The sequence below is a fragment of the Streptomyces sp. SS8 genome (genome assembly GCF_054072955.1).
The window spans coordinates 56,531-112,337 of sequence record NZ_JBSVCZ010000007.1; the positions used below are offsets into that span (position 1 = coordinate 56,531).

53 protein-coding genes, 4 tRNA genes and 1 pseudogene (1 of these 58 only partly in view) are annotated in these 55,807 nt (G+C 72.3%); 42 read left to right on the top strand and 16 right to left on the bottom strand.

The features are described from left to right. The first annotated feature begins 189 nt into the window (after nt 1-189). The 14 genes from ACW69E_RS09175 to nuoN are packed head-to-tail and all read left to right on the top strand — an operon-like array spanning nt 190 to nt 16,363. Nucleotides 190-549, top strand: coding sequence for an NADH-quinone oxidoreductase subunit A (locus ACW69E_RS09175; RefSeq protein ID WP_206348966.1), 360 nt, complete (start codon nt 190-192; stop codon nt 547-549). 10 nt (nt 550-559) lie between these two features. Then, complete coding sequence (locus ACW69E_RS09180; RefSeq protein WP_457497681.1) at nt 560-1,114, top strand: NuoB/complex I 20 kDa subunit family protein; 555 nt, start codon at nt 560-562, stop codon at nt 1,112-1,114. Then, nucleotides 1,111-1,827: an NADH-quinone oxidoreductase subunit C gene (locus ACW69E_RS09185; protein ID WP_457497682.1), complete on the top strand. Its 717-nt coding sequence runs from the start codon at nt 1,111-1,113 to the stop codon at nt 1,825-1,827. Before ACW69E_RS09180 ends, ACW69E_RS09185 begins: the two co-directional genes overlap by 4 nt. Continuing rightward, nucleotides 1,827-3,185 (top strand): NADH-quinone oxidoreductase subunit D, encoded by a 1,359-nt coding sequence (locus ACW69E_RS09190; RefSeq protein ID WP_457497683.1) that lies wholly within the window; start codon nt 1,827-1,829, stop codon nt 3,183-3,185. The genes ACW69E_RS09185 and ACW69E_RS09190 overlap by 1 nt, the downstream gene beginning before the upstream one ends. Before the next feature lie 17 nt (nt 3,186-3,202). Continuing rightward, nucleotides 3,203-4,039 carry an NADH-quinone oxidoreductase subunit NuoE gene (gene nuoE / locus ACW69E_RS09195; protein ID WP_457497795.1) on the top strand — a complete coding sequence of 279 codons (837 nt, stop codon included), beginning with the start codon at nt 3,203-3,205 and terminating at the stop codon, nt 4,037-4,039. Next, entirely contained in the window at nt 4,039-5,379 is a 1,341-nt protein-coding gene (gene nuoF / locus ACW69E_RS09200; protein WP_457497684.1) for an NADH-quinone oxidoreductase subunit NuoF, read from the top strand. The genes nuoE and nuoF overlap by 1 nt, the downstream gene beginning before the upstream one ends. Further along, nucleotides 5,376-7,922, top strand: coding sequence for an NADH-quinone oxidoreductase subunit G (locus tag ACW69E_RS09205; RefSeq protein ID WP_457497685.1), 2,547 nt, complete (start codon nt 5,376-5,378; stop codon nt 7,920-7,922). The genes nuoF and ACW69E_RS09205 overlap by 4 nt, the downstream gene beginning before the upstream one ends. After that, nucleotides 7,922-9,328 carry an NADH-quinone oxidoreductase subunit NuoH gene (gene nuoH, locus ACW69E_RS09210; protein ID WP_457497686.1) on the top strand — a complete coding sequence of 469 codons (1,407 nt, stop codon included), beginning with the start codon at nt 7,922-7,924 and terminating at the stop codon, nt 9,326-9,328. The genes ACW69E_RS09205 and nuoH overlap by 1 nt, the downstream gene beginning before the upstream one ends. Continuing rightward, the gene (gene nuoI, locus ACW69E_RS09215; protein WP_457497687.1) at nt 9,321-9,947 is read left to right on the top strand and encodes an NADH-quinone oxidoreductase subunit NuoI; all 627 of its coding nucleotides are present in this window, start codon (nt 9,321-9,323) and stop codon (nt 9,945-9,947) included. Before nuoH ends, nuoI begins: the two co-directional genes overlap by 8 nt. Further along, nucleotides 9,944-10,876: an NADH-quinone oxidoreductase subunit J gene (locus ACW69E_RS09220; RefSeq protein ID WP_457497688.1), complete on the top strand. Its 933-nt coding sequence runs from the start codon at nt 9,944-9,946 to the stop codon at nt 10,874-10,876. The genes nuoI and ACW69E_RS09220 overlap by 4 nt, the downstream gene beginning before the upstream one ends. Continuing rightward, nucleotides 10,873-11,172, top strand: coding sequence for an NADH-quinone oxidoreductase subunit NuoK (nuoK, locus tag ACW69E_RS09225; protein ID WP_093660472.1), 300 nt, complete (start codon nt 10,873-10,875; stop codon nt 11,170-11,172). The genes ACW69E_RS09220 and nuoK (ACW69E_RS09225) overlap by 4 nt, the downstream gene beginning before the upstream one ends. Nucleotides 11,173-11,185: 13 nt before the next feature. Beyond that, nucleotides 11,186-13,132, top strand: coding sequence for an NADH-quinone oxidoreductase subunit L (gene nuoL, locus ACW69E_RS09230; protein ID WP_457497689.1), 1,947 nt, complete (start codon nt 11,186-11,188; stop codon nt 13,130-13,132). Nucleotides 13,133-13,136: 4 nt separating this feature from the next. After that, complete coding sequence (locus ACW69E_RS09235) at nt 13,137-14,732, top strand: NADH-quinone oxidoreductase subunit M (RefSeq protein ID WP_457497690.1); 1,596 nt, start codon at nt 13,137-13,139, stop codon at nt 14,730-14,732. Nucleotides 14,733-14,767: 35 nt separating this feature from the next. After that, entirely contained in the window at nt 14,768-16,363 is a 1,596-nt protein-coding gene (gene nuoN, locus ACW69E_RS09240) for an NADH-quinone oxidoreductase subunit NuoN (RefSeq protein WP_457497796.1), read from the top strand. A 140-nt stretch (nt 16,364-16,503) separates the two neighbouring features. Here the strand turns inward: nuoN and ACW69E_RS09245 are convergent, their stop codons facing one another. Together ACW69E_RS09245 and fahA are read right to left on the bottom strand one after the other, a co-directional pair. Next, nucleotides 16,504-17,007: a hypothetical protein gene (locus ACW69E_RS09245; protein ID WP_457497691.1), complete on the bottom strand. Its 504-nt coding sequence runs from the start codon at nt 17,005-17,007 to the stop codon at nt 16,504-16,506. A gap of 173 nt (nt 17,008-17,180) precedes the next feature. Further along, complete coding sequence (gene fahA, locus ACW69E_RS09250) at nt 17,181-18,419, bottom strand: fumarylacetoacetase (protein WP_457497692.1); 1,239 nt, start codon at nt 18,417-18,419, stop codon at nt 17,181-17,183. Nucleotides 18,420-18,697: 278 nt separating this feature from the next. Between fahA and ACW69E_RS09255 the strand changes: the two genes are divergently transcribed. From ACW69E_RS09255 to ACW69E_RS09265, 3 genes and pseudogenes are all read left to right on the top strand, one after another. Then, nucleotides 18,698-19,708, top strand: coding sequence for a polyprenyl synthetase family protein (locus ACW69E_RS09255; RefSeq protein WP_457497693.1), 1,011 nt, complete (start codon nt 18,698-18,700; stop codon nt 19,706-19,708). Between the two features lie 276 nt (nt 19,709-19,984). Next, nucleotides 19,985-21,202 carry a LolA family protein gene (locus ACW69E_RS09260; protein WP_457497694.1) on the top strand — a complete coding sequence of 406 codons (1,218 nt, stop codon included), beginning with the start codon at nt 19,985-19,987 and terminating at the stop codon, nt 21,200-21,202. Nucleotides 21,203-21,302: 100 nt separating this feature from the next. Further along, nucleotides 21,303-21,425, top strand: a pseudogene (locus ACW69E_RS09265) (ABC transporter ATP-binding protein); the annotation flags it as partial. A 78-nt stretch (nt 21,426-21,503) separates the two neighbouring features. On the opposite strand, the gene ACW69E_RS09270 reads toward ACW69E_RS09265, so the two are convergent. Further along, nucleotides 21,504-21,989: a VOC family protein gene (locus ACW69E_RS09270; RefSeq protein WP_457497695.1), complete on the bottom strand. Its 486-nt coding sequence runs from the start codon at nt 21,987-21,989 to the stop codon at nt 21,504-21,506. Nucleotides 21,990-22,071: 82 nt separating this feature from the next. On the opposite strand from ACW69E_RS09270, the gene ACW69E_RS09275 reads away from it, so the two are divergent. Continuing rightward, nucleotides 22,072-22,668, top strand: a complete 597-nt coding sequence (locus ACW69E_RS09275) for a CGNR zinc finger domain-containing protein (protein ID WP_457497797.1) — start codon at nt 22,072-22,074, stop codon at nt 22,666-22,668. 171 nt (nt 22,669-22,839) lie between these two features. Here the strand turns inward: ACW69E_RS09275 and ACW69E_RS09280 are convergent, their stop codons facing one another. The 6 genes from ACW69E_RS09280 to ACW69E_RS09305 form a co-directional block, all read right to left on the bottom strand. After that, the gene (locus tag ACW69E_RS09280) at nt 22,840-24,180 is read right to left on the bottom strand and encodes a M28 family metallopeptidase (RefSeq protein ID WP_457497696.1); all 1,341 of its coding nucleotides are present in this window, start codon (nt 24,178-24,180) and stop codon (nt 22,840-22,842) included. Nucleotides 24,181-24,401: 221 nt separating this feature from the next. Then, on the bottom strand, nt 24,402-25,382 hold the full coding sequence (gene rarD / locus ACW69E_RS09285) for an EamA family transporter RarD (protein WP_457497798.1): 981 nt from the start codon (nt 25,380-25,382) through the stop codon (nt 24,402-24,404). A 295-nt stretch (nt 25,383-25,677) separates the two neighbouring features. After that, nucleotides 25,678-26,769: a 2-oxoacid:ferredoxin oxidoreductase subunit beta gene (locus tag ACW69E_RS09290; protein WP_457497697.1), complete on the bottom strand. Its 1,092-nt coding sequence runs from the start codon at nt 26,767-26,769 to the stop codon at nt 25,678-25,680. Beyond that, the gene (locus tag ACW69E_RS09295) at nt 26,762-28,672 is read right to left on the bottom strand and encodes a 2-oxoacid:acceptor oxidoreductase subunit alpha (RefSeq protein WP_457497698.1); all 1,911 of its coding nucleotides are present in this window, start codon (nt 28,670-28,672) and stop codon (nt 26,762-26,764) included. The genes ACW69E_RS09290 and ACW69E_RS09295 overlap by 8 nt, the downstream gene beginning before the upstream one ends. Before the next feature lie 189 nt (nt 28,673-28,861). Further along, entirely contained in the window at nt 28,862-29,521 is a 660-nt protein-coding gene (locus tag ACW69E_RS09300; protein ID WP_457497799.1) for a response regulator transcription factor, read from the bottom strand. A gap of 139 nt (nt 29,522-29,660) precedes the next feature. Beyond that, a complete protein-coding gene (locus ACW69E_RS09305) occupies nt 29,661-31,046 on the bottom strand; it encodes a sensor domain-containing protein (protein WP_457497699.1) in 1,386 nt (461 codons plus the stop codon). Nucleotides 31,047-31,256: 210 nt separating this feature from the next. Between ACW69E_RS09305 and ACW69E_RS09310 the strand changes: the two genes are divergently transcribed. The 12 genes from ACW69E_RS09310 to ACW69E_RS09365 all read left to right on the top strand — a co-directional run bounded on the left by ACW69E_RS09310 (nt 31,257) and on the right by ACW69E_RS09365 (nt 42,737). Next, on the top strand, nt 31,257-31,628 hold the full coding sequence (locus ACW69E_RS09310; protein ID WP_457497700.1) for an NADH-quinone oxidoreductase subunit A: 372 nt from the start codon (nt 31,257-31,259) through the stop codon (nt 31,626-31,628). Then, nucleotides 31,619-32,305, top strand: coding sequence for an NADH-quinone oxidoreductase subunit B (locus tag ACW69E_RS09315; protein ID WP_457497701.1), 687 nt, complete (start codon nt 31,619-31,621; stop codon nt 32,303-32,305). The genes ACW69E_RS09310 and ACW69E_RS09315 overlap by 10 nt, the downstream gene beginning before the upstream one ends. Beyond that, on the top strand, nt 32,302-33,495 hold the full coding sequence (locus tag ACW69E_RS09320) for an NADH-quinone oxidoreductase subunit C (protein WP_457497702.1): 1,194 nt from the start codon (nt 32,302-32,304) through the stop codon (nt 33,493-33,495). The genes ACW69E_RS09315 and ACW69E_RS09320 overlap by 4 nt, the downstream gene beginning before the upstream one ends. Further along, nucleotides 33,492-34,454 (top strand): complex I subunit 1/NuoH family protein, encoded by a 963-nt coding sequence (locus ACW69E_RS09325; protein WP_457497800.1) that lies wholly within the window; start codon nt 33,492-33,494, stop codon nt 34,452-34,454. Before ACW69E_RS09320 ends, ACW69E_RS09325 begins: the two co-directional genes overlap by 4 nt. Further along, nucleotides 34,454-35,062: a NuoI/complex I 23 kDa subunit family protein gene (locus tag ACW69E_RS09330; protein WP_457497703.1), complete on the top strand. Its 609-nt coding sequence runs from the start codon at nt 34,454-34,456 to the stop codon at nt 35,060-35,062. Before ACW69E_RS09325 ends, ACW69E_RS09330 begins: the two co-directional genes overlap by 1 nt. Beyond that, on the top strand, nt 35,059-35,673 hold the full coding sequence (locus ACW69E_RS09335) for an NADH-quinone oxidoreductase subunit J family protein (RefSeq protein WP_457497704.1): 615 nt from the start codon (nt 35,059-35,061) through the stop codon (nt 35,671-35,673). Before ACW69E_RS09330 ends, ACW69E_RS09335 begins: the two co-directional genes overlap by 4 nt. Continuing rightward, complete coding sequence (gene nuoK, locus ACW69E_RS09340) at nt 35,673-36,116, top strand: NADH-quinone oxidoreductase subunit NuoK (RefSeq protein ID WP_457497705.1); 444 nt, start codon at nt 35,673-35,675, stop codon at nt 36,114-36,116. The genes ACW69E_RS09335 and nuoK (ACW69E_RS09340) overlap by 1 nt, the downstream gene beginning before the upstream one ends. Continuing rightward, complete coding sequence (locus ACW69E_RS09345; protein WP_457497706.1) at nt 36,113-38,173, top strand: NADH-quinone oxidoreductase subunit 5 family protein; 2,061 nt, start codon at nt 36,113-36,115, stop codon at nt 38,171-38,173. Before nuoK (ACW69E_RS09340) ends, ACW69E_RS09345 begins: the two co-directional genes overlap by 4 nt. A gap of 27 nt (nt 38,174-38,200) precedes the next feature. Next, nucleotides 38,201-39,796, top strand: coding sequence for a complex I subunit 4 family protein (locus tag ACW69E_RS09350; protein ID WP_457497801.1), 1,596 nt, complete (start codon nt 38,201-38,203; stop codon nt 39,794-39,796). After that, a complete protein-coding gene (locus ACW69E_RS09355) occupies nt 39,793-41,319 on the top strand; it encodes an NADH-quinone oxidoreductase subunit N (RefSeq protein WP_457497707.1) in 1,527 nt (508 codons plus the stop codon). Before ACW69E_RS09350 ends, ACW69E_RS09355 begins: the two co-directional genes overlap by 4 nt. A 144-nt stretch (nt 41,320-41,463) precedes the next feature. Continuing rightward, nucleotides 41,464-42,327 (top strand): zinc metalloprotease HtpX, encoded by an 864-nt coding sequence (gene htpX, locus ACW69E_RS09360; protein WP_457497708.1) that lies wholly within the window; start codon nt 41,464-41,466, stop codon nt 42,325-42,327. Next, nucleotides 42,324-42,737: a YccF domain-containing protein gene (locus ACW69E_RS09365; protein ID WP_457497709.1), complete on the top strand. Its 414-nt coding sequence runs from the start codon at nt 42,324-42,326 to the stop codon at nt 42,735-42,737. Before htpX ends, ACW69E_RS09365 begins: the two co-directional genes overlap by 4 nt. Before the next feature lie 37 nt (nt 42,738-42,774). Here ACW69E_RS09365 and ACW69E_RS09370 read toward each other — a convergent pair whose 3' ends face one another. From ACW69E_RS09370 to ACW69E_RS09380, 3 genes are all read right to left on the bottom strand, one after another. Further along, nucleotides 42,775-43,701 (bottom strand): restriction endonuclease, encoded by a 927-nt coding sequence (locus ACW69E_RS09370; RefSeq protein ID WP_457497710.1) that lies wholly within the window; start codon nt 43,699-43,701, stop codon nt 42,775-42,777. A 111-nt stretch (nt 43,702-43,812) separates the two neighbouring features. Then, complete coding sequence (locus tag ACW69E_RS09375) at nt 43,813-44,205, bottom strand: hypothetical protein (protein WP_457497711.1); 393 nt, start codon at nt 44,203-44,205, stop codon at nt 43,813-43,815. Nucleotides 44,206-44,378: 173 nt separating this feature from the next. Next, on the bottom strand, nt 44,379-44,867 hold the full coding sequence (locus ACW69E_RS09380; RefSeq protein WP_206348936.1) for a YajQ family cyclic di-GMP-binding protein: 489 nt from the start codon (nt 44,865-44,867) through the stop codon (nt 44,379-44,381). Nucleotides 44,868-45,064: 197 nt separating this feature from the next. On the opposite strand from ACW69E_RS09380, the gene ACW69E_RS09385 reads away from it, so the two are divergent. Continuing rightward, nucleotides 45,065-45,146 (top strand) — tRNA-Tyr (locus tag ACW69E_RS09385). 68 nt (nt 45,147-45,214) lie between these two features. On the opposite strand, the gene ACW69E_RS09390 is transcribed toward ACW69E_RS09385, so the two are convergent. Together ACW69E_RS09390 and ACW69E_RS09395 are read right to left on the bottom strand one after the other, a co-directional pair. Continuing rightward, the gene (locus ACW69E_RS09390) at nt 45,215-45,895 is read right to left on the bottom strand and encodes an NAD(P)H-binding protein (RefSeq protein ID WP_457497712.1); all 681 of its coding nucleotides are present in this window, start codon (nt 45,893-45,895) and stop codon (nt 45,215-45,217) included. 48 nt (nt 45,896-45,943) lie between these two features. Further along, entirely contained in the window at nt 45,944-47,323 is a 1,380-nt protein-coding gene (locus ACW69E_RS09395) for a hydrolase (RefSeq protein WP_457497713.1), read from the bottom strand. A gap of 223 nt (nt 47,324-47,546) precedes the next feature. On the opposite strand from ACW69E_RS09395, the gene ACW69E_RS09400 reads away from it, so the two are divergent. The 6 genes from ACW69E_RS09400 (at nt 47,547) to ACW69E_RS09425 (ending at nt 50,216) form a co-directional block, all read left to right on the top strand. Continuing rightward, nucleotides 47,547-47,619: transfer RNA gene (locus tag ACW69E_RS09400), tRNA-Thr, on the top strand. A gap of 47 nt (nt 47,620-47,666) precedes the next feature. Beyond that, nucleotides 47,667-47,742 (top strand) — tRNA-Met (locus ACW69E_RS09405). Between the two features lie 85 nt (nt 47,743-47,827). Next, a complete protein-coding gene (gene rpmG / locus ACW69E_RS09410) occupies nt 47,828-47,992 on the top strand; it encodes a 50S ribosomal protein L33 (protein ID WP_003948671.1) in 165 nt (54 codons plus the stop codon). A 148-nt stretch (nt 47,993-48,140) separates the two neighbouring features. After that, nucleotides 48,141-48,623 carry an FAS1-like dehydratase domain-containing protein gene (locus ACW69E_RS09415; protein WP_457497714.1) on the top strand — a complete coding sequence of 161 codons (483 nt, stop codon included), beginning with the start codon at nt 48,141-48,143 and terminating at the stop codon, nt 48,621-48,623. Between the two features lie 5 nt (nt 48,624-48,628). Beyond that, entirely contained in the window at nt 48,629-49,063 is a 435-nt protein-coding gene (locus ACW69E_RS09420; RefSeq protein ID WP_457497715.1) for a MaoC family dehydratase, read from the top strand. A 97-nt stretch (nt 49,064-49,160) separates the two neighbouring features. Next, a complete protein-coding gene (locus tag ACW69E_RS09425) occupies nt 49,161-50,216 on the top strand; it encodes a UDP-N-acetylmuramate dehydrogenase (RefSeq protein WP_457497716.1) in 1,056 nt (351 codons plus the stop codon). A gap of 42 nt (nt 50,217-50,258) precedes the next feature. Here ACW69E_RS09425 and ACW69E_RS09430 read toward each other — a convergent pair whose 3' ends face one another. Both ACW69E_RS09430 and ACW69E_RS09435 read right to left on the bottom strand, forming a co-directional pair. Continuing rightward, on the bottom strand, nt 50,259-51,347 hold the full coding sequence (locus ACW69E_RS09430) for an adenosine deaminase (protein ID WP_457497717.1): 1,089 nt from the start codon (nt 51,345-51,347) through the stop codon (nt 50,259-50,261). 109 nt (nt 51,348-51,456) lie between these two features. Then, nucleotides 51,457-52,695 (bottom strand): pyridoxal phosphate-dependent aminotransferase, encoded by a 1,239-nt coding sequence (locus ACW69E_RS09435; protein ID WP_457497718.1) that lies wholly within the window; start codon nt 52,693-52,695, stop codon nt 51,457-51,459. Between the two features lie 243 nt (nt 52,696-52,938). On the opposite strand from ACW69E_RS09435, the gene ACW69E_RS09440 reads away from it, so the two are divergent. The 5 genes from ACW69E_RS09440 to rplA all read left to right on the top strand — a co-directional run. Beyond that, nucleotides 52,939-53,011 (top strand) — tRNA-Trp (locus ACW69E_RS09440). 114 nt (nt 53,012-53,125) lie between these two features. Then, nucleotides 53,126-53,407, top strand: coding sequence for a preprotein translocase subunit SecE (secE, locus tag ACW69E_RS09445; RefSeq protein WP_206348928.1), 282 nt, complete (start codon nt 53,126-53,128; stop codon nt 53,405-53,407). Nucleotides 53,408-53,481: 74 nt separating this feature from the next. After that, a complete protein-coding gene (gene nusG / locus ACW69E_RS09450; protein ID WP_457497719.1) occupies nt 53,482-54,321 on the top strand; it encodes a transcription termination/antitermination protein NusG in 840 nt (279 codons plus the stop codon). 174 nt (nt 54,322-54,495) lie between these two features. Next, entirely contained in the window at nt 54,496-54,930 is a 435-nt protein-coding gene (gene rplK, locus ACW69E_RS09455) for a 50S ribosomal protein L11 (RefSeq protein WP_457497720.1), read from the top strand. 160 nt (nt 54,931-55,090) lie between these two features. Next, nucleotides 55,091-55,807, top strand: the 5' portion of a protein-coding gene (rplA, locus tag ACW69E_RS09460) for a 50S ribosomal protein L1 (protein ID WP_237883664.1). Its footprint extends 3 nt past the window's final position; the window shows 717 of its 720 coding nt (coding positions 1-717); it begins with the start codon at nt 55,091-55,093; its stop codon lies off the right edge, out of view.

Genomic DNA, 55,807 nt, shown 5'->3' on the forward strand with positions numbered 1-55,807 from the left:
GGTGGTGGAGATCACAAACTTGTTGCCGCACCCCGTGTCGCAGATCACAGAAGGTCGGGCATAGGATGCAGTCGACTCGGGCTTGTGAACTGCCTCACATACGCACGATCTTCGTGAACGGAACACCGGTCCGAAAACGGCCCGCAACGGCCCGCCGGCAGCGTCGTCGACTGGAAGGAGCGAGGAGCGGTGAACGTCTACGCGCCCATCCTCGTACTGGGAGCGCTCGGGGCAGCCTTCGCTGTCTTCTCCGTGGTCATGGCCTCGATCGTCGGCCCCAAGCGCTACAACAGGGCCAAGCTCGAGGCATACGAGTGCGGCATCGAGCCCACCCCGCAGGCAGCGGGGGGCGGGCGCTTCCCGATCAAGTACTACCTGACGGCGATGCTCTTCATCGTCTTCGACATCGAGATCGTCTTCCTCTACCCCTGGGCCGTCACCTTCGACGTCCTGGGGCTGTTCGGGCTCGTGGAGATGCTGCTCTTCGTGCTCACCGTCTTCGTCGCCTACGCCTACGTCTGGCGGCGCGGCGGCCTGGAATGGGACTAGGGGCGTACACATGGGTATCGAAGAGAAACTGCCGAGCGGTTTCCTGCTGACCACCGTCGAGCAGGCCGCGGGCTGGGTGCGCAAGTCGTCGGTCTTCCCGGCGACCTTCGGACTGGCCTGCTGCGCCATCGAGATGATGACCACCGGCGCCGGCCGCTACGACCTCGCCCGATTCGGGATGGAGGTCTTCCGCGGCTCGCCGAGGCAGGCGGACCTGATGATCGTGGCCGGCCGGGTCAGCCAGAAGATGGCCCCGGTCCTGCGGCAGGTCTACGACCAGATGCCGAATCCCAAGTGGGTCATCTCCATGGGGGTGTGCGCCTCCTCGGGCGGCATGTTCAACAACTACGCGATCGTGCAGGGCGTCGACCACATCGTGCCGGTCGACATCTACCTGCCCGGCTGCCCGCCGCGCCCCGAGATGCTGCTGGACGCGATCCTCAAGCTCCACCAGAAGATCCAGGAGGGGAAGCTCGGGGTCAACCGGGAGCAGGCCGCCCGCGAGGCGGAGGAGGCGGCGCTCAAGGCGCTTCCGACGATCGAGATGAAGGGGCTGCTCCGATGAGCGAGGCAGAGGCGAACGGCAACGGCGCCGTCCCGTCGCCGCGCGGCGGGACGGGCGAGGTGATCGACGTCCGCCGGGGCATGTTCGGCGCCAAGGAGGGCGGCGACACCTCCGGCTACGGCGGACTGGTGCGCACCGTCCGGCTGCCGGGCGCGTCGTCCCGGCCGTACGGCGGGTGGTTCGACGAGGTGGCCGACGAACTGGAGGGCGCGCTCGAGGAGCAGGGCCTGGTGCCGGAGGAGGTGATCGAGAAGACGGTCGTGGACCGCGGCGAGATCACCTTCCACATCGCCCGCGACCACCTGCCGGTGGTGGCCCGCGTCCTGCGCGACGACCCCGCGCTCCGCTTCGAGATGTGCACCGGCGTCAGCGGTGTCCACTTCCCCGGCGACTCCGAGCGCGAACTGCACGCCGTCTACCACCTGCGCTCGATCACCCACAACCGGCTGATCCGGCTGGAGGTGAGCGTGCCCGACGGCGATCCGCACATCCCGTCGATCGTCTCCGTCTACCCGACCAACGACTGGCACGAGCGCGAGACGTACGACTTCTTCGGCATCGTCTTCGACGGCCATCCCGCGCTCACGCGGATCATGATGCCCGACGACTGGCAGGGCTTCCCGCAGCGCAAGGACTACCCCCTCGGCGGCATCCCCGTCGAGTACAAGGGCGCCCAGATCCCGGCTCCCGACCAGCGGAGGTCGTACAGCTGATGAGCACCTCGCACGCAACCCCGCACGCGACGGACCCCACCGCCTCGCAGGCCGGCACCCGCGAGACCACCGAGGGCACCGTCTACACCGTCACCGGCGGCGACTGGGACGAGATCGCCACCGCCGCGGCCAGGGGCGACGACGAGAAGATCATCGTCAACATGGGCCCGCAGCACCCGTCCACGCACGGCGTGCTCCGGCTCATCCTGGAGATCGACGGCGAGACGGTCACCGAGGCCCGCTGCGGCATCGGCTACCTGCACACCGGTATCGAGAAGAACCTCGAGTACCGCACCTGGACGCAGGGCACGACCTTCGTGACGCGCATGGACTACCTCACGCCGTTCTTCAACGAGACGGCGTACTGCCTGGCGGTGGAGAGGCTGCTGGGCATCGAGGACCAGGTGCCCGAGCGCGCCGACGTCATCCGCGTGATGATGATGGAGCTCAACCGGATCTCCTCCCACCTGGTGGCCATCGCCACCGGAGGCATGGAGCTGGGCGCCACCACGGTGATGATCTACGGCTTCCGGGACCGTGAACTGGTCCTGGACCTCTTCGAGCTCATCACCGGCCTGCGGATGAACCACGCCTACATCCGGCCCGGCGGCCTCGCCCAGGACCTGCCGGCCGGAGCGGTCGACCAGGTCCGCGAGTTCGTGAAGAAGATGCGGAAGAACCTGCCGGAGTACGACAAGCTCTGCACCGGCAACCCCGTCTTCAAGGCGCGCCTGAAGGACGTCGGCTACCTGGACCTGGCCGGCTGCATGGCGCTCGGCGCCACCGGCCCGATCCTGCGCTCCACCGGACTCCCGCACGACCTGCGCAAGGCCCAGCCGTACTGCGGCTACGAGACCTACGACTTCGACGTCCCCACCGACACCACCTGCGACTCCTACGGCCGCTTCCTGATCCGGCTGGAGGAGATGCGCCAGTCGCTGCGGATCGTCGAGCAGTGCCTGGACCGGCTGGAGCCCGGCCCGGTGATGGTCGGCGACAAGAAGATCGCCTGGCCCGCGCAGCTCGCGCTCGGCCCGGACGGGCTCGGCAACTCGCTGGACCACATCAGGAACATCATGGGCACCTCGATGGAGGCCCTCATCCACCACTTCAAGCTGGTGACCGAGGGCTTCCGGGTGCCGCCGGGCCAGGCGTACGCCGCGGTGGAGTCCGCCAAGGGCGAGCTGGGCGTGCACGTGGTCAGCGACGGTGGCACCCGCCCGTTCCGGGTCCACTTCCGGGACCCGTCCTTCACCAACCTGCAGACCATGGCGGCGATGTGCGAGGGCGGCCAGGTCGCCGACGTCATCGTCGCCGTCGCGTCCATCGACCCCGTGATGGGAGGCGTCGACCGGTGACAGACGTATCGCTCGGGATGCCCCAGCTCCCCGCACCCGACTACCCGGCCGACGTCCGCGCCCGGCTGGAGGCGGACGCCAGGGAGATCATCGCCCGCTACCCCGGCAGCCGCTCCGCGCTGCTGCCGATGCTGCACCTGGTGCAGTCCGAGGAGGGGCACGTCACCCCCACCGGGCTGCGGTTCTGCGCCGAGATGCTCGACCTGACCACGGCCGAGGTCTCGGCGGTGGCCACCTTCTACACCATGTACCGGCGCAAGCCCTCGGGCGACTACCAGGTGGGGGTGTGCACCAACACCCTGTGCGCGGTGATGGGCGGCGACGCCATCTTCGAGGCGCTCCAGGAACACCTCGGCGTCGGCAACGACGAGACCACCGAGGACGGCAAGGTGACGCTGGAGCACATCGAGTGCAACGCGGCCTGCGACTTCGCCCCCGTGGTGATGGTCAACTGGGAGTTCTTCGACAACCAGACGCCCGAGAGCGCCAGGAAGCTCGTGGACGACCTGCGCGCCGGGCGCGAGGTGCGGCCCACCCGCGGCGCCCCGCTGTGCACCTTCAAGGAGACCGCCCGCATCCTCGCCGGATTCCCCGACGAGCGGCCCGGCGCCGTCGAGGCGAGCGGCAGCGCGGGCCCGGCCTCGCTGGCCGGACTGAAGCTGGCCAAGGGAGAGAAGGCCGGCCCGAAGGTGGTCTCGCCGCGCGGCGGGGAGGGGGCCGCGTCGGCCGGGCAGCCCGTCACCGAGACCGGCGAGGCGCCCCAGCCCCACCCCAGCTCCCACGACGCGCCGCGCAGGACGGCCGCCTCCGACCCCGACAACCCGGCCGGTCCGGTGGCGAAGGAGGGCAAGTGATGACCGCCGAATCAGCGGAGAAGCTGCTGGCCCCGGTGCTCTCGGCCTTCTGGGACGACCCGACGTCCTGGACGCTGGACACCTACCGGGCGCACGAGGGCTACGAGGGCCTGCGCAAGGCCCTGGCGATGAAACCCGACGACGTCATCGCCTACGTCAAGGAGTCCGGTCTGCGCGGCCGCGGCGGCGCGGGCTTCCCCACCGGCATGAAGTGGCAGTTCATCCCCCAGGGCGACGGCAAGCCACACTACCTGGTGGTCAACGCCGACGAGTCCGAGCCGGGCACCTGCAAGGACATCCCCCTCCTCTTCGCCAACCCGCACGCGCTGATCGAGGGCATCGTGATCGCCTGCCACGCGATCCGCTCCAACCACGCCTTCATCTACCTGCGCGGTGAGGTCGTCCCCGTGCTGCGGCGCCTGCACGCCGCGGTCCGCCAGGCCTACGAGGCCGGCTACCTCGGCAAGGACGTCCTCGGCTCCGGCCTGGACGTGGACATCACCGTGCACGCGGGCGCGGGCGCCTACATCTGCGGCGAGGAGACCGCCCTGCTGGACTCCCTGGAGGGCCGGCGCGGCCAGCCCAGGCTGCGTCCCCCCTTCCCGGCCGTCGCGGGCCTGTACGCGTGTCCCACCGTCGTCAACAACGTCGAGTCCATCGCCTCGGTTCCCGCGATCATGAACCGGGGCAAGGAGTGGTTCCGCACGATGGGCAGCGAGAAGTCCCCGGGCTTCACGCTGTACTCCCTCAGCGGCCACGTCGCCGCCCCCGGCCAGTACGAGGCGCCGCTGGGCATCACGCTGCGCCAGCTGCTGGAGATGAGCGGCGGCATGCGCCCCGGCCACCGGCTGAAGTTCTGGACCCCGGGCGGCTCCTCGACCCCGCTGCTGACCGACGAGCACCTCGACGTACCCCTGGACTACGAGGGGGTCGGCGCCGCCGGGTCGATGCTCGGCACCAAGGCGCTCCAGTGCTTCGACGAGACCACCTGCGTGGTCCGCGCGGTGACCCGCTGGACGGAGTTCTACGCCCACGAGTCCTGCGGCAAGTGCACCCCCTGCCGCGAGGGCACGTACTGGCTCGTCCAGCTCATGCGCGACATCGAGGCCGGCAAGGCGGCCATGTCCGACCTCGACAAGATCGCCGACATCGCCGACAACATCAACGGCAAGGCCTTCTGCGCCCTCGGCGACGGAGCCGCCAGCCCGATCTTCTCCTCCCTGAAGTACTTCCGCGAGGAGTACGAACAGCACGTCACCGGGCGGGGCTGCCCCTTCGACCCGGCCAAGTCGACCCTGTGGGCCGACGACAGGACCGCACACCTGGAGGTGAACGCGTGACCGTCACCACCGACGCCAAGGCCTCCGGAGGCGGAGAGGCCAAGCCGCCCGAGGCTCCCGAGGACGCGGTGACGCTGACGATCGACGGCATCGAGGTCAGCGTGCCCAAGGGCACCCTGGTCATCCGCGCCGCCGAACTGCTCGGCATCGAGATCCCGCGTTTCTGCGACCACCCCCTGCTGGACCCGGCCGGGGCCTGCCGCCAGTGCATCGTCGAGGTCGAGGGCCAGCGCAAGCCCATGGCCTCCTGCACGATCACCTGCACCGACGGCATGGTGGTCAAGACGCACCTGACCTCGCCGGTGGCCGAGAAGGCCCAGCGCGGCGTGATGGAGCTGCTGCTCATCAACCACCCGCTGGACTGCCCGGTCTGCGACAAGGGCGGCGAGTGCCCGCTGCAGAACCAGGCCATGTCCCACGGGCAGGCCGACAGCCGCTTCGACGGCCGCAAGCGCACCTTCGCCAAGCCCGTGCCGCTGTCGGCCCAGGTGCTGCTGGACCGCGAGCGCTGCGTGCTGTGCGCCCGCTGCACCCGCTTCTCCAACCAGATCGCGGGCGACCCGATGATCGAACTGCTGGAGCGCGGCGCCCTGCAGCAGGTCGGCACCGGCGAGGGGCCGCCCTTCGAGTCCTACTTCTCCGGCAACACCATCCAGATCTGCCCGGTCGGCGCGCTCACCTCGGCCGCCTACCGGTTCCGCTCCCGCCCCTTCGACCTGGTCTCCTCGCCGAGCGTGTGCGAGCACTGCTCCACGGGCTGCGCCACCCGCACCGACCACCGGCGCGGCAAGGTCATGCGGCGGCTGGCCGCCGACGACCCGGAGGTCAACGAGGAGTGGATCTGCGACAAGGGCCGCTTCGCCTTCCGCTACGCCCAGCAGCGCGACCGGCTCACCCACCCGCTGCTGCGCAACGCCGAGACCGGTGAGCTGGAGCCCGCGAGCTGGCCCGAGGCGCTGGACGCCGCGGCCAGGGGACTGGCGGCGGCCCGCGGCCGCACCGGCGTCCTCGCCGGCGGACGGCTGACGGTCGAGGACGCCTACGCGTACGCCAAGTTCGCGCGGGTCGCCCTCGACACCAACGACATCGACTTCCGCGCCCGCGTCCACAGCACCGAGGAGGCCGACTTCCTCGCCTCCCACGTCGCCGGACGCGGACTGGACGCCGACGGAAGCGGCGTCACCCACACCGCGCTGGAGAAGGCCCCGGCCGTGCTGCTGGTCGGCTTCGAGTCCGAGGAGGAGGCCCCCGGCGTCTTCCTGCGGCTGCGCAAGGCGTACCGCAAGCACGGGCAGCGCGTCTTCTCCCTGGCCACCCACGCCACCCGCGGGCTGGAGAAGGCCGGCGGCACCCTGCTGCCGGCCGCTCCGCACACCGAGACCGAGTGGCTGGACGCGCTGGCCGGCGGCGTCGGACTCGACGAGACCGGGCAGAAGGCCGCCGAGGCGCTGCGCGCCGAGGGGTCGGTGATCATCGCCGGGGAGCGGCTGGCCGCCGTGCCCGGCGGCTTCACCGCCGCCCTGCGGACGGCCACCGCCACCGGCGCCCGCCTGGTGTGGATCCCGCGCCGGGCCGGCGAGCGGGGCGCGGTCGAGGCCGGAGCGCTCCCGACGCTGCTGCCCGGCGGACGCCCGGCCACCGACCCGGACGCCCGCGCCGAGACGGCCGCCGTCTGGGGCGTGGCGCAGCTGCCGGTCCGCTTCGGCCGCGACACCGGACAGATCGTCGAGGCCGCGGCCGGCGGCGAACTCGCGGCCCTGCTGGTCGGGGGCGTGGAGGTCGCCGACCTGCCCGACCCGGAGCTGGCCCGCCGGGCGCTGGACGAGGCCGGTTTCGTCGTCAGCCTGGAGCAGCGGCCCTCGGAGGTCACCGAGCGGGCCGACGTGGTCCTGCCCGTCGCCGCGGTCGTGGAGAAGGCCGGCTCCTTCCTCAACTGGGAGGGCCGCTCGCGGCCGTTCGAGGCCGCCATCAAGCCCGACCAGATGACCCGCCGGCTCGTCCAGTCCGACCACCGGGTGCTGCACATGCTCGCCGACGCCCTCGACGTCCACCTCGGGCTGCCGGACGTACGCACCGTCCGCGCCGAGATGCGGCGCCTGGGCGTCTGGGACGGTCCCCGCGCGGACGCGCCGGAGGCCGGCACCCGGCAGGTCCCGCGGCCCGCCGCGGGCGAGGCCGTGCTCGCCGGCCACCGGCTGCTGCTCGACCGGGGCCGGCTCCAGGACGGCGACGAGGCGCTGGCCGGCACCCGGCACGCCGCCGTCGCCCGGCTGTCGGCCGCCACGGCCGCCGAGGTCAAGGTCGCGGGCGGCCAGGCGCTGACCGTGACCGGCCCGGCCGGGACGGTCACCCTGCCGCTGGAGATCACCGAGATGCCCGACCGCGTGGTCTGGCTGCCGCTGAACTCCACGGGGGGCGGCGTCCTGGACGGCCTGGGCACCGTGCCCGGCCGGCTCGTGAAGCTGTCGGCGGCCCCGGCCGCCGGTGCGACCACCGGTGCGACCGCCGCGGGCCCGGAGGAGACGAAGGGGGTGGAGGCGTGATGAGCCCGTCCGTCCTGGCCACGGGGACGACGGTCCTCGCCGAGGAGGACCTGTCGATGTTCGGCACCGATCCCTGGTGGCTGATCGGCCTCAAGGCGGTGTTCTGCTTCGCCTTCCTGATGGTGACCGTGCTGATCTCCATCGTCATGGAGCGCAAGGTCGTCGCCTGGATGCAGCTGCGCATCGGCCCCAACCGGCACGGCCCCTGGGGGATGCTCCAGTCGCTGGCCGACGGCGTCAAGCTGATGCTGAAGGAGGACGTCAACGTCAAGGCGGCCGACAAGGCCGTCTACATCCTGGCCCCCATCATCGGCGCGATCCCCGCCTTCATGGCCATCGCGGTGATCCCCTTCGGCCCGCCCGGCAACGAGGTGTCGATCTTCGGCACCCGCACCGCGATGCAGCTCACCGACCTGCCGGTGGCGATCCTGTACATCCTGGCCACCGCCTCCATCGCCGCCTACGGCACGGTGCTGGCCGGCTGGTCCTCGGGTTCCACCTACCCGCTGCTGGGCGGTGTGCGCGCCACGGCCCAGGTGATCTCCTACGAGGTCGCCATGGGCCTGAGCTTCGCGGCGGTCTTCCTCTACTCCGGGTCGATGTCCACCTCGACGATCGTCGGTGCGCAGGCCGACACCTGGTTCGCGCTGCTGCTGCCGGTGTCGTTCCTCATCTACATGGTGGCGATGGTCGGCGAGGCGCACCGCGCGCCCTTCGACATGCCCGAGTCCGAGGGCGATCTGGTCGGCGGTTTCAACACCGAGTACTCGTCGATCAAGTTCGCGTTCTTCATGCTCGCCGAGTACGTCCACATGGTCACCGTCTCGGCCCTGGCGGTCACCCTCTTCCTGGGCGGCTGGCGCGCCCCGGCGCCGATCAGCACCTACTGGGAGGGCGCCAACCACGGCTGGTGGCCGCTGCTGTGGTTCGTCGTCAAGGTGAACCTGCTGCTGTTCCTCTTCGTCTGGCTGCGCGGCACGCTCCCGCGCGTGCGCTACGACCAGTTCATGCGGCTGGGCTGGAAGGTCCTCATCCCCGTCTCGCTGGCCTGGCTGATGCTGGTGGCCACCGTGCGGGCGCTGCGCAACGAGGGCTACGAGTTCGGCGACATCGTGCTCTGGGTCGCCGGCGCGGCGCTGGTGCTGCTCCTGCTGTCCTTCGTCTACGACGCCGTCCGCGAACGCGGCGAGCGCGCCGGGGAGAAGGAGGAGGCCGAAAAGGCGGCCGGAGACGAGACCTTCGACCCGATGGCGGGCGGCTACCCCGTACCGCCGCTGCCGGGCCAGACCCTGCCGCCCGTACCGCGCCGGCGGCCGCGCCGCGAGCGGGAGACCGCGGGCGTGGGGGCCGGCGCGGACGGCGAGTCCAGCGAGACCGGCAAGGCCAGGGAGGCCGAGGATGCCTGAGTTCGAGAACCCGGTGGCCGGCTTCGGCGTGACCTTCAAGGCCATGTTCAAGAAGCGGCTCACCGAGCAGTACCCCGAGCAGAAGAAGCCCACCGCGCCGCGCTTCCACGGCCGGCACCAGCTCAACCGGCACCCGGACGGGCTGGAGAAGTGCATCGGCTGCGAGCTGTGCGCCTGGGCCTGCCCGGCCGACGCGATCTACGTGGAGGGCGCGGACAACACCGACGAGGAGCGCTACTCGCCCGGTGAGCGCTACGGGCGCGTCTACCAGATCAACTACCTGCGCTGCATCCTGTGCGGCCTGTGCGTCGAGGCGTGTCCCACCCGGGCGCTGACCATGACCAACGAGTACGAACTGGCCGACCGGAGCCGCGAGTCGCTCATCTACACCAAGGAGGAGCTGCTCGCCGGGCTGGAGGAGGGCATGGTCGACACCCCGCACGCGATCTTCCCGGGCATGACCGAGAAGGACTACTACCGGGGGCTGGTCACCGAGGCCGCTCCGGGGACGGTCCGGCAGGAGGCCCACTCCAGGAACCCGAAGAACGAGCCCCCGCAGGCCGCGGCCGACACCTTCGGCCCCGACGAGCCGGCCTCCGAGGCGGTGAGCGAGAAGTGAACGGCACCCTGCTGGCCGCCGCCTCCACCACCTCCACCGGCGAGGCGGTGCAGTTCTGGATCCTGGGCACCGTCGCGGTGCTGGGCGCGCTCGGGACCGTGCTGATGAAGCGGTCGGTGCACTCGGCGCTCTGCCTGGCCGGGACGATGATCGTCCTGGCCGTGTTCTACCTGGCCAACGGCGCCTATTTCCTGGGCATCGTGCAGATCGTCGTCTACACCGGCGCGGTCATGATGCTCTTCCTGTTCGTGCTGATGCTCGTCGGCGTCACCGCCGCCGACTCGCTGAAGGAGACCATCAAGGGCCAGCGCTGGATGGCCGCCCTGTGCGGGCTCGGCTTCGGCATCCTGCTGGTCGGCGGCATCGGCAACGCCTCCGTCGGCACCTTCACCGGCCTGGCCGAGGCCAACGCGGGCGGCAACGTCCAGGGCCTGGCCCGGTCGATCTTCACCGATTACGTGTTCGCCTTCGAGATCACCGGCGCGCTCCTGGTCACCGCGGCCGTCGCAGCCATGGTGCTCACCCACCGCGAGCGCACCGAGCGCCGCGACACCCAGCGCGAACTCGCCGAGAAGCGCGTCCGCGAGGGCAAGCACCTTCCGCCGCTGCCCGCACCCGGCGTGTACGCCCGGCACAACGCCGTGGACATCCCCGGTCTGCTGCCGGACGGCACACCCTCCGAACTCACCGTCAGCGACACGCTGCGCTCCCGCGGCCAGGTCCGGGACGTCTCCCGCAAGGCCCTGTCAGACCTGGCGGCGCTGGAGCGCCGCACCGGGGAGTACCTGGGCCGGGGCGAGGGCGGCGGCCGGGACGTGCGCGACGCGGCGGACGTACGCAAGGACGTCTCGGACGACTCCCCGGACGCGGCGGACCGCGACCGCGACGGGGACCGCGACGCAGACCGTGACAGGGAGGCCGCGAAGTGAACCCGGTCAACTACCTCTACCTGGCCGCGCTGCTGTTCACCATCGGGGCCAGCGGGGTACTGCTGCGGCGCAACGCGATCGTCGTGTTCATGAGCGTCGAGCTGATGCTGAACGCGGCCAACCTCGCGCTCGTCGCCTTCTCCCGGCTGCACGGCAACCTCGACGGCCAGATCATCGCGTTCTTCACGATGGTCGTCGCCGCCGCCGAGGTCGTGGTCGGACTGGCGATCATCGTGACGATCTTCCGCTCCCGCCACTCGGCCTCGGTCGACGACGCCAGTCTGATGAAGCTGTAAGGGGTAGCGAACAGTGGAGACTTTGATCGGACTGCTCGTCGCGGCGCCGCTGCTGGGCGCGGCGGTGCTGCTGTGCGGCGGCCGGAGGCTGGACCGCACCGGCCACTGGATCGGCACGGCGCTGGCCGCCGCGTCCTTCCTCCTCGGCGCGGTGCTCTTCGCCGACATGCTCGGCCGCGAGGCCGGGGACCGCACCATGGGCCAGCACGTCTTCAGCTGGATCCCGGTCGGCGGATTCCAGGCCGACCTGGCCTTCCGGCTCGACCAGCTGTCGATGACCTTCGTCCTGCTGATCACCGGCGTGGGCACGCTCATCCACGTCTACTCGATCGGCTACATGGAGCACGACGAGCGGCGGCGCCGCTTCTTCGGCTACCTCAACCTGTTCCTCGCGGCGATGCTCCTGCTCGTCCTGGCCGACAACTACCTGCTGCTGTACGCTGGGTGGGAGGGCGTGGGCCTCGCCTCGTACCTGCTGATCGGCTTCTGGCAGCACAAGCCCAGCGCGGCGACGGCGGCCAAGAAGGCGTTCATCGTCAACCGCGTCGGCGACATCGGCCTGTCCATCGCCATCATGATCATGTTCACCACCTTCGGCACCTTCGCCTTCTCCCCGGTGCTGGAGTCGGTGGGCGAGACGAGCGAGGGCACGGCGACGGCCATCGGCCTGATGCTGCTGCTGGCGGCCTGCGGCAAGTCCGCCCAGGTGCCGCTCCAGTCCTGGCTGGGCGACGCGATGGAGGGCCCGACCCCGGTCTCCGCCCTCATCCACGCCGCGACGATGGTCACCGCCGGCGTCTACCTGATCGTCCGCTCCGGCGCGATCTTCGACGCCGCGCCCGCCGCGCAGACCGCGGTGGTCACCGTCGGCGCGGTCACGCTGCTGTTCGGTGCGATCGTCGGTTGCGCCAAGGACGACATCAAGAAGGCCCTGGCGGGCTCGACCATGTCGCAGATCGGCTACATGGTGCTGGCCGCGGGCCTCGGTCCGATCGGGTACGCCTTCGCGATCATGCACCTGGTCACCCACGGCTTCTTCAAGGCCGGGCTCTTCCTCGGCGCCGGCTCGGTGATGCACGGCATGAACGACGAGGTGGACATGCGCCGCTACGGCGGTCTGCGCAAGTACATGCCGATCACCTTCGCCACCTTCGGGCTCGGCTACCTGGCGATCATCGGCTTCCCCGGTCTGTCCGGCTTCTTCTCCAAGGACAAGATCATCGAGGCGGCCTTCGCCAAGGGCGGCACCGAGGGCTGGATCCTGGGCGGCGCCGCCCTGCTGGGCGCGGCCATCACCGCGTTCTACATGACGCGCGTGATGCTGATGACCTTCTTCGGCGAGGAGCGCTGGCGCAATGCGCCCACCCCGTCGCCGAAGGAGCCGGGCGTGGAGCCGGCGGCCGAGACCGGGGGCGAGTACGAGGTGCCGCACCCGCACGAGTCCCCGAAGTCGATGACGGTCCCGATGATCGTCCTGGCCTTCGGATCGGTCTTCGCCGGCGGCCTGTTCAGCTGGGGCGAGGCGTTCGTCCACTGGCTGGAGCCGGTCGTCCCCTTCGAGCACGGCCACCCGCCGGTCAGCGCGCTCACCGTCACCGCGGCCACGGTCGTGGCCCTGCTCATCGGTGTAGGCGCCGCCTGGCTGCAGTACGGGCGCAAGCCCGTGCCCGCCGTCGCCCCGCGCGGCTCGCTGCTCACCCGGGCCGCGCGCCGCGACCTGCTCCAGGACGACTTCAACCACGTGGTACTGGTCAAGCCCGGCGAGTACCTCACCCGCGGCCTGGTCTACCTCGACCACAAGGTCGTCGACGGCGCCGTCAACGGCACCGCCGCGGCGGTCGGCGGCCTGTCCGGCCGGTCGCGGCGGATCCAGAACGGTTACGCCCGCAGTTACGCGGTCTCGATGCTCGGCGGTGCGGCGGTCCTGGTCGCCGCGACCCTGCTGATGAGGGCGGTCTGATCCCATGTCATTTCCCCTGCTGACGGCGGTGGCCGCGCTGCCCGCGATCGGCGCGGTCGCCACCGCCGCCGTACCCGCGGCCCGGCGCACCGCCGCCAAGTGGCTGGCGCTGGCCGTCTCCCTGGCCACCCTGGTCCTCGCCGCGGTCGTGGCCTTCCGCTTCGACCCCGGCGGCGACCGCTACCAACTGACCGAGTCGCACACCTGGATCGCCGACTTCGGCGTCCGCTACGAACTGGGCGTGGACGGCATCGGGGTCGCCCTGATCGCGCTGACCGCCCTGCTGATCCCGTTCGTCGTCCTGGCGGGCTGGCACGACGCCGACCCCCTGGAAGAGGCGGCGCCAGACCGCCGGTGGCGGCCCACCCAGGGGTTCTTCGCGCTGATCCTGGCCGTCGAGGCGATGGTGATCATCTCCTTCGCGGCCACGGACGTCTTCCTCTTCTACGTCTTCTTCGAGGCCATGCTCATCCCGATGTACTTCCTCATCGGGGGCTTCGGGGACCGGGCGGGCGCCCGCGACGAGGGCGAGGCGGCCAAACAGCGCTCCTACGCGGCCGTGAAGTTCCTGCTCTACAACCTCGCCGGCGGCCTGGTCATGCTGGCCGCGGTGATCGGTCTGTACGCCGTCACCGCCGACCAGCTGGGCGAGGGCACCTTTTCCCTCCAGGCGATCGTCGAGGCCCGCGCCTCCGGCGAGCTGGCGATGGCGCAGAACACCGAGCGGCTGCTGTTCCTCGGTTTCTTCCTCGCCTTCGCGGTCAAGGCGCCGCTGTGGCCGCTGCACACCTGGCTGCCCAACGCCATGGGCGAGTCCACCGCACCGGTCGCCGTGCTCATCACGGCGGTCGTCGACAAGGTCGGCACCTTCGCGATGCTCCGCTTCTGCCTCGGGCTCTTCCCCGAGGCCAGCGCCTGGGCCACCCCGGTGGTGCTGGCGCTGGCGCTGGTCAGCATCATCTACGGCGCCCTGCTCGCCATCGGGCAGCGCGACATCAAGCGGCTGATCGCCTACGCGTCGATCTCCCACTTCGGCTTCATCGTCCTGGGCATCTTCGCGATGACCAGCCAGGGCCAGGGCGGCGCGACGCTCTACATGGTCAACCACGGGATCTCCACCGCCGCCCTGATGCTGGTCGCCGGCTTCCTGATCTCGCGCCGCGGTTCCCGGCTCATCGCCGACTACGGCGGGGTGCAGAAGGTCGCCCCGGTGCTGGCCGGCACCTTCCTGATCGGCGGGCTCGCCACCCTGTCGCTGCCGGGGCTCGCGCCGTTCGTCAGCGAGTTCCTGGTGCTGGTGGGGACGTTCACCCGCTATCCGGCCGCCGGGATCGTCGCCACGTTCGGCATCGTCCTGGCCGCGCTGTACGTGCTGGTGCTCTACCAGCGCACCATGACCGGGCCGGTCCGGCCCGGGGTCGAGCGCATGCCCGACCTGAGGAAGCGCGAACTGGCGGTGGTGGCACCGCTGATCGCCCTGCTGGTCCTCCTCGGCGTCTTCCCCAAGCCGCTGACGGACATCGTCAACCCGGCGGTCGAGCACACCCTCTCGGACGTGCAGAAGACCGACCCCGATCCTGAGGTGGAGGCCGCCAAGTGAGCACCACCACGGAACTCACCCTGCGGGCGCAGGAGATGATGCCCGCGCCCGACATCGAGTACGGGCAGCTCGCCCCGGTGCTGATCGTCATCGGCGCCGCCGTCGTCGGCGTCCTGATCGAGGCGTTCGTGCCGCGCCGGGCGCGGTACACCGCCCAGGCGCTGCTGGCGGGCCTGGCCCTGGCGTCGGCCTTCGCGGCCGTCGTCGGGCTGGCCGCGGCCGGAAGGGCCACCACCGAGGCGGGGCTGGTCGCCATGGGCGCCCTCGCCGTCGACGGACCGGCGCTCTTCCTGCAGGGCGTGATCCTGCTGGTCTCGCTGGTCGCGCTGCTCACCTTCGCCGAGCGCAGGCTCGACCCGCGGGCGCACGGCAGGCACGTGGACTCCTTCGCGGCCGAGGGCGCGGCGGTGCCCGGCGGCGAGGGCGAGAAGGCGGCGGTGCGGGCCGGCTTCACCACCACCGAGGTCTACCCGCTGCTGCTCTTCGCGGTCGGCGGCATGCTGGTCTTCCCGGCCGCCAACGACCTGCTGACGCTCTTCATCGCGCTGGAGGTCTTCTCGCTGCCGCTGTACGTGCTGTGCGCGCTGGCCCGCCGCAAGCGGCTGATGTCGCAGGAGGCCGCGCTCAAGTACTTCCTGCTGGGCGCCTTCTCCTCCGCCTTCCTGCTCTTCGGCATCGCCCTGCTGTACGGCTACGCGGGCAGCGTGAAGTACGCGGACATCGCCTCGGTGATCGCGGACACCAACCGCGGCACGACCGAGGCGCTCGCCGGGACGACGGGCAACGACGTACTGCTGCTCGTCGGCGGCGCGCTGCTGGTGATGGGCCTGCTGTTCAAGGTCGGCGCCGTGCCGTTCCACATGTGGACGCCGGACGTCTACCAGGGCGCCCCGACCCCCGTGACCGGCTTCATGGCCGCCGCCACCAAGGTCGCCGCCTTCGGCGCCCTGCTGCGGCTGCTGTACGTCGTGCTGCCCGGGCTCACCTGGGACTGGCGGCCGGTGCTGTGGGGGGTCGCGATCGTGTCGATGCTGGCCGGCGCGGTCATCGCCATCACACAGACCGACGTCAAGCGGCTGCTGGCGTACTCCTCGATCGCGCACGCCGGCTTCATCCTCGCCGGTGTGATCGCGGCGACGCCCTCCGGCATCTCGTCGGTGCTGTTCTACCTGGCGGCCTACTCCTTCGTCACGCTCGGCGCCTTCGCCGTGGTGACGCTGGTGCGGGACGCGGGCGGCGAGGCCACGCACCTGTCCAAGTGGGCCGGTCTGGGGCGCCGTTCACCGCTGGTGGCCGCGGTCTTCGCGGTCTTCCTGCTGGCCTTCGCGGGTATCCCGCTGACCTCCGGGTTCGCGGGCAAGTTCGCGGTGTTCAAGGCGGCGGCGGAGGGCGGCGCGGGGGCGCTGGTGGTCGTGGGCGTGATCGCCTCGGCCATCGCGGCGTTCTTCTACATCCGCGTCATCGTCCTGATGTTCTTCAGCGAGCCGAAGGTGGAGGGGCCGTCGGTCGCGGTGCCGAGCCCGCTGACCACCACGGCGATCGCCGTCGGTGTGGCGGTCACACTGGTGCTGGGCGTGGCCCCGCAGTACTTCCTGGACCTCGCCTCCCAGGCCGGGGTGTTCGCCCGCTGAGGCGCTCGCACGGCGGCGGCCGCCCGGCATCCGTGCCGGGCGGCCGCCGTATGTGTGCGCCGGGGGCGCCGCGCGGTGCGGAGCGCGGCGGCGGAGGCGGGCCGGGCGTCGCGCTTCCCGGGGATGCTCCCCGGCCGCGCTCACTCCGCGGGGAGGTCCAGATCGCTGGGCAGACCGCTGGGCAGGTCGCCGATCTCGGGGATCTCGGTGGAGACCTCGGGGACCTCCACCTTGGTGAAGGTGTCGGTGGTGCCCGACTCCCAGGCGACGGTGAGGCTCCCGCCCTTCACGCTCTCGACCGTGCCCTTGGTGCGGTCGGTGCTGCCGTCGGTGCACTTGAGGGCGAAGGTGACCGGATCGGCGTCGGTGTCCGCGGTGCCCGTGCAGGTGGTCTCTCCCAGCAGCGCCGCCTGTTCGCCGCTGACGCTCAGCACCATCGCCTTGCCGCCGCCCTCGGCGCTCCAGGTGCCGTTCACCCCGCCGGTCGCCGCCTCCCCGCCGGGGTCGCCGGTGGGCTCGGCGGTCTGTTCGGAACTCGGCTTCGACTCGGGCTCCCCGGAGCCGCCACCGCTTCCGCAGCCGCTCACCAGCAGGGCTGTGGCCAAGGCCGCGGCCGCTCCCGCGTACCGTGCTGATGTGCGCACCTGGTCCCCCTCCATGCGTATTGCCGGGTATCACTGCCTGTTGCAAGGACACGCCAAGCTAGCAGGTGGCACCGGCCGGCGGGCCGGTCCGGAACGGATTCCGGACCGGCGTGCGACCGGCGTGCGGACAGCAGGCCGGCCCGCGGCGGCCGGCCCCCGGCGGCGGGGCGGTGTCAGACGCCCCGGCCGGCAGCCGGGTGGACGCGGCCGGACACCTCGCCCAGACCGATGCGGGAACCGTCCGGTCCGGGCGCCCAGGCGGTGATGACGACCTCGTCGCCGTCCTCCAGGAAGGTCCGCTTGCCGTCGGGGAGTTCGACCGGATCGCGACCGGACCAGGTCAGCTCCAGCAGGCAGCCGCGCTGGTGCACCTCCGGGCCGCTGACGGTGCCGGAGGCGAAGAGGTCTCCGGTGCGCAGCGAGGCGCCGTTCACGGTCATGTGGGCGAGCTGCTGGGCGGCCGTCCAGTACATCGCGGAGAACGGCGGCTCGGCGATGGTGTGGCCGTTGAGGGAGACCGAGATCCGCAGATCCAGCCCGCCGGGCTCCCCGCCCGCGGAGTCCTCCAGGTAGTCCAGCAGCGGGTGGGTGCGCCGCGGCGGCTCGGTGCGGGCCGCGTCGAGGGCGTCCAGCGGGGTGACCCAGGCCGAGACGGAGGTCGCGAAGGACTTGCCCAGGAACGGACCCAGCGGCACGTACTCCCAGGCCTGGATGTCACGCGCCGACCAGTCGTTGACCAGGCAGACGCCGAAGACGTGCTCCCGGAAGTCCGCCTGCGGCACCGTTTCGCCCAGCCGGGAGGGGGTGCCGACGACGAAGCCGACCTCCGCCTCGATGTCCAGCCGGCGAGACGGGCCGAAGGAGGGGGAGGCCTCGTCGGGGGCCTTGCGCTGCCCCTGCGGGCGGACGACGGGGGTACCGGAGACCACGACGGTGCCGGAGCGGCCGTGGTAGCCGATCGGCAGGTGCTTCCAGTTGGGGGTGAGCGGTTCGCCGCCGGGCCGGAAGATCCGCCCGACGTTGGTGGCGTGGTGCTCGCTGGCGTAGAAGTCGACGTAGTCGGCCACCTCGAAGGGGAGGTGGAGGGTGACGTCCTCGAGCCGGATCAGGTACTGCGTGACGGTGCCGGCGTGCTCGGGTGCGGTCAGCCAGGAACGCAGCTCGGCGCGCACCGCCTGCCAGACCGGGCGCCCCGCCGCCATGAGGGGGTTGAGGCCCGGCTTCTGGAGCAGGCCGGTGTGGGGCGAGCCGAACGCGTCGGCGGCCGAGCCCGCGTCCAGGACGTACGGGCCGTAGCGCACGCCGATCCGGCGCAGGTCGGGGTCGTCCTCGGTGGTGAAGACGCCGTAGGGCAGGTTGTCCGGGCCGAAGAGATCGCCTTCGGGCAGTTCGAGCGGGGTCGCGTCGGACATGGGTGAGGTGCCTCGCCTTCGAGGTCGTCGCCGGTCAGGGCCGCGAACAGGCTACGCGGTGGTGATCCGCGGCAGAAGCGACCCGCTGCGAGGTGCGGCCGGGGCCGGGATGCGGCCTCCGTCACAGAGGGAACGCGGCGGCCGTGATCGTCTCGGGACCGGCTACGCTGCCAGGGATGATGATGGCGACAGCGGCCCGGCGGTACGGCGACACACCGCGAAGGCCGCGACGAGCCGCGTGATCGTTGGCTGATCGTACGCAGACAGGAGTACCCCTCGTGACCGTCGTCGGGCCCTTCGGGCTGAGCGTGCGGGACCATGCGCTGGAAACCGATGTCCAGGCGGGGTTGGCGGCTGTCGAGGAGGGCCTCATCGAGGCCACCAAGAGCGGCGTGCCCTTCATAACGGAAGCCGCGCAGCATCTGGTGCGGGCCGGCGGGAAGCGCTTCCGCCCGATGCTGGCGATGCTGGCGGCGCAGTTCGGAGACCCGCACGCCCCCGGGGTGGTGCCCTCGGCGGTGGTCGTGGAGCTGACGCATCTGGCGACGCTCTACCACGACGACGTGATGGACGAGGCGGACGTGCGGCGGGGAGTGCCCAGCGCCAACGCCCGCTGGGACAACTCCGTGGCGGTCCTCACCGGTGACTTCCTCTTCGCCCGGGCCTCGCACATCCTGGCCGATCTGGGACCGGAGGCGGTCCGGGTCCAGGCCGAGGCGTTCGAGCGGCTGGTGACCGGGCAGATCCTGGAGACGGCGGGTCCGCGGGAGGGCGACGACCCGATCGCCCACTACCTCGACGTGATCGCGGGCAAGACCGGCTCGCTGATCGCGGTGGCCGGACGCTTCGGCGCGATGATGTCGGGCGCGGACGAGAACGTCGTGGACGTCCTCACCCAGTACGGGGAGCGGATCGGCACCGCCTTCCAGCTGGCCGACGACGTGCTCGACATCGCCAGCGACTCCCACGAGTCCGGCAAGACACCCGGCACGGACCTGCGGGAGGGAATCGAGACGCTGCCGGTCCTGCGCCTGCGGGCCCGCGCGGCCGAGGGCGGTTCGCCGGAGGACCTGGCCCTGTGCGCGCTGCTGGACGGCGATCTGAGCGACGACGCCCGGCATGCGGAGGCGCTGGCGGGACTCCGTGCCCATCCGGCGCTGGAGGAGGCGCGGCGCGACACGGTCCGCTGCGCGGACGAGGCCCGCAACGTCCTGGCGCCGCTGCCGGACTGCGCGGCCAAGGAGGCTCTCTCCTATCTGTGCGACTCGGTGGTCCACCGCGCGGGCTGACCGCCCCGGGGGTTTCCGTTCCCCCGGCCCGGACGGGACCGTACGCCTGGAGAAGGGGGCGGCGGGCCGTGCGCGACGCCGGTGGGACGAGGTGGTGCCGGTGGTGTCATACCCCGGGAGTAGATCGGTTTGCCCCTGTCGTCTGACGCCCTGTCCGGAGCAATTTGGTGGGATTGAAACCGTCACCCCGCACCGGAATGGGTGAGAATGGCGGTCAGGGGTTGACGAGTGCGACGCACGGACGAACCGCCGCCGATCACGGAGGTAAGGGCACACATGGCACGGACCCGACCGATGAAGAAGGCGTTGCGTTACGCGGTGCCGGCCACCGTGGCCGGAGTGACGGTGGCGGCCGTCGGCCTCGTGCCAGCACTGGCCAGTTCCGGCGGCAGCCCGGATCTGCCGGAGATCACCGCCGAGGAACTGGTCGCGAAGATCGTGGCCTCGGACACCCAGCAGCTGTCCGGGACGGTGAGGATCACCACCGATCTCGGTCTGCCGGCCCTGCCCGGCATGGGCTCGGGCGGCCCCGGCGGCGGTCGGGAGGAGGGCGCGGGGGACGCCGATCCGCGCGGCAGGCTCGCCGAGCTGGCCTCCGGCTCCCACACCCTGCGCGTCGCGGTGGACGGGCCGGACAGACAGCGCGTCTCGATCGTGGAGAAGGCCGCGGAGTACAGCCTCATCCGCAACGGCGGCGACGTGTGGGCGTACGACAGCGCCGCCAACGCCGTTCACCACACCGTCCTCCCGCGGGAGAACGGGCGGGACACGGGCCCGGGGGAGACCCCGGGAGGGCTGGAGAAGGTGACCCCGCAGAAGGCCGCGCAGGAGGTTCTCAAGGCCGTCGACGCCACCACCTCTGTCACCGTCGACGGTACGGCGAAGGTCGCGGGCCAGGACGCCCACCAGCTGCTGATCGAGCCGAAGCAGCCGGAGAGCACGGTCGGGTCGGTGCGGATCGCGGTGGACGCGGACAGCGGTGTGCCGCTGAAGTTCACACTCACCCCCAAGGGCGGCGGGAAGGCCGCCGTGGACGTGGGCTTCACCGAGGTGGACTTCGCCCGGCCGGACGCCGGCACCTTCGACTTCAAGCCGCCGAAGGGCGCGAAAGTCACCGAGGAGAGGCTCGACGGCGCGCGGAACGGCTCCGGCAAGGCGCCGCACAAGGACGGCCGGGGCGGCGACGGCAAGGAGCGGGGCGGTGCCGAAGGGCTGCCGTCCGGCCTGGAGGTCGTCGGCGAGGGCTGGGGCTCGGTCGCCCGGATCGAACTGCCCGGCGGTGGCCCGGCGCCCGGCACGGGCGCCGCGCAGGAGGCGGCACCCGAGGCACGCAAGCTGCTCGACGGCTTCACGGAGGAGGTCAAGGGCGACTTCGGCACCGGCCGTTTCTTCGGCACCCGCCTCGTCAACGCCCTGATCACCGAAGACGGCACCGTCTACGTCGGGGCCGTCACCCGCGAGGGCCTGGCCGAGGCGGCCGGCTCCGCCGGCTAGCGCGCCCGCCGCCCGGTCCCGCCGCCCGTCCGGGAGACGGTGCGGCGGGACTGGTTCGGCACCGCCGCACCGCACCGTCCCCCCGACCCCGGGAAGCGCCATGCAGCCATCGCCCGCTTCGGACACGGTCGTCGAGGCCCGCGGGCTCACCAAGCGGTACCGCGGTGGACAGCTCGTCGTGGACGGCCTCGACCTCGGGGTGCCGCGCGGCAGCGCCTTCGGTTCCGCCGCATGGGCCCGCTTCACCGGCCGGGACGTCAATGCCTGAGTGATGCCTCGGCCGGTGGCCTGGGCGGCGCCCTCATGACACGCAGAACTCGTTGCCCTCGGGATCTGCCATCACCGTCCACTCACCGCCCGGCTCCCTCACCTGCCGTATGGCCGACGCACCCAGGCCCTCCAGCCGGGCAACGGTCTCATCGCGCCGCCCAGGGCCCGAATGGACGTCGATGTGCAGGCGGTTCTTGACGGTCTTGGGCTCCGGGACGCGCTGGAAGAGCAGCCGCCGCCCCAGCCCGGTACCGCTGTCGGGGTCGGCGGGATCCCCCGGGTGGCGCGCCGCGGCCAGGTCGCGCCAGGCGCGGCGGCCGTGGTGCTCGACCAGGATGTCCTCGCCCACGACGCCGAGGCCGAGCAGTCGCTCGATCAGGGTGCTGTTGTCCTCGACCAGGTAACCCAGGGCCGCGGCCCAGAAATCGGCCTGCCGGTGTGGGTCCGCGCAGTCGATCACCAGCTTCCAGCCCAGCACCTCCTGAGTGCTGCCCGGCGCGTTCGTCTCTCCCGACATCCCCGTCATCTCCCCGTCTTCCGTTCGCCGTGCTTCCCTCTGGCCGGTAACCAGTTATATTGGTTACGTGACGGAGTCCGCAATGGGTCTGGTGCTGCACTCACCCGAAGGAGTGCCCTATCGCTTCGACCCGGGGGCCCTGTGCCTGGAGTTGCTGCCGACGGGCGGGTCCGGCGCTTACACGCGCTACGAGGTGCTGCACGAGCCGGCGAACCTCGTGGTCTGGGCCGCCCGCTCCCGGCTGCGCCCCGCGCCCTCGATCAAGGTGACGGAGGCCGAGCTGGCCGCCGCCAGGGAGCTGCGCGCCGCGCTGTGGCGGATGGCGGTGGACCGGGCGCACGGCCGTGCTCCGCGCCCGGGAGATGTGGCGGTGGTCAACGAGGCCGCGTCCCGTCCGCCGCTGCCGGTGCGGTTGCGGCAGGACGGCGGACGGGGCTGGGCGAGGGAATGGGGGCCTGGCGCGACCGGCACCCAACTGCTCTCGACCGTCGCGCGCGACGCCGTCGACCTGTTCGGCGGCCCGTACGCCCACCGGATACGGGAGTGCGCGTCGGACGACTGCCGCCTGGTCTTCGTGGACACCTCGCGCCCCGGCCGCCGCCGCTGGTGCTCGATGGAGCGCTGCGGCAACCGCCACAAGGTCCGGGCGCTGCGCGCCCGCCGCGAGGAGGGGGAGTGACCGGGGGCTCGGAGCGTCCGCCCCGCCGGATCGTACGGACGGGTCGCGCGGACGGCCGCGCCCGCCGGCGCGGTCGCGTCGGCGGGCGGTGGTCCTCGGCCCGGCAGGGGGCTCGGGGCCCGGACGGGCCGGGGGCGAGGACCGAGTGGCCGGACGGGCCGGCCGGACGGGTCAGAAGGTGAGCTTCCAGCTGTCGATGTAGCCGGAGTCGGAGCGGTATACGTCGCTCACGCGCAGCTTCCAGGTTCCGTTCGCCGCCTCGGAGGAGGCGTTGACGGTGTAGGTGGTGATCACGTTGTCGCCCGAGTCCCAGCCGGAGTTCTTCAGCCGGTAGCTGCTGCCGTCCGGGGCCACCAGATCGATGACGAGGTCGCCGCGGTAGGTGTGCTTGATGTCGACGCCGACCCTGAGGTCGCTCGGGGCGTTCCCGGAGAGGCCGGTGACGGGGAGCGGGGACTCCACCGTGCCCGGGTCGGGGATGGCGTGGTCGTCCGTGTTCTCGAAGACGTCGCCGCCCGGCGGGGTGGTGGTGCCCGAGCTCAGCGTCCACACCGCGTGGGCGGCGGCGTCGCTGTTGCGGTCCAGGGCGGTGTCGTTGATGTTGGCGGTGGTGTCGCAGGAGGAGTGGTAGCAGCGGTCGAAGGACTGCCCGGCGGTACCGCCCCACTTCTGCGCCTGTGCGCTGGTCTTGACGCGTCCGGCACCTGTGAACAGGCCGCCGACGGGGACGCCGGCGCTCTTGAACGGGGCGTGGTCGGAGCGTCCGTCACCCTCCGTCTCGATCTCGGTCGGGATGCCCCTGGCCGCGAACCAGTCCTTGAAGACCTTCTCGATGGCGGGGTCGTCGTCGTAGACGAAGTAACCGGCGTTCGGCGAGCCGATCATGTCGAAGTTGAGGTATCCGTGGATCTTCGACCGTTCGGTGGAGGAGAGGCTGTTGACGTAGTGCTTCGAGCCCACCAGGCCGAGTTCCTCGGCCCCCCACCAGGCGAACCGCAGGTGCTTGTCGGGCTTGTACCCCGCGCGGGCCACGGCGAGGGCGGTCTCCAGGACGGCGGCGGAGCCGGAGCCGTTGTCGTTGATGCCGGCGCCGCTGCTGACCGAGTCCAGGTGTGCCCCGGACATGAGGACGGCGCCGGTGTCGCCGCCGGGCCAGTCGGCGATGAGGTTGTAGCCGGTGGTCCCGTTGTAGGTGAACTGCTGGAGTGCCGTGGTGTAGCCGGCGGCGTCCAGCTTGCCCTTGACGTAGTCGATCGACGCCCGGTAGCCGGGGCGGCCGTGGGCGCGGTTGCCGCCGTTGGCGTTCGCGATCGTCTGGAACTGCGAGAGGTGTGCCTTGACGTTGGTGAGCGGGATGTCCGGTGCCGCTGCGGCCGTGGTGGTCTCGGCCGTGGCCGGGGCGGTCGTCGCGGTGAGCAGTCCGGCGGCGAGCGCACCGGCGAGTCCGGCTCCGAGAACGGCGCGGCGGATGGGGGATCTTCGGGGGAGCCGTCGTTCAGCGCGAATGGGCATCATGCCTCCTGTGAGGGGTTGACGTGGGCATGATGTTGATGGGGTACCGGTGCGCCGTCAAGGGCGGAATCCGGACATATGCGTCCGGATATCGGACGATGCCGCGCTGACGTGCCACCGGTTCGCGGCGTGCCGCGAGATGGCCGATTCCGGCCGTTCCCCCTTTGGAGTCCCTGCGGCGGTCCGGCCTCGGCCGGGCCCGGCCGAGGCCGGACCCGTGGTCAGCTCTTCGCGGGGTCCGACGGGGCGCCGGCCGCCGCCGGGCGGTCCGCCGGGCGAGCGGCCTTTCCGGACACCGTGCCCCCGGCCTCTCCGCCGTCCGTCCGCGGCGCCCGCGCGGCCGCCGCCGCGGCGGCCGCCCGCAGGCGTGCCCGCGAATGGCGTGCGGTGCGCAGGGCGTCCCAGGTGAGCAGGCACAGCGCGCCCCAGACGAGCAGGAAGCCGGCCCAGCGCTCGGCCGGCATCTCCTCGTCGAAGGCCAGCAGGCCCAGCAGGAACATCGAGGCGGGCGCCAGGTACTGCAGCAGACCGATCGTGGACAGCGGCAGCCGTACGGCCGCCCCGCCGAAGAAGATCAGCGGCAGTGCGGTGGCCAGCCCGGCGAGGGAGAGCAGCAGCGCGTGCCCGGTGCCCTCGGTGGTGAAGGTGGCCTCGCCCCGCGAGCCCAGGAAGACCAGGAAGACGACTGCGGGCAGGAACTGCACGGCCGTCTCGGCGCCGAAGCTCGCCACCCCGTCCAGCCGGACGCCCTTCTTGATCAGCCCGTAGAGTGCGAAGCTGACGGCCAGGGCGAGCGAGAGCCAGGGCAGTCGGCCGTAGGCGACGGTCATCACCCCCACCGCCAGAGCCCCGATGCCGACGGCCGCCCACTGGGCGGGCCGCAGCCGCTCGCGCAGCAGCAGGACGCCGAAGGCGATCGATATCAGCGGGTTGATGAAGTAGCCGAGCGACGCCTCGATGACCTTCCCGGACCCCACGGCCCAGATGAACAGGCCCCAGTTGACCGAGATCAGCCCGGCCGCCAGGGCTATCAGGGCGAGCTTGCGGGGCTCGCGCAGCAGTGGACGCACCCACGCCCAGCGGCGCAGTGCGGCCAGGATCACCAGGGCGGTGGGCAGCGACCACACCATCCGGTGGGCCAGGACCTCGGTGGCGCCGGCGGGCTCCAGCAGCGCCCAGTACAGCGGTAGCAGGCCCCACATCCCGTAGGCGGCGAAGCCGAACAACAGTCCCGTGCGCTGCTCGCCCTGCGACTCCAACGTTCCTCCTCGGGGATGGCCGGTCCGGCCGGACCGGCCTGGCCGGCCGACCTCAAGACGGTAGCGCCGTACGCCCCTGTTGTCATTCCCGTTCCGGCGTACGGTACTTACGCATCGTGCTCCGTCCCGCACGCTCGGCCCACTCCGGCCGGATCCAGGCCGGATCCCGCGTGGTCCGAACGGCCGAGGGGCCGGTCCCGCCAGGCGGGACCGGCCCCTCACACGGGCGAACGTGCCGTCAGCCCACGACCGTCCAGGTGTCGCTGCCGGCCAGGAGCGCGCCGAGGTCTCCCTTGCCGTTCTGCACGACGGCCTTCTCCAGCTGCTCGGCCATCAGGGTGTCGTAGACCGGGCGGCGCACATCGCGCAGGACGCCGATGGGGGTGTGGTGCAGGGTGTCGGCGTCGGCGAGCCGGGAGAGGGCGAAGGCGGTCGTCGGGGAGGCCGCGTGGGCGTCGTGGACCAGAACGCCGTCGGTGCCCTCCACCGTGACGTCGACCACCCTCAGGTCTCCGGTGGCCTGGTCGCGGACCACGCCCTTGGAGCCCAGGCCGTCCTGGGCCGGTGTGCCGAAGCGGACCGGCTGTCCGTGCTCCAGCCGGATCACGGCTTCCTGGGCCTGCTCCTTGTCCTTGAGCACCTCGAAGGCGCCGTCGTTGAAGATGTTGCAGTTCTGGTAGATCTCCACCAGGGCGGTGCCCGGGTGGTCGGCGGCCGCACGCAGCACGCTGGTGAGGTGCTTGCGGTCGGAGTCGACGGTGCGGGCCACGAAGGACGCCTCCGCGCCGATCGCCAGCGACACCGGGTTGAAGGGGGCGTCCAGCGAACCCATCGGAGTCGACTTGGTGATCTTGCCGACCTCGGAGGTGGGGGAGTACTGGCCCTTGGTGAGCCCGTAGATCCGGTTGTTGAACAGCAGGATCTTCAGGTTCACGTTCCGGCGCAGGGCGTGGATGAGGTGGTTGCCGCCGATGGACAGCGCGTCGCCGTCACCGGTGACCACCCACACCGACAGGTCCGGCCGGGAGGAGGCCAGCCCGGTGGCGATGGCCGGGGCGCGGCCGTGGATGGAGTGCATCCCGTAGGTGTTCATGTAGTACGGGAAGCGGGAGGAGCATCCGATGCCGGAGACGAAGACGATGTTCTCCTTCGCCAGCCCGAGCTCCGGCATGAAGCCTTGGACGGCGGCCAGGACGGCGTAGTCGCCGCAGCCGGGGCACCAGCGGACCTCCTGGTCGGACTTGAAGTCCTTCATGGTCTGCTTGCCGTCGGCCTTGGGGACCAGGGAGAGCGCCTCGAAGGTGGGCGCCTCCGTCGTGGTCTCAGCCATCGATGGCCTCCTTCAGAACGGTGGCGAGTTGCTCGGCCTTGAACGGCATCCCGTTGACCTGCGTGAACGACTGGGCGTCGACCAGATACTTCGCGCGCAGCAGGGTGGCCAGCTGTCCGAGGTTCATCTCGGGGACGACCACCTTGTCGTAACGCTTCAGCACCTCGCCGAGATTGCCGGGGAAGGGGTTGATGTGGCGCAGATGGGTCTGGGCGACCTTCTCACCGGCGGCGCGCAGGCGGCGCACCGCGGCGGTGATCGGCCCGTAGGTCGAGCCCCAGCCCAGCACCAGCAGCCTCGCGTCACCGGTGGGGTCGTCGACGAGGGCGTCCGGCACCTCGATGCCGTCGACCTTGGCCTGGCGGGTGCGGACCATGAAGTCGTGGTTGGCCGGGTCGTAGGAGATGTTGCCCGTGCCGTCCTGCTTCTCGATGCCGCCGATGCGGTGCTCCAGGCCCGGCGTGCCCGGCACGGCCCAGGGGCGGGCCAGGGTCTGCGGGTCGCGCTTGTACGGCCAGAAGACCTCGGTGCCGGCATCGGTGGTGTGGTTCGGCCCGGACGCGAACTGGACCCGCAGGTCGGGCAGTTCGCCGGGCTCCGGGACCCGCCACGGCTCGGAGCCGTTGGCCAGGTAGCCGTCGCTCAGCAGGAACACCGGGGTGCGGTACGTCAGCGCGATCCGGGCCGCGTCCAGCACCGCGGTGAAGCAGTCGCCGGGGGTGGCCGGGGCCACGATCGGCACCGGCGCCTCGCCGTTGCGGCCGTACATCGCCTGGAGCAGGTCGGCCTGCTCGGTCTTGGTCGGCAGGCCCGTCGAGGGGCCGCCGCGCTGGATGTCCACGATCAGCAGCGGCAGCTCCAGGGAGACCGCCAGCCCGATGGTCTCCGACTTCAGCGCCACCCCGGGGCCGGAGGTGGTGGTCACCGCCAGCGCCCCGCCGAAGGCGGCGCCCAGCGCGGCGCCGATGCCCGCGATCTCGTCCTCGGCCTGGAAGGTGCGCACGCCGAAGTTCTTGTGGCGGCTCAGCTCGTGGAGGATGTCCGAGGCCGGGGTGATGGGGTACGAGCCCAGATACAGCGGAAGGTCCGCCTGCTGAGACGCGGCGATCAGTCCGTAGGACAGTGCCAGGTTGCCGGAGATGTTGCGGTAGGTGCCCGGCGGGAACGCCTTCGTGGCCGGGGCGACCTCGTAGGAGACGGCGAAGTCCTCGGTGGTCTCGCCGAAGTTCCACCCCGCCCGGAAGGCGGCCACGTTCGCCTCGGCCACCTGCGGCTTCTTGGCGAACTTCCTGCGCAGGAAGGATTCGGTGCCCTCGGTGGGCCGGTGGTACATCCAGCTCAGCAGGCCCAGCGCGAACATGTTCTTCGCCCGCTCGGCGTCCCGGCGGGCCAGACCGGAGTCCTTCAGCGCCTCGATCGTCAGCGTCGTCAGCGGCACCGGGTGCACCCGGTACGCGTCCAGCGAGCCGTCCTCCAGCGGGCTGGCGGCGTAGCCCACCTTGGCCATCGCCCGCTTGGTGAACTCGTCGGTGTTGACGATGATCTCCGCGCCCCGCGGCAGGTCGCCGATGTTCGCCTTCAGCGCGGCCGGGTTCATCGCCACCAGGACGTTGGGCGCGTCACCGGGGGTGAGGATGTCGTGGTCGGCGAAGTGGAGCTGGAAGGACGACACCCCCGGCAGTGTCCCGGCGGGCGCCCGGATCTCGGCGGGGAAGTTGGGCAACGTGGAGAGATCGTTGCCGAAGGTCGCCGTCTCCGAGGTGAACCGGTCGCCCGTCAGCTGCATACCGTCGCCGGAGTCGCCGGCGAAACGGATGATGACCCGCTCCAGCCGCCGAACCTCCTTGGCCGGTGAGCCGGGCGAGCGCTGCTGATCGACTGGGCTACTGACCTGGCTGGTCACTGGACTGGACCTCCCTTGAGGCGGCGGCTCGTCAGCCATCGTACGTGGGTAAGGGTGACCTTCCTGTGGCCGGTCACATGGTGGACGTTCCGGTGAGACGACACTCGGGGACGTGTGAATATTCCGGCGGCGCTCTGGAGCCCTTCTGGAGCCCGGGCCGGGGCGGCCGCCGGACCACGGTCCGCCGGGCTATGACCTGAGGTACGTCAGCACGGCAAGCACCCGGCGGTGGTCCTCGCCGCCCGGCGGCAGGCCCAGCTTCAGGAAGATGTTGCCGACGTGCTTCTCCACCGCCCCGTCGCTGACCACCAGCTGCCGGGCGATCGCGGAGTTCGTGCGGCCCTCGGCCATCAGGCCCAGCACCTCGCGCTCACGCGGCGTGAGCCCCGCCAGCACGTCCTGCCTGCGGCTGCGGCCGAGCAGCTGCGCGACCACCTCGGGGTCGAGCGCCGTACCGCCGCGGGCCACCCGGACCACCGCGTCCGCGAACTCGCGGACATCGGCGACCCGGTCCTTGAGCAGATAGCCCACGCCCCGGCCGGAGCCCGCCAGCAGCTCGGTGGCGTACTGCTCCTCCACGTACTGCGACAGCACCAGCACCGCCAGACCCGGATGGCGGGCGCGCAGCCGGACGGCCGCCCGCAGCCCCTCGTCGGTGTGCGACGGCGGCATCCGCACGTCCGCCACCACCACGTCCGGGGGTTCGCCCGCGTCGGCCAGCTCGCCGACGACCTTCACCAGCGCCTCGCCGTCGCCGACACCCGCGACGACCTCGTGACCGCGGTCGCCGAGCAGACGCGTCAGGCCCTCCCTCAGCAGCACCGAGTCCTCGGCGATGACCACCCGCACCCTGTCCCTCACGTCCCCCACGGCTCCCCCCTCGCTCCCCGTCTTCCGGATGCCGCGCGCGGTGCCGCGCGCGGGAATGCTGTGCACAGCATCCCAGGACAGGGGTCAGGCGGAGCGGAGAGCTGTGGAAAACCGGGCGTCAGCCGTCGTCGGGATCGCGCCAGGGCAGCTCGGCGGTGACGGTGGTGGGCCCGCCGTCGGGGGAGTCCACGAGAAGGAGTCCGTCGACGGAGCCCAGGCGTTCGGCGAGACCGGCCAGACCGGTGCCGCGGTCGGCGCGGGCACCGCCGCGACCGTCGTCGGCGACCCGGATGAGCAGACGGCCGCCGGAGCGCCGCAGATCCACCGAGGCCCGGGCGGCGCCGCTGTGCTTGCCGACGTTCTGGAGGAGCTCGGAGACGGTGAAGTAGGCGATGCCCTCGATGGCGGGCGCGGGGCGGGTGGGAAGGTCCGCGGAGACGGTCACGGGGACGGGGCAGCGGGCGGCGACGTTGGACAGCGCGGGGCCTAGGCCGCGGTCGGTGAGGATGGCCGGGTGGATGCCGCGGGCGAGATCGCGGAGCTCGGCGAGGGCGAGCTTCGCCTCGCCGTGGGCCTCGTCGACCATCCTGGCGGCGGCCTGCGGGTCCTCCAGCAGCTTCTCCCTGGCCAGGCCCAGTCCCATGGCCAGGGCGACCAGGCGGGCCTGCGCCCCGTCGTGGAGGTCGCGCTCGATGCGGCGCAGGTCGGCGGAGGCGGTGTCGGCCACCGCCCGCCGGCCCGACTCCAGCTCCGCGATGCGCCGCTCCAGCGCGTCCGAGGGCGACAGCAGTGCGCGCACCATCATCCGGTCCACATGGGTCAGCCCGCGAGCCAGCCATGGCAGGACGGGCCAGGCGACGAGGAGCGAGACGAGGCAGACGGTGAAGGTGACGACGCCCCAGGGCAGGCGGACGAAGGAGTAGAGCGCGTGCCGCCAGCCGACCGGGTCCTTCAGGCAGGCCCACAGCCAGGGGAAGAAACCGCCGTGCGCCCGGTGCCGGATCGGCGTCGGCTCCTCGACGCGTACTCCGAGCAGCAGCCGCGCGCGGGCCCGCTCCGCCCTGCCGAACCGGCGGCCGCCCATCAGGCCCAGCGCCAGCACCGGCAGTCCCACGACGGTGACCGACAGCAGCAGGCCGCAGTAGACCCACACGGAGACGTAGAGGAAGCCCACGATGTCCATCGGCAGGTTGAGCAGGAGATGCGCGATCTCCTTCCAGGTCTGCGCGCCGAGTGGGGCCCGCGGCGGGGGCAGCCGGTCGTCCTCGCCGGTTCCGGGTGCCTCCTCGGCCCGCGCGGCCTGCGCGGCCTGCGCGGTCCCGGCGGCCTGCGGGGTGTGCGAGGCGTCCGGCGTGCCCGGGGTGTCCGGCGTGCGCGAGGTGTCCGGCGCCTCGGACGGTTCCGGTGTTTCCGCAGGCCGTGGCGCCTGTACGGCGGGAGGGACGTACGGGGCGCGCGGGCCGTCGGGCGCGGCGCGGCCGGAGGTCGGGGGGCTCGCGGTCATGGGCACAAGACTGCCGGGCGCGGGGGGCGCGCCGCCATGGGGTTCGTGGGCGGGGCGTGGTGGGGTTAACCCCACCTCCGGGCGGGGAACGGCGGAGGCCGGGGCGAGGGTGTGGTGGAGGCCCGCTTCCGCGCGCGGGCCCAGGGCCTAGACTCCCCTTCTGAACGGAGCGTCGTAACCGATGCGAACACCACGGAGCGAGGGACGGACGTGCCGGACTACTTCCACGGCTACGCGGTCGTCGGGCTGGTCGCGGTCGTCGGGGTGCTCTTCGTGACGGTGGCCTTCGGCGCCGGGCGGCTGCTGCGGCCCGTTGTGCCGACGCCGGAGAAGCTGCTGACCTACGAGTGCGGAGTGGACCCCGTCGGCGAGGGCTGGGCGCACACCCGGATCCGCTATTACGTGTACGCCTTCCTCTACGTCGTCTTCGCCGTCGACTCGATCTTCCTCTTCCCCTGGGCGACGGTCTTCGCCGAGCCCGGTTTCGGCGGAGTGACACTGGTGGAGATGTTCGTCTTCCTCGGTTTCCTGGCCGTGGGACTGCTCTACGCCTGGAAGAAGGGCGTTCTGGCATGGACGTGACCCCCGAGCCCTCCGGCGCCCGCGGGACCTCCCTCCCGGCCTCCCCGCCGGAACCTCTGCCGGCGCCCCGCCGGCTGGGCGGGCTGGCCCGGCTCGCCCCCGAGCCGATGAAGGTGGTCCTCAACTGGGGCCGCCGCTACAGCCTGTGGGTCTTCAACTTCGGACTGGCCTGCTGCGCGATCGAGTTCATCGCCGCTTCGATGTCCCGCCACGACTTCATCCGCCTCGGTGTCATCCCCTTCGCCCCGGGGCCGCGCCAGGCCGACCTGATGGTCGTCTCGGGCACCGTCACCGACAAGATGGCACCGGCGATCAGGCGGCTGTACGAGCAGATGCCCGAGCCGAAGTACGTGATCTCCTTCGGCGCCTGCTCCAACTGCGGCGGCCCGTACTGGGACTCGTACTCCGTCACCAAGGGCGTGGACCAGATCATCCCGGTCGACGTCTACGTGCCCGGCTGCCCGCCCCGGCCCGAGGCGCTGCTCCAGGGCATCCTCAAGCTCCAGGAGAAGATCGCCGGCGAGTCGACGGCCGAGCGGTACGGGAACGCTCCCGCCGCCTCCGGCTCCGAGGCCGCGCAGCCGCCCCCGCCGGGCCCGTCGGGAGCGGCCCTGACCAGCGGCCTGGTCGCCCCGCCCCCGCCCCCGGGCCCGGCGGCGGGGGAGGAGCGCGCATGACCGGGGCGAACCCGCACCCGAACCCACCGGACCCGCGGCCGTCCGCCCCCGGGTGGCTGCCCCGGCCCGCCGGGGAGGTCTTCGGCGAGGGCGCGAGCGCGGCCGAGGCTTACGGGCTGCTGACCGTCGACGTGCCGGCCGCCCGCTGGACCGAGGCGCTGACCACCGCGCGCGACGAGCTGGGCTGCACGTTCTTCGACTGGTTGAGCGCCGTGGACGAGCCGGGCGAGGGTTTCTCGGTCTGCGCGCACCTGGCCGTGCTGGGCACACCGGTCCGGCGGCTGCTGCTGCGGACCACCGTGCCGCACGAGGCGCCCGAACTGCCCACCGCCACCGGTGTGTACGCCGGGGCCGCCTGGCACGAGCGGGAGACGTACGAGATGTTCGGCGTCTCCTTCACCGGCCACCCGAACCCGGCCCCACTGCTGCTGCCCGACGGTTTCGAGGGACATCCGCTGCGCAAGGACTTCGTGCTGGCGGCCCGTGTCGCCAAGGCGTGGCCCGGCGCCAAGGAGCCCGGCGAGTCCGCGGAGGGCGGCCCGAGGCGACGGCAGACGCTGCCGCCCGGCGTGCCCGACCCGAACGAGTGGGGGCCGCTCAAGGGGCAGCTCCCCGCGCCGGCCGCCCGCCCGGCACGCGGCCGTGCGGCGGGCGCCGCGGGGGAGCGCCCGCCGCGGCGCACACGCAGCGCGAGCGCCGGCTCCGCGAGCCAGCGCGCCGCCGGGGCCGCCTCCCCGGAGGCCGCCGCGCCGCGCCGCTCCCGCAGTGCGAGCGAAGGCTCGGCCAGTCAGCGGGCGGAGGGCGCCCCACCGGCCCGTACGCCGCGCCGCTCCCGCAGCGCGTCGGAGGGATCTGCCAGTCAGCGGGCAGCCGCGGAGCCGGGGCGGCGCAGCACGGACGCGCCCTGGCTCAAGCAGGCGGAGCCGTCCGGCGAGACGTCGGACGAGGCCGCCCGCCGCGTCCACGGGACGGACGAGCGGACACAGGTCCCGCTCGGCGAGGGCGGCGGCGCCTCGGCGGCGAACGCCCCTGAGGGCGACGCCCCGGAACCGGAGCGCGAGGCCCCCCGGAAGCCCGGCGCCGACGGCGACGGCCCCGGCGACAGCGGCAGTGGTGCCGGTGACAGCGGCACCAACGACAACGACAACGGCAGCGACAGCGGCGGCGGAACGACGGAAGGCGGCGCCTGATGGACGTGCTCGACGTCGCATGGCGGCTGCTGGCCGTCCTGCTCGCCTTCCTCGTCCTGCCCCTGCTGGTGGGCCAGGCCGAGCACAAGGTGATGGCCCACATGCAGGGCCGGGTCGGTCCGATGTACGCGGGAGGCTTCCACGGCTGGGCCCAACTCGTCGCCGACGGCGTGAAGTTCGCGCAGAAGGAGGACGTCGTACCGGCCGACGCCGACCGCCGGGTCTTCCAGCTCGCGCCGGCCGTCGCCCTGATCCCCTACCTCCTCGTGCTGATCGCCATCCCGGTCGGCCCGAACGGCATGGTCGGCCAGGCGATCGACGCGGGGATCTTCTTCGTGCTCGCCGTGATGGGCGTCGGCGTGCTCGGCTCGCTGATGGGCGGCTGGGCCTCGGCCAACAAGTTCTCCCTCCTGGGAGGCCTGCGCACCGCCGCCCAGCTCATGGCGTACGAGCTGCCGCTGCTGCTCGCGGCCGCCTCCGTCGCCATGGCCGCCGGGACGCTCTCGCTGCCCGGCATCCTGGAGGCGTTCGAGTGGTGGTGGGTGCCGTGGCAGATCATCGGCGCCCTGGTCTTCTTCACCGCCGGGCTGGCCGAGCTCCAGCGCCCGCCCTTCGACGCCCCCATCGCCGACTCCGAGATCATCTTCGGCTCGTACACCGAGTACACGGGCCTGCGCTTCGCGCTCTTCCTGCTCGCCGAGTACGCGGGCATCGTCATCCTGTGCGCACTGACCACGGTGCTGTTCCTGGGCGGCTGGCACGGCCCGTTCGCCGAGGACCTCGGCTGGCTGTGGACCCTGCTGAAGACATCCGTCCTCGCCTTCGTCGTCATCTGGCTGCGGGTGAGCTACCCCCGGCTGCGCGAGGACCAGCTCCAGAGGCTCGCCTGGACCGTGCTCGTCCCCCTCGCCCTCTTCCAGATCGCGCTCACCGGCGTCGTCAAGGTGGTGATCCAGTAATGGCCGTTCCCGGCAGCGGCCTGGCCAAGGGCCTGGCCGTCACCCTCCGCACCATGACCCGGCGCTCGGTCACCGCGCACTATCCGGACGTCCAGCCCGAGCTGCCCGCCCGCAGCCGCGGGGTGATCGGGCTGTTCGAGGAGAACTGCACGGTGTGCATGCTGTGCGCCCGCGAGTGCCCCGACTGGTGCATCTACATCGACTCCCACAAGGAGACGGTGCCGCCCGCCGCTCCGGGAGGGCGCGAGCGCAGCCGCAACGTCCTGGACCGCTTCGCCATCGACTTCTCCCTGTGCATGTACTGCGGTATCTGCATCGAGGTCTGTCCCTTCGACGCGCTGTTCTGGTCCCCGGAGTTCGAGTACGCCGAGACCGACATCCGCGATCTCGTCCACGAACGGGACCGGCTGCGCGAGTGGATGTGGACCGTGCCCGCCCCTCCGCCGCTCGACCCCGCCGCGGAGGAGCCCAAGGAGATCGCCGCCGCCCGCAAGGCCGCCGAGAAGCAGCTCGCCGCCGAGGCCCACGGCCGCGAGGCCGGGCAGCGGGAGACGGAGCGGCCGGAGACGGAGCGGCCGGAGACGGGCCGACGGGACGGTGACGCGTGAGCGCCACCGTGAGCCTCGCCTCCACCGCCGCCGCCTCCACTGCCTCCGGCTCCCCCGGCTTCCTGTCGCCCACCGGTGTCGAGATCCTCTTCCTGCTCGTCGGCCTGCTCACCCTCGGCGCCGCGATCACCGCCGTCACCACCCGGCAGCTGGTGCACGCCGCCCTGTGGCTGGTGGTGGCGCTGGGCGGGATCGCCGTCGAGTACCTGCTGCTGTCCGCCGAGTTCATCGCCTGGGTGCAGGTCCTGATCTACGTCGGGGCCGTCGTCGTCCTCCTGCTGTTCGGGCTGATGCTCACCCGGGCGCCCATCGGCCGCTCGCCGGACGCCGACTCAGGCAACCGCCCCGTCGCCCTCGCGGTCGCCGTCACGGCCGCCGCCGTCCTGGTCACCGTCGTGGTGGACGCCTTCCGCACCACCTGGATCGACCTGGAGAGCGGCGCGCCGCAGGGCACCACCGACGTCACCGGCAGGATCCTCTTCCAGCACTGGGTGCTCCCCTTCGAGGCCCTCTCCGTCCTGCTGCTCGCGGCCCTCGTCGGAGCGATCGTCCTCTCCCGCCGGGCGGACGGGCGGAACGGAACCGGGGCCGAGGACGGGGGAGAACGCTGATGCATCTGGCCTACCCCGCCGTCCTGGCCGTCCTCCTCTTCTGCACCGGTCTGTACGGAGTACTCGCCCGGCGCAACGCGATCCTCGTCCTGATGTCGGTCGAGCTGATGCTCAACGCCGTCAACCTCAACCTCGTCGCCTTCGACGTCTGGCTCCGCGACACCCTCCACGCGGGCCAGGCCCTCACCCTCTTCACCATCACCATCGCCGCCGCCGAGATCGGCATCGGCCTCGCCATCGTGCTGCTCGTCCACCGCAACCGGGGCACCTCCCACATCGACCGGCTCCGCGAGCTCGCCGAAACAGATGGACCCGCCGAAACAGACGGACCCGCCGAAACCGGTGGAACCGACAGACCCGCCGAAACCGGCGGGCCGAGTGTGGCAGGCGCCACCGACAACCCCGCCGACACGCGCCTGACCAGGGGAGAGGCCACCGCGTGAGCACCACGACCCTCGCCGTCCTCGTCCCGCTGCTGCCCTTCCTCGGGGCCCTCGCCGGGCTCCTCCTGGGCCGTCGCGCCCCCGCCTACGTCCGCCCCCTGGCCGTCCTGCCCACCCTCACCTCCGCCGCCCTCGCCGCGATCGTCGCCGTACGCCAGGGCGGGGAGGGAGCCCTGACCGGCGCGACCCGGCTGGCCCCCACCGGCAACGACGCCCTCCCAGTCGAACTCGCCCTCCACCTCGACGGCTTCGCCGTCCTCGTGGCCGTCCTGGTCGCCGCCGTCGCGTCCTGTGTGCAGATCTACTCCACCGGCTACCTGCGCGACGACCCGCGCTACCCCTCCTACGCCGCGCTGGTCTCCCTCTTCACGGCCGCGATGCTGCTGGTCGTCTACAGCGACGACCTGATCGTGCTGCTGGTCGGCTGGGAGGTCATGGGCATCTGCTCGTACTTCCTGGTCGGCCACTACTGGGAGACGGCCGCCGCGCGCTCCGCCTCCCTCAAGGCGTTCCTCGTCACCAAGCTCGGCGACGTGCCGTTCGTCATCGGCATCCTGGCGCTGGCCTCCGAGGCCGGCACCTTCCGGATCAGCACGATCGTGACCCGGCTGACCTCCCCTCTGTCCGGCTTCGAGCTGGAGCACCCCACCGTCATCGCGCTGCTGCTGCTCGCGGGAGTCGCCGGCAAGTCCGCCCAGTTCCCGCTGCACACCTGGCTGCCTGACGCGATGGCGGGCCCGACACCGGTCTCCGCGCTGATCCACGCCGCCACCATGGTCGCGGCCGGGGTCTACTTCGTCGCGCGGCTGCTGCCCGTCTTCACCTCCTCCGCCGCCGCGCTCGCCGTCCTGGCCGCGATGGCGGCGGTCACCATGGTCGGCTCGGCGCTCGCCGCCCTCGCCCAGGACGACATCAAGCGGGTCCTGGCCTACTCCACCGTCGGCCAGCTCGGCTACATGACCGGCGCCCTGGCCGTCGCCGACCGCGGCGCGGCCGTCTTCCACCTCATCTCCCACGGCGTGTTCAAGGCGCTGCTCTTTCTCGCCGCGGGCGTGCTCATCCACGCGGCCGGCACCAACTCCCTGGCGGCGATGTCCCGCACCGGCGGTCTGGCCGGGCGGGCGCCGGACGCCTACTGGACGATGACCGTCGGCCTGCTGGCGCTGGCCGCCGTGCCACCCTTCGCCGGCTTCTTCTCCAAGGAGGCCGTCCTGGCCGCGGCCGAGCACGCCGCCCTCGACCCCGCCGAAGGGGCGGCCCACGCCGTCCCGTCCGCCGTGGGCTGGACGGTCCTGCTCGCCGGGCTGCTGGCCGCCGCGCTCACCGCCGCGTACGCCGCCCGGCTGTGGCTGCTGGCCTTCCACGGCCGCGGCCTCGCCGACCCCGGCGGGAAAACCGCGCCCCGCGGGGAAACCGAACCCGGCCGCACCAGGCAGCCGGTCGTCATGAACGCGGTGCTGTGGGCGCTGGCCGGGCCGACCATCGCCGTCGGGCTGCTCTACGGCGCCCTGCCCGACTGGTTCGACGGCCGCTCGCTGGCCCCCACCCTCACCACCTCCGTCCTGGGCACCGGCCTGGCCGCCGCCGGCCTCGTGGTGATGTACGCGGCCTGGCGGCACAGCACCGCCACCGCCGCCGCCCGCGCCCCGCTCGGCGCCGTCGCCGCCCACCCGGAGGCCGAGCCGGCGGTCTCCGAGGCCGAGGCCATCGCCACCCACCGGGCGGCCTACGGCGACATCGCCGCCGCCGACGACCCGGCCGACCCGGGCCGACTCCTGCTCGGCCCGCTGCACCGCCACGCCGCCCGGGGCTTCCACCTCGACGCCCTCTACGCGGCCGTCGCCGTACGTCCGGTCCTGGCCGCCGCGCGGCTGGTGCGCTTTCTGGACCGCGAGGTCGTCGACACCTACGTGCGCGGTGCCGGAGGCACCGTACGGCTGCTGGGCGCGGCCGTGCGCCGCGTCCAGACCGGCAACGTGCAGACCTATCTCGGCCTCCTGCTCGCCGGCTCCCTCGTCCTGGCCGTGGCCGCCGCCCTCGTCGCAGCCGGAGCGTGACCAGTGATCCCCCTCAACGACACCGCGATGCGGCTGCTCCTGGCGGCCGTCGTCGTCCTGCCCCTGCTCGGCGCGGCCGCCGCCCTGCTGCCGGCCCCGCCCGGCCTGCGGGGGCGCAGCCCCGAACAGGCCGTGCTGCGCCACGGCGTCACCGTCACCGGCGCGGTGCTGGCCGCCACCGCGGTGCTCGCGCTCGGCTTCGACCACGACCGGCCCGGCACCATGCAGGCCGAGACCGACATCGCCTGGATCCCGGCGCTCGGCGTCCGCATCCACCTGGGCACCGACGGCGTCTCGCTGCCCCTGCTCGTCCTGACGGCGCTGCTGACCTTCCTGTGCGCCCTGTACAGCTACCACCGGCCCCCCGAGGGCCCGCGCCCGCAGGCGTTCGTCGCGCTCGTGCTCCTGCTGGAGGCCGGCACCCTGGCGACCTTCGCCGTGCTGGACCTGATGCTGTTCTTCCTGGCCTTCGAGACGGTCCTGATCCCGATGTACTTCCTCATCGCCCGCTGGGGCGGCGCGGGGCGGGAGCGGGCCGCGTGGAAGTTCGTCCTCTACACCCTGCTCGGCTCCGTGGTGATGCTGCTGGGCCTGCTGCTGGTCGGACTGGGCGGCGAGGGCGGCCCGACGTTCGACATGACGGCGCTCGCCGAGGACGGCGGCCGGGGGCTGACCCACACCACCCAGATCGTGGCCGCCCTGGCCATCGGCACCGGCCTGGCCGTCAAGACGCCGATGTGGCCGCTGCACAGCTGGCTCCCCGACGCCCACACCGCCGCCCCGACCGTCGGCTCGGTGCTGCTGGCGGGCGTCCTGCTGAAGATGGGCACCTACGGCTTCGTCCGGATCGTCCTGCCGGTCGTCCCCGACGGCGTCCACACCCTCGCGCCGTATCTGGCGGCCTTCGCGGTCACCGGCATCGTCTACGGGTCGCTGGCCTGCCTGGCGCTGGCCCTTCCCGGGGCCGGGGGCGACCTCAAACGCCTCATCGCCTACTCCTCGGTGGGCCACATGGGCTTCGTGCTGCTGGGCGTCGCCACCCTCACCCGCACCGGCGTCAACGGCGCGCTGTTCGCCAACGTCGCCCACGGCCTCATCACCGGGCTGCTGTTCTTCCTCGCCGGCGCGGTCAAGGACCGCACCGGCACCACCGACCTGGACCGCCTCGCACTCGGCGGCCCAGGGGGGCGCGGAGGGGGCGCGGCGCTGTACGGGCGCGCCCCCCGGCTCGGCGGGCTGCTCGCCTTCGGCGCCGTCGCCTCACTCGGACTGCCCGGACTGGCCGGCTTCTGGGGCGAGATGCTCGCGCTGCTCGGCGCCTACCACCCCGCCGACGGGCTCAGCCGGCCCGCGTACCTGGTCTTCATGGCCCTCGCGGCCCTCGGCACCCTGCTGACCGCCGCCTATCTGCTGGTGGTCGTACGCCGGGTCTGCATGGGGGCACCGTCCGCCCCCGGCACCGCACCCGCACCGAGCGCGACCCTGCCGGACGTACGCGGCCACGAGTTCGCCGCCTGGATCCCGCTCGTCGTCCTCACCGTCCTGGCCGGACTGTGGCCCGCGCTCCTCCTGGGGCTCACCGATCCGGCCGTGCAGAACCTCCTGCCGGGAGTCAGCCGATGAACGCGCTCGCCCAGGACCCCGTCCGGTCGGTCGTCCAGTCCGTCGACTGGCTCACCATCGCCCCACCCGCCCTCGCCGCACTGGGCGCGCTGGCCGTCCTGGTCGCCGACCTCTTCCTGCCCGAGCGCCGCAAGCCGCTGCTCGGCCCGGTCACCGTCGCCGTCCTCGCGCTCGCCGCGCTCAGCCTGCTGCCCCTGCGGAGCGGCGAGCGCGCCACCTTCTGCCTCACCACCGACCCGGCGGTGTGCTCCTACGTCGCCGACCCGTTCACCCTGGCCGTCCAGTTCCTGGTGCTGGGCGCCGCCCTGATCGCCGCCCTGCTGTCGATGACGGCGGTACGGGACGAGGCGCTGCCGCGCGGCGAGTACTGGTTCCTGCTGCTGGCCTCCGCCGCCGGAGCCGCGCTGCTGCCCGCCGCCCGCGATCTGGCGACCCTGATCGTGGCGCTGGAGGTCGCCTCCCTGCCCTCCTTCGCCCTGGTCGGACTGCGCCGCGCGGACGGGCGCTCCTCCGAGGCGGCCCTGAAGTTCTTCCTCTCCTCGGTCACCGCCACCGCCGTCAGCCTGATGGGCGTCAGCTTCGTCTACGCCGTGACCGGCTCCCTGCACCTGGACCGGGTCGCCGGGGAGCTGCGCGAGACCGCCCCCGGGCTGGAGACCCTGGCCGCCACCGGGGTCGCCCTCACCCTCGTCGGCTTCGCGTTCAAGACCGCCGCCGTCCCCTTCCACTCCTGGGTGCCGGACACCTACGTCGGCGCCCCCCTGCCGGTGGCCGCCTACCTGTCGGTGATCGGCAAGGCGGTCGGCTTCTCCGGGCTGATCCTGGTGACCGTCGAGGCATTCCCCTCCTACGGTCACGTCTGGGGACCGGCGCTCGCCGTCCTGGCCGCCCTCACCATGACCGTGGGCAACGCGGCCGCCCTGCGGCAGCGCCCGGAGCGCCCGCACAGCGCGGTGCGGCTGCTGGCGTGGTCCTCCGTCGGACAGGCCGGCTACCTGCTGGTGCCGGTCGCCGCGGCGGCGTACGCCGACGAGCCGGGGCGGGCCGTCGGCGCGACCGTCGCGTACGCCCTGATGTACGCCGCCGTGAACCTCGGGGCCTTCGCCGTGGCCGCCCACGTCGGCCGGGGTGCCGCCGCCAACCGGATCACCGACTACCGGGGCCTGTACGCCGCCCACCCCCCGGCCGCCCTCGCCCTGGCCTTCTTCCTGCTCTGCCTGGCCGGGCTGCCGCCGGGGATCATCGGCCTGTTCGCCAAGGTCGCGGTCTTCTCCACGGCCGTGGACGTGGGACTGGGCTGGCTCGCGGCGGTGATGGCGGTGAACGTCGTGATCGCCCTCTACTACTACCTGGCGTGGACGGCGCAGCTCTTCCGGGCCCCCGCGCAGGCTCCCGCCGCACGCGCCCGCGTACGCGTCGCCGCGCCGCTCACGGCCGCGATCGCCCTGACGGGGCTGCTCGCCGTCGGCCTTTCGGGTGCTCCCCAGCTCGCCCTGCGCTTCGCCGCCGACGTGCTGCTTTAGACGGGAGCGGCCCGGGAACCCGGCGCCTTCACACGGCGTTGACCTCACAGGAAGGGTCCACCGATCAGCCTTCGGACGGAGGCACCGCCGCAACGAAGGGCCACACGGGGGATCCCCCCTGCCGCACCACCTGGAGGGCGTACCGTGCACCGCCGGCACAACGGGCTGAAGACCGCCCTGCTACTCGGGGGACTGTCCGCACTCATCATCGTCATCGGCGGTTTCTTCGGCCGCACCGGCCTGGTCGTCGCGGTCGTCCTGGCACTGGGCACCAACGCCTACGCCTACTGGAACAGCGACAAGCTCGCCCTTCGCGCCATGAGAGCCCGCCCGGTCAGCGAGTTCGAGGCCCCGGGCCTGTACCGGACGGTCCGCGAGCTGTCCACGGCCGCCCGCCAGCCCATGCCCCGCCTGTACATCTCACCCACCCAGGCGCCCAACGCCTTCGCCACCGGCCGCAACCCGCGCAACGCCGCCGTCTGCTGCACCGACGGCATCCTGCGCATCCTGGACGAGCGCGAGCTGCGCGCCGTCCTCGGGCACGAGCTGAGCCACGTCTACAACCGCGACATCCTCATCGCCTCCGTCGCCGGAGCACTGGCCTCGGTGGTGATGTTCCTGGTCAACTTCGCCTGGCTGATCCCGATCGGCCGCTCGGAGGACGACGAGGGCCCCGGCCTGCTCGGAGTGCTGCTGATCATGCTGCTCGGCCCGCTCGCCGCCTCCCTGATCCGGCTCGCGGTCAGCCGCTCCCGGGAGTACGAGGCGGACGCCTCCGGCTCCCGGCTCACCGGCGACCCGCTGGCCCTGGCCTCGGCCCTGGCCAAGCTGGAGGCCGGCACCAGGCAACTGCCCCTGCCCCCCGAGCCCCGGCTGGAGACCGCGAGCCACATGATGATCGCCAATCCCTTCCGCCCCGGAGACGGCCTGTCCAGGATGTTCTCCACCCACCCCCCGATGGCCGAACGCATCGCCCGGCTGGAGCGCATGGCGGGGAGGCGGCTGTGAGGACGATCCTCAACATCCTGTGGCTGGTCTTCTCCGGCCTCTGGCTGGCCCTGGGATACGTGGTCGCCGGCCTGATCTGCTTCCTGCTGATCGTCACGATCCCCTGGGGCATCGCCTGCTTCCGGATCGCCGTCTACGCCCTGTGGCCCTTCGGGTACACCGTCGTCCAGCGGCCCGGCGCGGGCGCGGCCTCCGCCGCGGGCAACGTCGTCTGGCTGCTCTTCGCCGGGATATGGCTCACCCTGGGGCACATAACCGCGGGCATCGGCTTCTTCCTGACGGTCATCGGCATCCCGTTCGGCATCGCCCACTTCAAGATGATTCCGGTCTCCCTGATGCCGCTGGGCCGCGAGATCGTCCGCAGCGACGCCGCGTACCCGTCGTACCGCTGGAACCCGGCTCCCCGTTAGAGAGCCGTCCCGCCGGGCGCCGAAGGCCCCCAAGCCCTCAGGCCCGGGCGGTCCCCCCGTCGTACAGACCGTCGTACGCGCCCTCGTGCGGGTCGGTGTGCAGCCCGCCGTACGGGTCCGCCCCGGCCGGCGGCTCGCCCGCGCTCTCCCAGGGGGCCGGTCCGGTGCCGTCGCTCCAGGCGGCCAGCGCGTGCCGGTCGAAGCACAGGATCCCGCACCGCCGCGCGTACTCGGCGGCGGGCGCGGTGAAGTCGCCGGTGGTGACCACGGCCGCCACCTGGGCCTCGTGGACGGTGTAGCAGGTGCCGCCGAAGCGCTGCACGTCCTGCGAACCGACCTTGTTGGTGTCGCTGTAGCGCTTGCACTGGATGACCACGCGCCGCCCGTCCGGGGCGGTGGCGAGGACGTCGGCGCCGAGGTCGCCCGCGCCGCCGACGACCTCCACGTCCCGGCAGCCGTCCCGCTCGCACAGGGCCGCGACCGCCTGCTCGAACTCCTCGGCCTCCATGGCCTCGTAATCCGGGCCGACGGGAGGGCCGGGGCCGTCGGGGCGGGCTCCGGCGCCTCCGTCCGGTTCCGGGCACCGGGTGGTCCCCGGGCCCTCCACGGGCCCGGGACGCTCCGCGCGGACACCGCTCTCCGGCCCGCCGCCGGGGACCTCCTCCTCCAGCGTTTCCAGCGCATCCTCGGCCGCCTCGGTCAGGACCGCGGCGGCCCGCCGCGCGGCCCTGGACGCCCGGAAGCGGCGCCCGCCGCGCAGACCGGCCACGGCGGCCGGCACGGCGATCAGGCAGACGGCCACCGCCGCGACCGGATGCCGCCCGGCCGCCTCCAGCACCACCCGTCCGGCGAACCACGCCCCCAGCAGGACGACGGCGGCCAGGACGAAGGCCAGGGCCGTCACACGCAGGTCGAAGACGGGCCTGCCGTCCGGTGTGCGCCTCCGGCGCGCGGATATGGCCATCGGTGCTGATCCCCCCTGGCGGTTCGGCGTGGAACATCACTGCTCGCTACTGCCGTCTGCCCCGCCTCCCCGTTTTCAACGGGCCGCCGGGGGCGGCCCGCCGCACCGGGGTCAGCAGCCGACGCCGATGCAGTCCTGCCGGAAGACCCGCTCGCCGTCCACCGTGCCGACGACCGTGAAGCCCTCGAGCGTGACGCCGCCCTCCGTCTCGATCCGGGGGTCGCCGCCGGCGTCGGCCGTCATCCGGGCCTCCCCGCCGTCCACGGTGGTGCCCTCGCAGGTGACCTTCAGGTTCTCCCCGGTGCCCTCGTCGGTGCATGTGAGGTCACCGTCGATCTCGTGCCCCGCCTGGTCGAAGGCGGGTTTGCCGGCCTCGGCCGCACTGTTGCGGGCGAGGGTCCCGGAGATCTCCTCCCCGGTGCCGCCGTCCCCGCAACCAGAGAGCAGAAACGCGCCGCACAGCAACACGGCCGGCAGAGCGGCCCGCACGGTCTTCTTTCTCATACGTCCTCCTGGGCCCGTACGCGTGAAGGTTCCGTGCCCGGGTGCCCGCCGCACCGTCCGCCAACCTTCCGGGCGCCCTCCCCACCGCCCCGGGGACGCCGACGGGCACCCGCCGCCCGGCGGGTGCCCGTCGTCTCCTCGCCCCGTGCCGGCGCTCACCACCGGCCCGGTGCTCAGCGGTAGTTGGTGAACTGGATCGCGAAGTCGAAGTCCTTGCCCTTGAGCAGGGCGATGACCTCCTGCAGGGCGTCCCGGCTCTTGTGGCTGACACGCAGCTCGTCGCCCTGCACCTGGGCCTTGACGCCCTTGGGGCCCTCGTCGCGGATGATCTTCGCGACCTTCTTGGCGTTGTCCTGGGAGATGCCCTCCTGGATCGACGCGAAGAGCTTGTACTCCTTGCCGGACACCTGGGGCTCCCCGGCGTCCAGGGACTTCAGGGAGATGCCCCGCTTGACCAGCTTGGTCTGGAAGATGTCGAGGATGGCCAGGACCCGCTCCTCGGAGTTGGCCCGCATCTCGATCTTCTCGCCCGACCAGGCGATGGAGGCTCCCACGCCCTTGAAGTCGAAGCGCTGGGAGATCTCCTTGGCGGCCTGGTTGAGGGCGTTGTCGACCTCCTGCCGCTCGACCTTCGAGACGATGTCGAAACTGGAGTCGGCCATCGTGGATTGGCTCCTCGTGCGTAGATCCGTCAGGGTGCGGTCCGGCCCGGTCCGGCTCTGTCCGGCCCGTCCGCGCCGTCAGCCTAGTCATCCGCCGCGGTGATCCACCGCCGGACAACCAGGTGGCGGACCACCCCCCACCATCGGGTATGGTTGTGCGCGTTGCCAGGGAGCGAACGCCCCGGGCAGCGATCCCAGGCGGTGTGCCCGAGTGGCCAAAGGGAGCAGACTGTAAATCTGCCGGCTCAGCCTTCCTAGGTTCGAATCCTAGCGCCGCCACGCGAGGGAGACGGCCCCCGACCAGTCCGCTGGTCGGGGGCCGTTCGCCGTTCCGCCGGGCGTCGGGCCTAGTCCGGCACCTCCGTCGCCTCCGACCCCAGTTCCGCGATCGCCTGGTCGACCGGGACCTCTCCGGAGACCAGCTCCAGCGTCACCCGCGCCGCGCGCGGGTCGTCCAGGAGAGCGACGAGGACGGCGGCCACGTCGTCGCGGGAGATCTCGCCGCGGCCCGTGTGGGGCTCCAGCCGCACCCGCCCGGTGCCGGGACGGTTGGTGAGACGGCCGGGGCGCAGGATCGTCCAGTCCAGGTTGACGCGCCGGCGGATGTCGTCGTCCGCCGCGCCCTTGGCACGCAGGTAGGCGGCGAAGACGGGCTCCATGTCGGCGGGGGGCTCATCGTCCGCCCCCATGGCGGAGACGACCAGGAAGCGGCGTACCCCGGCCAGTTCGGCGGCGTCCGCGAAGAGGACCGCGGCCGCGCGGTCCACCGTCTCCTTGCGGGCCGTTCCGCTGCCCGGGCCCGCGCCCGCCGCGAAGACCGCGGCGTCGGCGTCCCGCAGATGCCGGGCGACCTCCTCCGCGGACGACGACTCCAGGTCGCAGACGACCGGCTCGGCGCCCGCCGAGCGCAGGTCGTCCGCGTGCTCGGGTCGTCGGATCAGCCCGACGACCTCCTCACCGCGGGCGGCGAGCAGCCGCTCCAGCCGCAGTGCGATCTGACCGTGTCCTCCAGCGATGACTGTGCGCATACTCCGACCGTACGCCGCCGGGCCCGTACTCCGTCGTGTACACCGCCGTCAGCGCTGCGACTGGCGGGGGAGTCCGGCGGCGGGGCCGCCCGGGTCCTGGGCCGCCGGAGCCGTCGCGTCCGCCGGGCCGCCCGGGTCCGTGGCGTCGCAGTACTCGCGCACCGCGCTGGTGCGGGCCACCACCCGGCCGCGGTGGACGACCAGGCGGCTGTACGCCAGCGAGAGCGTTCCGGCGAGTGTGCGGCCGCGTACGGCCAGCAGCTCGGCCGGGAAACCGGCCTCGATCCGCACCCGCGGCAGCCCCATGGCCTCCCGCGCCCGCGCGCTCACCGCCTCGTAGGCCTCCTCCGGGCCGGCCTGGCCGTGCGAGGCCAGCAGGTAGGCGGCCTCCAGCGGGTCGCCGCGGCCCACCGGGTTGGCCGCGTCGCGCAGGGCGCCGCTGCCCGCGGCGACCCGTACCCCCGCCGCCCTCAGCAGCCGCACCGGCGCGGTGCGGGGACCGTCGGCCGTCCGCGGCGGCAGGCCGCAGCCGCCCTGGGGCAGGCAGACCACCGTGATCCCGGCCGCCGCGAGGGACTCGGCGGCGCGGGCCGCGGTCTCCCGCGGCAGCCGGGCCAGCCCGTCGCACGGACCGACGGCCACCCCGGGCCGCAGTCCGCCGGCCAACGAGGCCAGGCGCGCCAGCCGGACCGGGTCGGAGCCGTCGGTGTGCAGGTCCACCGCGCAGCCGTGTTCGGCCGCCACCTCCAGCACGGTCTCCGTGTAGCCGGCCGGATCGGGGTCGAGGTCCGGGCAGCCGCCCACCGCCTCGGCCCCCATGTCCACCGCCTCGCGCAGCATGGCCAGGCCGTCGGCCCCCGCCGCGCCGGTCAGCAGCCGGGGTACGGCGACGGCGGTGAGGTCGGTCAGCCCGTGCAGGGCGTGCCGGGCCCGCAGCACCGCCCGCAGGGCGCGCAGCCCGGCGACGTCGCCGACGCGCACATGGGTGCGCACCGCGGTCGCGCCGTGGCCGAGCTGGAGCAGCGCGGCCTCGGCGGCGCGCCGCTGGACCCGCCCGGGGTCGTACGGGTCCCAGGGGCCGTACGGGGAGGCGCCGGGCGCGTCACCGTCCGCCGTCAGCGCGGTGTCGTAGTGGGCGTGGGGCTCGGCGGGAGCGGGCAGCAGCAGATAGCCGGTGAGGTCGATCCGGGTAGCCCACGGAGGGGCGGGGGAGGAGAGGCTGCCCGCGGTCCCGACCGCCTCGATCCGCCCGCCGCCGATCCGCACGTCCACGGTGCGTCCGTCGGCGAGCCGGGCGCCGCACAGGACGAGCGCGGCCTGCCTTGGCGGGTCCGGGGAGCCCGGCGGATCCGGGGGACTCGCGGGACCCGGGGGCGGGGGTGCGTCGCGATCGGGCTGCGCCGGTTCCTGCGGCTGGCTGTCGGGCATGGGGCTCCCGCGTTTCGCTCATGATCGCTGGGGTGCACCGAAGCCTAGGACCGGGCCGGTCCCGGGGCGCGCCGCCATCACGTGGGAGCCCAATAGTCGTACCGGTGACCGCTCCGCTACGCCGGAAGAAGGGCGTGAGCCCCCGGCCGGAGCCGCCGTACGGAGGCGCGGCCGATACGGATTTCACGTTCGGCGCCCGGAGCGTGTAATGTCTTCATCGCTCGCCCCAATAGCTCAGTCGGCAGAGCGTCTCCATGGTAAGGAGAAGGTCTACGGTTCGATTCCGTATTGGGGCTCTGATGTGTGAGGCTCCCCGTCGCGAGACGGGGGCCGCCCGCATCGCGGCGGTGTAGCTCAGTCGGTAGAGCAAACGGCTCATAATCGTTGTGTCACCGGTTCGAGTCCGGTCACCGCTACCAAACCCAGTAGCCGATTGCGGGGTCGGTCCTCCGATCGGCTACTCTTTCTGCGTTAAACCCGTCCCAGCCGTCAAGGAGCACTCACGTGGCTGCCACCGACGTCCGCCCGAAGATCACGCTGGCCTGCGTGGAGTGCAAGGAGCGGAACTACATCACCAAGAAGAACCGGCGCAACAACCCGGACCGTCTTGAGATGAAGAAGCACTGCCCGCGCTGTAACGCACACACCGCGCACCGCGAGACGCGATAAACGCCGCGACCGGCCAGGCCGCCGCGCACGCGCACAGACACGCAAAGCCGTGAGGCCGTCCCCGTTCGCGGGGGCGGCCTCACGGCTTTGCGCCCGTCCGAGCCGTCCGATCAGCAACCACCCGCAAGCCGTATGGAGGTACCGGGCCATGGCGCTCGACCAGTCCTTCGTGGGGCGGAGCTATCCGCCCACCGCGCCGTACGAGGTCGGCCGGGAGAAGATCCGCGAGTTCGCCGAGGCCATCGGTGACACCCACCCCGCGTACACCGACCCGGAGGCGGCCGGTGAACTCGGTCACCCCGATGTGATCGCCCCGCCCACCTTCGTCTTCGCCATCACCTTCAAGGCGGCCGGGGAGGTCGTCGCGGACCCGGGGCTGGGGCTGGATTACAGCCGGGTGGTGCACGGCGACCAGAAGTTCGCCTACACGCGGCCGGTGCGCGCCGGCGACCGGCTCACGGTGACGTCCACCATCGAGGCGGTGAAGTCCATGGCGGGCAACGACATCCTGGACATCCGCGGCGAGGTGCGCGACGAGACCGGCGAGCACGTAGTGACGGCCTGGACCAAGCTGGTGGCCCGCGCGGCCGGCGGAGCGGCCGACGACACGACCGGTGAGCAGGGGGAGTGAGGCGGATGACGGCGAGGATCGCGTACGCGGACGTCGAGGCGGGCACCGAGCTGCCCGCGCGGAGCTTCCCCGTGACCCGCGACACGCTCGTGCGGTACGCGGGCGCCTCCGGCGACTTCAACCCGATTCACTGGAACGAGCGGTTCGCACGTGAGGTCGGTCTCCCCGACGTCATCGCGCACGGCATGTTCACCATGGCCGAGGCCGCCCGCGTGGTGACCGACTGGGCCGGCGACCCGGGCGCGCTCGTGGAGTACGGCGTGCGCTTCACCAGGCCCGTCGTCGTCCCCGACGACGGATCGGGCGCCGTGATCGAGGTCTCGGGCAAGGTCGCGGCCAAGCTCGACGACCAGGCCCGCACCGTCCGGGTGGACCTCAAGGTCACCAGCGCCGGACAGAAGGTGCTGGGCATGTCCCGCGCGGTGGTCCGGCTCGCCTGAGCGCACCGGCGGGCTCGGGCGGGCCGGACCACGGCCACACGTCCGGCGGGGCGGCCGTAGGGGATGCGCGTACGGCCGCTCTCGTACTCTTGGGCGCGTGCAGGAACTCCACGACGCGCCCCTCGCCCCGCTGACCACCTTCCGTCTGGGCGGCCCCGCGGCCCGCCTGGTCACGGCCACCACCGACGAGGAGGTGACCGAGGCGGTACGGGCCGCCGACGCGGACGGCACCCCGCTGCTGCTCGTCGGCGGCGGCAGCAACCTCGTCATCGCCGACGAGGGCTTCGCGGGCACCGCCCTGCGCATCGCCACCACCGGCTTCCGCCTGGAGGGCACCCGTCTGGAGCTGGCGGCGGGCGAGAACTGGTCCGAGGCCGTCGCCCGCACCGTCGAGGCCGGGCTCGCGGGCGTCGAGTGCATGGCCGGCATCCCCGGATCGGCGGGCGCCACACCCATCCAGAACGTCGGCGCGTACGGCCAGGAGGTCTCCTCCACGATCACCGAGGTCGTCGCCTACGACCGCCGGTCCGGCGAGACCGTCACCATCCCCGCCGCCGAGTGCGGGTTCTCCTACCGGCACAGCCGCTTCAAGGCCGACCCCACCCGCTTCGTCGTGCTGCGCGTCCGCTTCGAGCTGGAGGACGCGGGCGGCCTCTCGGCACCCCTGCGCTACGCCGAGACCGCACGGGCACTGGGTGTGGGGACCGGCGAGCGGGTGCCGGTGGAGCGGGCCCGCGAGACCGTTCTGAAGCTGCGCGCGGGCAAGGGCATGGTGCTCGACCCGGAGGACCACGACACCTGGTCGGCCGGCTCCTTCTTCACCAACCCCGTCCTCACCGAGACCGAGCACACCGCCTTCCTCGCCCGCGTCGCCGAACGGCTGGGGCCGGACGCCGCCCCGCCCGCCTACCCGGCCGGGGACGGCCTGGTGAAGACCTCCGCCGCCTGGCTGATCGACAGGGCCGGCTTCGCCAAGGGCTACGGCGACGGCCCGGCCCGGATCTCCACCAAGCACACCCTCGCCCTGACCAACCGGGGCTCGGCCACCACCGCCGACCTCCTCGCCCTGGCCCGCGAGGTCCGCGACGGCGTGCGCGAGGCGTTCGGGGTGACGCTGGTCAACGAGCCGGTGACCGTGGGCTGCTCGCTCTGAGGGGCCGCCCGCACCCCCGCCCCTCGGAACACTCCCCGCGGCTCAGACGACCCGCTGCGAGGCGGAAGCGGATGCGTGCCCGGACGCGGACGCCGACGGGGCCTGCCCCGGCTCCTCCACCAGCCAGGCGTCGATGTCCGCCAGGATCGCCTTCCGGACGTCCTCCGGCGCGCGCGAGCCGCGCACCGACTGGCGGGCCAGCTCCGCCAGCTCCTCGTCCGTGAAGCCGTGGTAGCGCCGCGCGATCTCGTACTGCGCGGCCAGCCGGGAGCCGAACAGCAGGGGGTCGTCGGCGCCCAGCGCCAGCGGCACCCCCGCCTCGAACATGGTCCGCAGCGGTACGTCCTCGTGCCGGTCGTACACCCCCAGCGCCACGTTGGAGGCCGGGCAGACCTCGCAGGTGACGCCCCGCGCGGCCAGCCGCGCCAGCAGCCGCGGATCCTCGGTGGCGCGCACCCCGTGCCCGACGCGGCCCGCGCGCAGGTCGTCCAGGCAGTCGGCGACGGACTGCGGCCCCGACAGCTCGCCGCCGTGCGGGGCCGCCAGCAGGCCGCCCCGGCGCGCGATGGCGAAGGCCCGGTCGAAGTCCCGGGCGAAACCGCGCCGTTCGTCGTTGGACAGGCCGAAGCCCACCACACCGCGGTCGGCGTAGCGCACGGCCAGCCGGGCCAGGGTGCGGGCGTCCAGCGGATGCTTCATCCGGTTCGCGGCGACCAGTACGCGCATGCCGAGCCCGGTCTGGGCGGAGGCGCTCTCCACCGCGTCCAGGATGATCTCCAGTGCCGGGATCAGTCCGCCCAGGCGCGGGGCGTAGGAGGTCGGGTCCACCTGGATCTCCAGCCAGCGGGATCCGTCCCGCACGTCCTCCTCGGCGGCCTCGCGGACCAGCCGCCGGATGTCGTCGGGCGTGCGCAGACAGGAGCGCGCGGCGTCGTACAGCCGCTGGAAGCGGAACCAGCCGCGTTCGTCGGTGGCCCGCAGCTTCGGGGGGCGGCCGCTGCTCAGCGCGTCCGGGAGGTGGACGCCGTGTCTGTCGGCGAGCTCCAGCAGTGTGCCCGGGCGCATGGACCCGGTGAAGTGCAGATGGAGATGGGCCTTCGGGAGCTTGCGGACGTCACGAGCGCTTTCCATCCGAAGATTTTGCCGCACTCGCGACACGCCCGGAAGTCACCACCACGATCGGGGGAGGGGCCCGCCCGTGGGTGCTCCGGGGCTCCGGTGAGGGTGCCGCCGGGCCGGTTCAGGCCTTGGCCTCGGCCAGCAGCTTCTGGACCCGCGAGACGCCCTCGACCAGATCCTCGTCGCCCAGCGCGTAGGACAGCCGCAGGTAGCCCGGGGTGCCGAACGCCTCACCGGGGACGACCGCGACCTCGGCCTCCTCCAGGATCAGCTCGGCCAGCTCCACGCTCGTGGCCGGGCGCCGGCCGCGGATCTCCCGGCCCAGCACGCCCTTGACCGACGGGTAGGCGTAGAAGGCGCCCTCCGGCTCGGGGCAGGTGACGCCGTCGATCTCGTTCAGCATCCGCACGATCGTCCTGCGGCGGCGGTCGAACGCCTCGCGCATGCTCGCCACGGCCTCCAGGTCACCGGAGACGGCGGCCAGCGCGGCGGCCTGGGCGACGTTGGAGACGTTGGAGGTGGCGTGCGACTGGAGGTTGGTGGCGGCCTTCACCACGTCCTTCGGGCCGATGATCCACCCCACCCGCCAGCCGGTCATGGCGTACGTCTTGGCCACGCCGTTGACGACCACGCACCGGTCGGCCAGCTCCGGCACGATCACCGGCAGCGAGGAGAACTCGGCGTCGCCGTAGACCAGGTGCTCGTAGATCTCGTCGGTGAGCACCCACAGACCGTGCTCGGCGGCCCAGCGGCCGATCTCCTCGACCTGGGCGCGGGAGTAGACGGCGCCGGTCGGGTTGGAGGGGGAGACGAACACCAGCACCTTGGTGCGCCCGGTGCGGGCCGCCTCCAGCTGCTCCACCGAGACCCGGTAGCCGGTGGTCTCGTCGGCGACCACGTCCACGGGGACGCCCCCGGCCAGCCGGATCGACTCGGGGTAGGTGGTCCAGTACGGCGCGGGGACGATGACCTCGTCGCCCGGGTCGAGGATGGCGGCGAAGGCCTCGTAGATGGCCTGCTTGCCGCCGTTGGTGACCAGCACCTGGGACGCCTCGACCGAGTAGCCGGAGTCGCGCAGCGTCTTCGCCGCGATGGCCTCCTTCAGCTCGGGGAGCCCGCCGGCCGGTGTGTAGCGGTGGAAGCGCGGGTTCCGGCATGCCTCCACCGCGGCCTCGACGATGTAGTCGGGGGTCGGGAAGTCGGGCTCGCCCGCGCCGAAGCCGATCACCGGCCGCCCGGCCGCCTTGAGGGCCTTGGCCTTGGCGTCGACGGCGAGCGTGGCGGACTCGGAGATCGAGCCGACGCGGGCCGAGACCCGGCGCTCGGTGGGTGACTGGTTGGAAGGGGTTGCAGCAGTCATGGGGGCATCGTCGCAGACGGGGGGTCGGCCGGGCACGTGGGTCACGGGGGAGCCGGAGGGGGGAACGGGCCGGGGGGAGCGCCGGTGCGGGTGCGGGAGGAAGGGGAGGATCGGGGCGATACGGGTTACGTGTTCGACGGCGGCGCGGGAAGCACGTACACTCACCGTCGTTGGTCCCGGCCGATCACCGGTGGTCCGCGCACTCCGCGGCACCGACCGGATGCGGTAGGTTGGGAACGGCGAAGGGTCGTAGCTCAATTGGTAGAGCACCGGTCTCCAAAACCGGCGGTTGGGGGTTCAAGTCCCTCCGGCCCTGCTTCACGCATCTGAACCAGGGATGTGTGCACGTGTACGTAACTGGACGCACCGCCGTACGGCCGGGCCGGACGCGGCACGGCACGCGGCCAGGACCCGGATCAGGTGAGGACGAGTGGCGGAGATCACGGACTCCATCGAGGTCCCCGAGCCCGGGCGGTCGCAGGACGACAACAAGCCCCGGCGCGGTGGCAAGCGCGCGAAGAAGGGCCCCCTGGGCCGTCTCGCTCTGTTCTACCGGCAGATCGTCGCAGAGCTGCGCAAGGTCGTCTGGCCCACCAAGAAGCAGCTCTCCACGTACACGACCGTGGTGATCATCTTCGTCCTCGTCATCATCGGCCTGGTGACCGTGATTGACTGGGGGTTCACCGAGGTCGTCAAGTTCGTCTTCGGCTGATGCGCCCGCGGAGTGCCCCTCCGGGGCACTTTTCCGCATGTTCGACCCCTTGAAGCCAGGAAGAAGCAGCCACCGTGTCTGACCCGAACCTCAACGACGCCGTCGACCCCGTCGAGGGTGACGACACCGCGCCCGACGCCGTCGAGACGGCGGACAAGGCGGCGGCGGACGGCGTCGACCAGGCCGAAGCTGCCGACACCGCCGGGGACGAGTCGGCCGAGGCGGCGGCCGCCCCCGCCGAGCCTGCCGACGAGACCGAGACCGAGTCCGAGGCGGCACAGGAGGCCGAGGAGCCGGTCGACCCGGTCGCCGCCCTCCGCGACGAGCTGCGCCACCTCCCCGGCGAGTGGTACGTCATCCACACCTACGCGGGCTACGAGAAGCGCGTGAAGGCCAACCTGGAGCAGCGCGCCGTCTCGCTCAACGTCGAGGACTTCATCTACCAGGCCGAGGTCCCCGAGGAAGAGATCGTCCAGATCAAGAACGGCGAGCGCAAGAACGTCCGCCAGAACAAGCTCCCCGGCTACGTGCTGGTGCGCATGGACCTGACGAACGAGTCCTGGGGCGTGGTGCGCAACACCCCGGGCGTCACCGGCTTCGTGGGCAACGCCTACGACCCGTACCCGCTGACCCTGGACGAGGTCGTCAAGATGCTCGCCCCCGAGGCGGAGGAGCGCGCCGCCGCGGAGGCCGCGGCCGAGGCGGGCCTGCCGGCGCCGAGCCGCAAGGTCGAGGTCCAGGTGCTGGACTTCGAGGTCGGGGACTCGGTCACCGTCACCGACGGCCCGTTCGCGACGCTCCAGGCGACGATCAACGAGATCAACCCGGACTCGAAGAAGGTCAAGGGCCTCGTCGAGATCTTCGGCCGCGAGACCCCGGTCGAGCTGAGCTTCGACCAGATCCAGAAGAACTGACGAGGTTCTTCCGGTCACCGATTTCCGGCCAGGTCGGGCAGCCCTGAGGGGCCGCCCGGCCTGGCCGGTTTCCGACCGCACCGCGATACGGGCTATCGTTGTGCGGTATGCCTCCGTACGGGTGGATCAGCCCGCCGGAGGATTCGACACCTCTCACCAGGACCCGGAGAGAACATGCCTCCCAAGAAGAAGAAGGTCACGGGGCTGATCAAGCTCCAGATCCAGGCCGGTGCCGCGAACCCGGCCCCGCCGGTCGGCCCCGCGCTGGGTCAGCACGGCGTGAACATCATGGAGTTCTGCAAGGCCTACAACGCCGCGACCGAGTCGCAGCGCGGCTGGGTCGTCCCGGTGGAGATCACGGTCTACGAGGACCGCTCCTTCACCTTCATCACCAAGACCCCGCCGGCCGCGAAGATGATCCTCAAGGCCGCGGGCGTGGACAAGGGCTCCGGCGAGCCCCACACCAAGAAGGTCGCCAAGATCACGCGCGAGCAGGTGCGCGAGATCGCCACGACCAAGATGCCCGACCTCAACGCCAACGACCTGGACGCCGCCGAGAAGATCATCGCCGGCACCGCCCGGTCGATGGGCGTCACCGTCGAGGGCTGAGCGGCTCCGCTCGCGGTACCCGCCAGGCGCGGCCGGCTCCGTACCTCCCCCCGGGGCGGATGGGCCCGGTGGACGCGCCGAGCACAGACAGATGGAAGTGGCAGGGTCAGGCGCTGGCCCCCTGGACCACGACTCCGTACACCAGAAAACTGGAGCAGAAGTGAAGCGCAGCAAGGCTCTCCGCAACGCGGACGCCAAGGTCGACCGGACGCGGCTCTACGCCCCGCTGGAGGCCGTCCGTCTCGCCAAGGAGACCTCCCCGACCAAGTTCGACGCGACCGTCGAGATCGCCATGCGCCTGGGTGTCGACCCGCGCAAGGCCGACCAGATGGTGCGCGGCACCGTGAACCTTCCGCACGGCACCGGCAAGACCGCCCGGGTCCTGGTCTTCGCGACCGGTGAGCGTGCCGCGGCCGCGGAGGCCGCCGGCGCCGACATCGTCGGCTCCGACGAGCTGATCGACGAGGTCTCCAAGGGCCGCCTGGACTTCGACGCCGTCGTCGCCACCCCGGACCTGATGGGCAAGGTCGGCCGTCTCGGCCGTGTGCTCGGTCCGCGTGGTCTGATGCCGAACCCGAAGACCGGCACCGTCACCCCGGACGTCGCCAAGGCCGTCACCGAGATCAAGGGTGGCAAGATCGAGTTCCGCGTCGACAAGCACGCCAACCTCCACTTCATCATCGGCAAGGTCTCGTTCGACGAGAAGCAGCTGGTGGAGAACTACGCGGCGGCGCTGGACGAGGTCCTGCGGCTGAAGCCGTCCGCGGCCAAGGGCCGGTACATCAAGAAGGCCGTCATCAGCACCACGATGGGCCCCGGTGTCCCCGTCGACCCCAACCGCACCCGGAACCTCCTCGCCGAGGAGGACGTCGCCGCC

Excerpts from the sequence above, each read along its gene's own strand:
- ACW69E_RS09180 (WP_457497681.1), top strand. The coding sequence starts at position 560 with ATGGGTATCGAAGAGAAACTGCCGAGCGGTTTCCTGCTGACCACCGTC.
- ACW69E_RS09185 (WP_457497682.1), top strand. The coding sequence starts at position 1,111 with ATGAGCGAGGCAGAGGCGAACGGCAACGGCGCCGTCCCGTCGCCGCGC.
- ACW69E_RS09190 (WP_457497683.1), top strand. The coding sequence starts at position 1,827 with ATGAGCACCTCGCACGCAACCCCGCACGCGACGGACCCCACCGCCTCG.
- nuoE (WP_457497795.1), top strand. The coding sequence starts at position 3,203 with ATGCCCCAGCTCCCCGCACCCGACTACCCGGCCGACGTCCGCGCCCGG.
- nuoF (WP_457497684.1), top strand. The coding sequence starts at position 4,039 with ATGACCGCCGAATCAGCGGAGAAGCTGCTGGCCCCGGTGCTCTCGGCC.
- nuoH (WP_457497686.1), top strand. The coding sequence starts at position 7,922 with ATGAGCCCGTCCGTCCTGGCCACGGGGACGACGGTCCTCGCCGAGGAG.
- nuoI (WP_457497687.1), top strand. The coding sequence starts at position 9,321 with ATGCCTGAGTTCGAGAACCCGGTGGCCGGCTTCGGCGTGACCTTCAAG.
- ACW69E_RS09235 (WP_457497690.1), top strand. The coding sequence starts at position 13,137 with ATGTCATTTCCCCTGCTGACGGCGGTGGCCGCGCTGCCCGCGATCGGC.
- nuoN (WP_457497796.1), top strand. The coding sequence starts at position 14,768 with ATGATGCCCGCGCCCGACATCGAGTACGGGCAGCTCGCCCCGGTGCTG.
- fahA (WP_457497692.1), bottom strand. The coding sequence starts at position 18,419 with ATGTCCGACGCGACCCCGCTCGAACTGCCCGAAGGCGATCTCTTCGGC.
- ACW69E_RS09260 (WP_457497694.1), top strand. The coding sequence starts at position 19,985 with ATGGCACGGACCCGACCGATGAAGAAGGCGTTGCGTTACGCGGTGCCG.
- ACW69E_RS09270 (WP_457497695.1), bottom strand. The coding sequence starts at position 21,989 with ATGTCGGGAGAGACGAACGCGCCGGGCAGCACTCAGGAGGTGCTGGGC.
- ACW69E_RS09275 (WP_457497797.1), top strand. The coding sequence starts at position 22,072 with ATGGGTCTGGTGCTGCACTCACCCGAAGGAGTGCCCTATCGCTTCGAC.
- ACW69E_RS09280 (WP_457497696.1), bottom strand. The coding sequence starts at position 24,180 with ATGCCCATTCGCGCTGAACGACGGCTCCCCCGAAGATCCCCCATCCGC.
- rarD (WP_457497798.1), bottom strand. The coding sequence starts at position 25,382 with ATGTGGGGCCTGCTACCGCTGTACTGGGCGCTGCTGGAGCCCGCCGGC.
- ACW69E_RS09290 (WP_457497697.1), bottom strand. The coding sequence starts at position 26,769 with ATGGCTGAGACCACGACGGAGGCGCCCACCTTCGAGGCGCTCTCCCTG.
- ACW69E_RS09305 (WP_457497699.1), bottom strand. The coding sequence starts at position 31,046 with ATGACCGCGAGCCCCCCGACCTCCGGCCGCGCCGCGCCCGACGGCCCG.
- ACW69E_RS09315 (WP_457497701.1), top strand. The coding sequence starts at position 31,619 with ATGGACGTGACCCCCGAGCCCTCCGGCGCCCGCGGGACCTCCCTCCCG.
- ACW69E_RS09320 (WP_457497702.1), top strand. The coding sequence starts at position 32,302 with ATGACCGGGGCGAACCCGCACCCGAACCCACCGGACCCGCGGCCGTCC.
- ACW69E_RS09330 (WP_457497703.1), top strand. The coding sequence starts at position 34,454 with ATGGCCGTTCCCGGCAGCGGCCTGGCCAAGGGCCTGGCCGTCACCCTC.
- nuoK (WP_457497705.1), top strand. The coding sequence starts at position 35,673 with ATGCATCTGGCCTACCCCGCCGTCCTGGCCGTCCTCCTCTTCTGCACC.
- ACW69E_RS09350 (WP_457497801.1), top strand. The coding sequence starts at position 38,201 with ATGCGGCTGCTCCTGGCGGCCGTCGTCGTCCTGCCCCTGCTCGGCGCG.
- ACW69E_RS09355 (WP_457497707.1), top strand. The coding sequence starts at position 39,793 with ATGAACGCGCTCGCCCAGGACCCCGTCCGGTCGGTCGTCCAGTCCGTC.
- ACW69E_RS09370 (WP_457497710.1), bottom strand. The coding sequence starts at position 43,701 with ATGGCCATATCCGCGCGCCGGAGGCGCACACCGGACGGCAGGCCCGTC.
- ACW69E_RS09375 (WP_457497711.1), bottom strand. The coding sequence starts at position 44,205 with ATGAGAAAGAAGACCGTGCGGGCCGCTCTGCCGGCCGTGTTGCTGTGC.
- ACW69E_RS09380 (WP_206348936.1), bottom strand. The coding sequence starts at position 44,867 with ATGGCCGACTCCAGTTTCGACATCGTCTCGAAGGTCGAGCGGCAGGAG.
- ACW69E_RS09390 (WP_457497712.1), bottom strand. The coding sequence starts at position 45,895 with ATGCGCACAGTCATCGCTGGAGGACACGGTCAGATCGCACTGCGGCTG.
- ACW69E_RS09395 (WP_457497713.1), bottom strand. The coding sequence starts at position 47,323 with ATGCCCGACAGCCAGCCGCAGGAACCGGCGCAGCCCGATCGCGACGCA.
- ACW69E_RS09415 (WP_457497714.1), top strand. The coding sequence starts at position 48,141 with ATGGCGCTCGACCAGTCCTTCGTGGGGCGGAGCTATCCGCCCACCGCG.
- ACW69E_RS09420 (WP_457497715.1), top strand. The coding sequence starts at position 48,629 with ATGACGGCGAGGATCGCGTACGCGGACGTCGAGGCGGGCACCGAGCTG.
- ACW69E_RS09430 (WP_457497717.1), bottom strand. The coding sequence starts at position 51,347 with ATGGAAAGCGCTCGTGACGTCCGCAAGCTCCCGAAGGCCCATCTCCAT.
- ACW69E_RS09435 (WP_457497718.1), bottom strand. The coding sequence starts at position 52,695 with ATGACTGCTGCAACCCCTTCCAACCAGTCACCCACCGAGCGCCGGGTC.
- rplK (WP_457497720.1), top strand. The coding sequence starts at position 54,496 with ATGCCTCCCAAGAAGAAGAAGGTCACGGGGCTGATCAAGCTCCAGATC.